The sequence below is a fragment of the Moorena sp. SIO4A5 genome, assembly GCF_010672005.1.
In the GTDB taxonomy this organism is placed as follows: domain Bacteria; phylum Cyanobacteriota; class Cyanobacteriia; order Cyanobacteriales; family Coleofasciculaceae; genus Moorena.
Genome location: NZ_JAAHHZ010000007.1, coordinates 1 through 57127, shown reverse-complemented (window position 1 = coordinate 57127; position 57127 = coordinate 1). Strand labels below are relative to the sequence as shown.

The 57127-nt window shown below is 43.8% G+C and carries 59 protein-coding genes and 1 pseudogene (1 of these 60 cut by a window edge); 24 read left to right on the top strand and 36 right to left on the bottom strand.

Annotation, left to right across the window (positions count from 1 at the left end; translation table 11 throughout):
* Positions 1-120: the end of a hypothetical protein gene (locus F6K57_RS05520; RefSeq protein WP_293065557.1), read on the top strand. The gene continues 249 nt to the left of window position 1, outside the view; only the last 120 of its 369 coding nucleotides appear in the window; its start codon lies beyond the left edge, outside the window; it ends in the stop codon at positions 118-120.
* 9 nt (positions 121-129) lie between these two features.
* On the opposite strand, the gene F6K57_RS05515 is transcribed toward F6K57_RS05520, so the two are convergent.
* The 3 genes from F6K57_RS05515 to F6K57_RS05505 all read right to left on the bottom strand — a co-directional run bounded on the left by F6K57_RS05515 (position 130) and on the right by F6K57_RS05505 (position 3322).
* Positions 130-900: an ABC transporter ATP-binding protein gene (locus tag F6K57_RS05515; RefSeq protein ID WP_293065554.1), complete on the bottom strand. Its 771-nt coding sequence runs from the start codon at positions 898-900 to the stop codon at positions 130-132.
* 359 nt (positions 901-1259) lie between these two features.
* Positions 1260-2099, bottom strand: coding sequence for an ABC transporter permease (locus F6K57_RS05510; protein WP_293065551.1), 840 nt, complete (start codon positions 2097-2099; stop codon positions 1260-1262).
* A 161-nt stretch (positions 2100-2260) separates the two neighbouring features.
* Positions 2261-3322, bottom strand: a complete 1062-nt coding sequence (locus F6K57_RS05505; protein ID WP_293065548.1) for an ABC transporter substrate-binding protein — start codon at positions 3320-3322, stop codon at positions 2261-2263.
* A gap of 726 nt (positions 3323-4048) precedes the next feature.
* Between F6K57_RS05505 and F6K57_RS05500 the strand changes: the two genes are divergently transcribed.
* The gene (locus F6K57_RS05500) at positions 4049-5608 is read left to right on the top strand and encodes an ATP-binding protein (RefSeq protein WP_293065545.1); all 1560 of its coding nucleotides are present in this window, start codon (positions 4049-4051) and stop codon (positions 5606-5608) included.
* Here the strand turns inward: F6K57_RS05500 and F6K57_RS05495 are convergent.
* Positions 5586-5843 (bottom strand): hypothetical protein, encoded by a 258-nt coding sequence (locus F6K57_RS05495; RefSeq protein WP_293021917.1) that lies wholly within the window; start codon positions 5841-5843, stop codon positions 5586-5588. The genes F6K57_RS05500 and F6K57_RS05495 overlap by 23 nt on opposite strands.
* 329 nt (positions 5844-6172) lie before the next feature.
* On the opposite strand from F6K57_RS05495, the gene F6K57_RS05490 reads away from it, so the two are divergent.
* On the top strand, positions 6173-6373 hold the full coding sequence (locus F6K57_RS05490; protein ID WP_293065542.1) for a hypothetical protein: 201 nt from the start codon (positions 6173-6175) through the stop codon (positions 6371-6373).
* Here F6K57_RS05490 and ftsH2 read toward each other — a convergent pair.
* Positions 6368-8254 (bottom strand): ATP-dependent zinc metalloprotease FtsH2, encoded by a 1887-nt coding sequence (gene ftsH2 / locus F6K57_RS05485; protein WP_293021913.1) that lies wholly within the window; start codon positions 8252-8254, stop codon positions 6368-6370. The genes F6K57_RS05490 and ftsH2 overlap by 6 nt on opposite strands.
* 397 nt (positions 8255-8651) lie before the next feature.
* Between ftsH2 and F6K57_RS05480 the strand changes: the two genes are divergently transcribed.
* Complete coding sequence (locus tag F6K57_RS05480; protein ID WP_293021911.1) at positions 8652-8879, top strand: hypothetical protein; 228 nt, start codon at positions 8652-8654, stop codon at positions 8877-8879.
* Positions 8880-8881: 2 nt separating this feature from the next.
* Positions 8882-9301: a PIN domain-containing protein gene (locus F6K57_RS05475; protein WP_075899596.1), complete on the top strand. Its 420-nt coding sequence runs from the start codon at positions 8882-8884 to the stop codon at positions 9299-9301.
* A gap of 233 nt (positions 9302-9534) precedes the next feature.
* On the opposite strand, the gene petH is transcribed toward F6K57_RS05475, so the two are convergent.
* Positions 9535-10719 (bottom strand): ferredoxin--NADP reductase, encoded by a 1185-nt coding sequence (gene petH, locus F6K57_RS05470; RefSeq protein ID WP_293065538.1) that lies wholly within the window; start codon positions 10717-10719, stop codon positions 9535-9537.
* 567 nt (positions 10720-11286) lie between these two features.
* On the opposite strand from petH, the gene F6K57_RS05465 reads away from it, so the two are divergent.
* Both F6K57_RS05465 and F6K57_RS05460 read left to right on the top strand, forming a co-directional pair.
* Entirely contained in the window at positions 11287-12297 is a 1011-nt protein-coding gene (locus tag F6K57_RS05465; protein WP_293021906.1) for a phosphoribulokinase, read from the top strand.
* A gap of 96 nt (positions 12298-12393) precedes the next feature.
* On the top strand, positions 12394-12750 hold the full coding sequence (locus F6K57_RS05460; protein WP_293038575.1) for a hypothetical protein: 357 nt from the start codon (positions 12394-12396) through the stop codon (positions 12748-12750).
* A gap of 142 nt (positions 12751-12892) precedes the next feature.
* Here the strand turns inward: F6K57_RS05460 and F6K57_RS05455 are convergent, their stop codons facing one another.
* The 6 genes from F6K57_RS05455 to iscB form a co-directional block, all read right to left on the bottom strand.
* Complete coding sequence (locus F6K57_RS05455; RefSeq protein WP_293038572.1) at positions 12893-13480, bottom strand: TIGR04376 family protein; 588 nt, start codon at positions 13478-13480, stop codon at positions 12893-12895.
* Positions 13481-13785: 305 nt separating this feature from the next.
* Entirely contained in the window at positions 13786-14955 is a 1170-nt protein-coding gene (locus tag F6K57_RS05450) for a hypothetical protein (protein WP_293065533.1), read from the bottom strand.
* A 77-nt stretch (positions 14956-15032) separates the two neighbouring features.
* A complete protein-coding gene (gene mnmG, locus F6K57_RS05445; protein WP_293065530.1) occupies positions 15033-16943 on the bottom strand; it encodes a tRNA uridine-5-carboxymethylaminomethyl(34) synthesis enzyme MnmG in 1911 nt (636 codons plus the stop codon).
* Between the two features lie 177 nt (positions 16944-17120).
* Positions 17121-17411, bottom strand: a complete 291-nt coding sequence (gene gatC / locus F6K57_RS05440) for an Asp-tRNA(Asn)/Glu-tRNA(Gln) amidotransferase subunit GatC (RefSeq protein WP_293038553.1) — start codon at positions 17409-17411, stop codon at positions 17121-17123.
* A gap of 116 nt (positions 17412-17527) precedes the next feature.
* The gene (locus F6K57_RS05435) at positions 17528-18049 is read right to left on the bottom strand and encodes a photosystem I assembly protein Ycf3 (protein ID WP_293021894.1); all 522 of its coding nucleotides are present in this window, start codon (positions 18047-18049) and stop codon (positions 17528-17530) included.
* A 175-nt stretch (positions 18050-18224) separates the two neighbouring features.
* Entirely contained in the window at positions 18225-19508 is a 1284-nt protein-coding gene (iscB, locus tag F6K57_RS05430; RefSeq protein ID WP_293065527.1) for an RNA-guided endonuclease IscB, read from the bottom strand.
* On the opposite strand from iscB, the gene F6K57_RS05425 reads away from it, so the two are divergent.
* The gene (locus tag F6K57_RS05425) at positions 19507-19680 is read left to right on the top strand and encodes a hypothetical protein (RefSeq protein ID WP_293021515.1); all 174 of its coding nucleotides are present in this window, start codon (positions 19507-19509) and stop codon (positions 19678-19680) included. The genes iscB and F6K57_RS05425 overlap by 2 nt on opposite strands.
* Before the next feature lie 571 nt (positions 19681-20251).
* On the opposite strand, the gene F6K57_RS05420 is transcribed toward F6K57_RS05425, so the two are convergent.
* The 4 genes from F6K57_RS05420 to map form a co-directional block, all read right to left on the bottom strand.
* Positions 20252-20941, bottom strand: coding sequence for a Uma2 family endonuclease (locus tag F6K57_RS05420; RefSeq protein ID WP_293021892.1), 690 nt, complete (start codon positions 20939-20941; stop codon positions 20252-20254).
* A gap of 951 nt (positions 20942-21892) precedes the next feature.
* Entirely contained in the window at positions 21893-22042 is a 150-nt protein-coding gene (locus tag F6K57_RS05415) for a hypothetical protein (protein ID WP_158069737.1), read from the bottom strand.
* A gap of 248 nt (positions 22043-22290) precedes the next feature.
* The gene (locus F6K57_RS05410; RefSeq protein WP_293065522.1) at positions 22291-22419 is read right to left on the bottom strand and encodes a hypothetical protein; all 129 of its coding nucleotides are present in this window, start codon (positions 22417-22419) and stop codon (positions 22291-22293) included.
* A gap of 271 nt (positions 22420-22690) precedes the next feature.
* The gene (map, locus tag F6K57_RS05405) at positions 22691-23524 is read right to left on the bottom strand and encodes a type I methionyl aminopeptidase (RefSeq protein WP_293065518.1); all 834 of its coding nucleotides are present in this window, start codon (positions 23522-23524) and stop codon (positions 22691-22693) included.
* A 252-nt stretch (positions 23525-23776) separates the two neighbouring features.
* Here map and F6K57_RS05400 point away from each other — a divergent pair, with 252 nt between their 5' ends.
* Positions 23777-24229 (top strand): helix-turn-helix domain-containing protein, encoded by a 453-nt coding sequence (locus F6K57_RS05400; protein WP_293021888.1) that lies wholly within the window; start codon positions 23777-23779, stop codon positions 24227-24229.
* Positions 24230-24247: 18 nt separating this feature from the next.
* Here F6K57_RS05400 and F6K57_RS05395 read toward each other — a convergent pair whose 3' ends face one another.
* Positions 24248-24889 carry a hypothetical protein gene (locus tag F6K57_RS05395; RefSeq protein ID WP_293065515.1) on the bottom strand — a complete coding sequence of 214 codons (642 nt, stop codon included), beginning with the start codon at positions 24887-24889 and terminating at the stop codon, positions 24248-24250.
* A 192-nt stretch (positions 24890-25081) separates the two neighbouring features.
* Here F6K57_RS05395 and F6K57_RS05390 point away from each other — a divergent pair, with 192 nt between their 5' ends.
* Together F6K57_RS05390 and F6K57_RS05385 are read left to right on the top strand one after the other, a co-directional pair.
* Complete coding sequence (locus F6K57_RS05390) at positions 25082-26308, top strand: sulfite exporter TauE/SafE family protein (protein ID WP_293065512.1); 1227 nt, start codon at positions 25082-25084, stop codon at positions 26306-26308.
* Between the two features lie 151 nt (positions 26309-26459).
* Positions 26460-26900: a hypothetical protein gene (locus F6K57_RS05385; RefSeq protein ID WP_293021883.1), complete on the top strand. Its 441-nt coding sequence runs from the start codon at positions 26460-26462 to the stop codon at positions 26898-26900.
* Between the two features lie 69 nt (positions 26901-26969).
* Here F6K57_RS05385 and F6K57_RS05380 read toward each other — a convergent pair whose 3' ends face one another.
* The 3 genes from F6K57_RS05380 to upp form a co-directional block, all read right to left on the bottom strand.
* Positions 26970-27218, bottom strand: a complete 249-nt coding sequence (locus F6K57_RS05380) for a YggT family protein (protein WP_293065509.1) — start codon at positions 27216-27218, stop codon at positions 26970-26972.
* Between the two features lie 117 nt (positions 27219-27335).
* Complete coding sequence (locus F6K57_RS05375) at positions 27336-27671, bottom strand: hypothetical protein (protein WP_293065506.1); 336 nt, start codon at positions 27669-27671, stop codon at positions 27336-27338.
* Between the two features lie 300 nt (positions 27672-27971).
* Positions 27972-28622, bottom strand: a complete 651-nt coding sequence (upp, locus tag F6K57_RS05370) for a uracil phosphoribosyltransferase (RefSeq protein WP_071104472.1) — start codon at positions 28620-28622, stop codon at positions 27972-27974.
* Between the two features lie 680 nt (positions 28623-29302).
* Here upp and crtH point away from each other — a divergent pair.
* On the top strand, positions 29303-30853 hold the full coding sequence (gene crtH / locus F6K57_RS05365; protein WP_293065503.1) for a carotenoid isomerase: 1551 nt from the start codon (positions 29303-29305) through the stop codon (positions 30851-30853).
* Positions 30854-30880: 27 nt separating this feature from the next.
* On the opposite strand, the gene F6K57_RS05360 is transcribed toward crtH, so the two are convergent.
* A complete protein-coding gene (locus tag F6K57_RS05360; RefSeq protein ID WP_293021874.1) occupies positions 30881-31003 on the bottom strand; it encodes a hypothetical protein in 123 nt (40 codons plus the stop codon).
* 456 nt (positions 31004-31459) lie between these two features.
* Positions 31460-31756: a TIGR03985 family CRISPR-associated protein gene (locus F6K57_RS41870; protein ID WP_364301474.1), complete on the bottom strand. Its 297-nt coding sequence runs from the start codon at positions 31754-31756 to the stop codon at positions 31460-31462.
* Positions 31757-32195: 439 nt separating this feature from the next.
* Between F6K57_RS41870 and F6K57_RS05355 the strand changes: the two are divergent.
* Positions 32196-32393 (top strand): annotated as a pseudogene (locus F6K57_RS05355) (IS1 family transposase); the annotation flags it as partial.
* A gap of 1057 nt (positions 32394-33450) precedes the next feature.
* Positions 33451-33852, top strand: coding sequence for an Hsp20/alpha crystallin family protein (locus F6K57_RS05350; RefSeq protein ID WP_293021873.1), 402 nt, complete (start codon positions 33451-33453; stop codon positions 33850-33852).
* A 77-nt stretch (positions 33853-33929) separates the two neighbouring features.
* Here the strand turns inward: F6K57_RS05350 and F6K57_RS05345 are convergent, their stop codons facing one another.
* A complete protein-coding gene (locus F6K57_RS05345) occupies positions 33930-34226 on the bottom strand; it encodes a DUF2470 domain-containing protein (RefSeq protein WP_293021872.1) in 297 nt (98 codons plus the stop codon).
* A gap of 989 nt (positions 34227-35215) precedes the next feature.
* On the opposite strand from F6K57_RS05345, the gene F6K57_RS05340 reads away from it, so the two are divergent.
* A complete protein-coding gene (locus F6K57_RS05340; protein ID WP_293065499.1) occupies positions 35216-36406 on the top strand; it encodes a HetZ-related protein 2 in 1191 nt (396 codons plus the stop codon).
* 601 nt (positions 36407-37007) lie between these two features.
* Here the strand turns inward: F6K57_RS05340 and F6K57_RS05335 are convergent.
* Positions 37008-37472 carry a CAAD domain-containing protein gene (locus F6K57_RS05335; protein WP_293021868.1) on the bottom strand — a complete coding sequence of 155 codons (465 nt, stop codon included), beginning with the start codon at positions 37470-37472 and terminating at the stop codon, positions 37008-37010.
* A 273-nt stretch (positions 37473-37745) separates the two neighbouring features.
* On the opposite strand from F6K57_RS05335, the gene rpe reads away from it, so the two are divergent.
* Entirely contained in the window at positions 37746-38453 is a 708-nt protein-coding gene (gene rpe / locus F6K57_RS05330; RefSeq protein WP_293042750.1) for a ribulose-phosphate 3-epimerase, read from the top strand.
* 105 nt (positions 38454-38558) lie between these two features.
* On the top strand, positions 38559-38744 hold the full coding sequence (locus F6K57_RS05325; RefSeq protein ID WP_293042749.1) for a hypothetical protein: 186 nt from the start codon (positions 38559-38561) through the stop codon (positions 38742-38744).
* Here F6K57_RS05325 and F6K57_RS05320 read toward each other — a convergent pair.
* From F6K57_RS05320 to F6K57_RS05290, 7 genes are all read right to left on the bottom strand, one after another.
* Positions 38677-40158: a family 10 glycosylhydrolase gene (locus F6K57_RS05320; protein WP_293021865.1), complete on the bottom strand. Its 1482-nt coding sequence runs from the start codon at positions 40156-40158 to the stop codon at positions 38677-38679. The two genes, F6K57_RS05325 and F6K57_RS05320, sit on opposite strands and share 68 nt — an antisense overlap.
* Positions 40159-40807: 649 nt before the next feature.
* Entirely contained in the window at positions 40808-41212 is a 405-nt protein-coding gene (gene psb27 / locus F6K57_RS05315; RefSeq protein WP_364301414.1) for a photosystem II protein Psb27, read from the bottom strand.
* Between the two features lie 170 nt (positions 41213-41382).
* Positions 41383-41511, bottom strand: a complete 129-nt coding sequence (locus F6K57_RS05310) for a hypothetical protein (protein WP_293065494.1) — start codon at positions 41509-41511, stop codon at positions 41383-41385.
* Between the two features lie 64 nt (positions 41512-41575).
* Complete coding sequence (pstB, locus tag F6K57_RS05305; RefSeq protein WP_293042743.1) at positions 41576-42406, bottom strand: phosphate ABC transporter ATP-binding protein PstB; 831 nt, start codon at positions 42404-42406, stop codon at positions 41576-41578.
* A gap of 97 nt (positions 42407-42503) precedes the next feature.
* Positions 42504-43412, bottom strand: a complete 909-nt coding sequence (gene pstA, locus F6K57_RS05300) for a phosphate ABC transporter permease PstA (RefSeq protein ID WP_293065491.1) — start codon at positions 43410-43412, stop codon at positions 42504-42506.
* Positions 43412-44419: a phosphate ABC transporter permease subunit PstC gene (pstC, locus tag F6K57_RS05295; protein ID WP_293042737.1), complete on the bottom strand. Its 1008-nt coding sequence runs from the start codon at positions 44417-44419 to the stop codon at positions 43412-43414. Before pstC ends, pstA begins: the two co-directional genes overlap by 1 nt.
* A gap of 282 nt (positions 44420-44701) precedes the next feature.
* The gene (locus tag F6K57_RS05290; protein WP_293021858.1) at positions 44702-45670 is read right to left on the bottom strand and encodes a PstS family phosphate ABC transporter substrate-binding protein; all 969 of its coding nucleotides are present in this window, start codon (positions 45668-45670) and stop codon (positions 44702-44704) included.
* Between the two features lie 206 nt (positions 45671-45876).
* Between F6K57_RS05290 and bioB the strand changes: the two genes are divergently transcribed.
* The 4 genes from bioB to F6K57_RS05270 all read left to right on the top strand — a co-directional run bounded on the left by bioB (position 45877) and on the right by F6K57_RS05270 (position 49729).
* On the top strand, positions 45877-47034 hold the full coding sequence (bioB, locus tag F6K57_RS05285; protein ID WP_293065624.1) for a biotin synthase BioB: 1158 nt from the start codon (positions 45877-45879) through the stop codon (positions 47032-47034).
* 15 nt (positions 47035-47049) lie between these two features.
* Complete coding sequence (locus F6K57_RS05280) at positions 47050-47634, top strand: biotin transporter BioY (protein WP_293021857.1); 585 nt, start codon at positions 47050-47052, stop codon at positions 47632-47634.
* 232 nt (positions 47635-47866) lie between these two features.
* Entirely contained in the window at positions 47867-48370 is a 504-nt protein-coding gene (gene lspA, locus F6K57_RS05275; RefSeq protein ID WP_293048376.1) for a signal peptidase II, read from the top strand.
* Positions 48371-49222: 852 nt separating this feature from the next.
* Positions 49223-49729, top strand: coding sequence for a transcriptional repressor (locus tag F6K57_RS05270; protein WP_070393137.1), 507 nt, complete (start codon positions 49223-49225; stop codon positions 49727-49729).
* Positions 49730-49778: 49 nt separating this feature from the next.
* Here the strand turns inward: F6K57_RS05270 and F6K57_RS05265 are convergent, their stop codons facing one another.
* Both F6K57_RS05265 and F6K57_RS05260 read right to left on the bottom strand, forming a co-directional pair.
* Positions 49779-50798 (bottom strand): dipeptide ABC transporter ATP-binding protein, encoded by a 1020-nt coding sequence (locus F6K57_RS05265; protein ID WP_293065486.1) that lies wholly within the window; start codon positions 50796-50798, stop codon positions 49779-49781.
* 94 nt (positions 50799-50892) lie between these two features.
* Positions 50893-51507 (bottom strand): TetR/AcrR family transcriptional regulator, encoded by a 615-nt coding sequence (locus F6K57_RS05260; protein WP_293065483.1) that lies wholly within the window; start codon positions 51505-51507, stop codon positions 50893-50895.
* 229 nt (positions 51508-51736) lie between these two features.
* On the opposite strand from F6K57_RS05260, the gene F6K57_RS05255 reads away from it, so the two are divergent.
* The 3 genes from F6K57_RS05255 (at position 51737) to F6K57_RS05245 (ending at position 55769) form a co-directional block, all read left to right on the top strand.
* Positions 51737-52333: a hypothetical protein gene (locus tag F6K57_RS05255; protein ID WP_293021846.1), complete on the top strand. Its 597-nt coding sequence runs from the start codon at positions 51737-51739 to the stop codon at positions 52331-52333.
* Positions 52334-52394: 61 nt separating this feature from the next.
* Positions 52395-52913, top strand: a complete 519-nt coding sequence (locus F6K57_RS05250) for a hypothetical protein (protein WP_293065480.1) — start codon at positions 52395-52397, stop codon at positions 52911-52913.
* A 432-nt stretch (positions 52914-53345) separates the two neighbouring features.
* On the top strand, positions 53346-55769 hold the full coding sequence (locus tag F6K57_RS05245; RefSeq protein ID WP_293065477.1) for an ATP-binding cassette domain-containing protein: 2424 nt from the start codon (positions 53346-53348) through the stop codon (positions 55767-55769).
* Here F6K57_RS05245 and F6K57_RS05240 read toward each other — a convergent pair.
* The 3 genes from F6K57_RS05240 to F6K57_RS41865 all read right to left on the bottom strand — a co-directional run.
* The gene (locus F6K57_RS05240; protein WP_293065474.1) at positions 55687-55911 is read right to left on the bottom strand and encodes a hypothetical protein; all 225 of its coding nucleotides are present in this window, start codon (positions 55909-55911) and stop codon (positions 55687-55689) included. The genes F6K57_RS05245 and F6K57_RS05240 overlap by 83 nt on opposite strands.
* 150 nt (positions 55912-56061) lie before the next feature.
* Positions 56062-56457: a DUF5615 family PIN-like protein gene (locus F6K57_RS05235; protein WP_293065471.1), complete on the bottom strand. Its 396-nt coding sequence runs from the start codon at positions 56455-56457 to the stop codon at positions 56062-56064.
* Positions 56454-57127: DUF433 domain-containing protein (locus F6K57_RS41865; RefSeq protein ID WP_364301400.1), on the bottom strand; the 674-nt coding region annotated here is incomplete at its 5' end. The genes F6K57_RS05235 and F6K57_RS41865, both read right to left, overlap by 4 nt.

Below are 57127 nucleotides of genomic sequence, written 5' to 3'. Positions count from 1 at the left end.
GCTACAGCAGAAGTCGTAGATATCGTCAAAACCTGGCTTTCTGGAGAGAAATTGGACAACTATTCTAATCTTAATAAAGACTATGAAAGAGTTAATAAAATAGCCACTATCTCCAATTAATAACCATGATCAAATGCGCAAAGCCTGAATTACCTGCCGTTTCAATTCCACAAATTCCAACGTTAGCTTTGTATCCAGAGTACGAACAGCGGGTAAATCAATCATAATCTTATCCCGGATACAACCTGGATGAGCTCCCATCACATAGATACCCTCGGATAAGAACACCGCTTCTTCCACATCATGGGTAATCATCAAAACGGTAATATGGGTCTTCTGCCAAAGTCCTAGGAAGAATTCCTGCAATTCCTCCTTAGTTTGGGCATCTAAGGCTCCAAAGGGCTCATCCATCAACAGCACTTCCGGTTCATTAGCCAACGCTCGTGCGATCGCAACCCGCTGTTTCATCCCCCCTGACAGCTGTTTGGGGTAGGCATTAGCAAAGCGGCTGAGACCGATTACATCCAAATAGTAAGCAATCCGTTCTTGGGATTCCCCCTTAGGCAATCGTTGTAACCTCAGACCAAAACCGATATTATCAGCAATCGTTAGCCAGGGAAATAGAGTATAGTTCTGGAAAACCATGCCCCGATCCCGACCAGGACCTAAAACCACCTCACCATCTACCTTTACATGTCCTTTGGAAGGAGGAACTAGTCCAGCGATAATGTTGAGCAAGGTTGATTTGCCGCAGCCAGATGGTCCAACTATACAGACAAATTCATTGGCTTCAAGATCGAGATTAATATCCTTTAGCACTACCAATTCTTCCCGTCGGTGCCGAAAACTTTTGGAAAGATTGCACACCTGTAGCTTAGGCAAATTGTGATTATTGGTCATTTTCAAATAACCTTGAACATAATAACCTTGTCAGCTATCAGCTTAAGCGCTACGCGCACGCTACGCGAACAGCTATCAGCTATCAGCTTAAGCGCTACGCGCACGCTACGCGAACAGCTATCAGCTATCAGCTGAATACTTATCCTTCAACTTTATTAAACCTTAAACCTTCAACTTTATTAAACCTTAAACCTTCAACCTTATTAACCCTTAAACCTTAAACCTTAAACCTTAAACCTTATTAAACCTTAAACAGTCAACCTTATTAAACCTTAAACCTTAAACCTTAAACCTTCAACCTTTAACCTTCTTAAACCTTCAACCTTCAACCTTCAACCGTCTTAAACCTTCTTAAACCTTTAACGCTCAACAAATTGCTCCGACCAAGGAACAGTTAAGCGGAAAAGCAACCTAAACCCAAAATCCAGCATGAACCCAATGAGTCCAATCACTAAAATACAAAAGAGCACTTTATCTGTCTCTAGGAATCGTTGAAAATAGATAATCTTGAAGCCCAAACCATTTTCAGCAGCAATTAATTCCGCAATCACCAGAAAATTCCAGGCACCAGCAACATTAACTCGCATCGTATCAATAATATTTGGTAGAGTTGCTGGTAGAATCACTCGAAATAATACATCAACCCGATTCGCCCCCAAGGTGTAAGCTACATTAAGCATTTCATCAGGGATAAACTTGACAGCATCAGCAATCATTATCGCGTTGTAGAACACAATTCCCAAGAAAATAATTATGATCTTTGCGGTTTCACCTAACCCTGCCCATAGAACAATTAGGGGCATAAACGCCGCCACTGGCATATAGCGTACAATACCGACAATCGTACCAAACAGGCTCTCCATGCTGTAAAATGTCCCCATGGCAATGCCAATGGGAATACCAACTACTGCCGCAAACAGAAAACCAACTAGCACACGGGTGAAACTGGCGATAATATCAGTCAGTAATTCCTCTTCTGTCAACATTTTCCAGCCAGCTTTCAGGACAACCATCGGACTTGGCAGGAATCTTGGGTCTACTAATTCTTGATAGCTGAGGAAGATCCAAACTAGCAGGGGTACTACTAAGGCAATGATGGTGAGCAGGACACTGAGCCAGCCAGGAAAGCCCTGACGGATACTCCAAAATACGGATGGTCGTAGGTAACGTTTGCGGGGAGAAGATATAGGTTGTGGCACAGGGGTCTTAAGTGACAGCAAATTTAGGTAATGTGTAATGTTTCTAAAGCGGCTTTGACTGAGATCTTGCACCATTGTCATTAATCGTAGGGTGGGCAGTGCCTACCAACGCGCTTTGCAAGCTTCATTATCTGTCTGGTGCACTGCCCACCCTACATGAACTAAAATGCTTCTAAAGCGGCTTTAACAAATTTGGGTTCCAGGAATTGCTCCATCTCAGGAATAGTATCAATCTTGCCTTGCTTTGCCAAAAACCTCGCCACATCCATCAAGGGCTCCAGTAAGTAGGAATCACTCTGCTTATTTCCTAGCATCTCCAGATTGGCACGAGCATCTGGGAGACTAATCCCTTTTAGATCAGCAGCTAGGGCATCCGGCTCAATTTTCAACTCCTTCGCTGCGATCGCTAACCCTTCCGATGGATATTGATTGAGAAACCCTAGTCCTTTGAAAACCCCTTTGACAAAGGCTTCCACCGCCTCCGGGTTGGCTTCGATATACTCAGTGGCAAACAGATAAACATCCGTAATCGCTGTCGGTATTTGGGACGAGTCGTAGATAATGCGTCCATCAGGTTGAGCCAAGTTAGCCTGTTTTAGGAATGGTGCATAGGTAACAGCAATGTCCACATTTCCCACTTGGTAAGCTGCTGCTGCTCCCGCTGGATCCACGTTCACCAAAGTAACATCAGCTTCACTCAACCCAACTGCTGTGAGTACTTTTAGTAGAAAGAAATGGCTAACTGCCCCTTTTTCAACAGCAATCTTCTTGCCCTTAAAGTCCTTAATGCTACTAATACTGTTGCGGGCTAAGATGCCATCCCCACCAACGGAGTTATCCTCTACCAAAACAATGCGATAGTCTTTGCCCTTAGTTGCCAATAAGACTGCTTCAGAGGTTACAGGGGCAATAGCATCCAGTTTTCCTGCTAAAAAGGCAGAGATATAATCGGGATTATACCCAAAGGTTTTCAGGTCAACCCTTAGCCCCAGTTCCTCAAAGAAGCCTTTTTTGAGCGCAATCAAAAGAGGAGTTAAACCAATCCAAGTGGTCACCCCTAGAGACAAAGACATCGATGGGCTGGGCTTAGAATCACCCAAGTCATTCCCAGAAGATGTTTGCTTTGGGGGAGTACATGCCCCCAGGATAACGCTGCTGGATACGAAGATTAGCCATTGCAAAGTTTGACGTCTTGACCACAACTTGAGTCTTTGTAGAACCATATCATCTTCCGTTATATCCGTTACATGGGTTAACCCATCCGTTTCCAGTTAACTCCTGAAGACGGTATCTAAAATAACATTTTGTTATTTTTTTTGGGTGAGGGGTTGCACCCCTCATTATTGGTGTTATATTTAGATCAGTAGATGCACCCTGATGATTAAGAGAGCCGCAGTAGTGACTCTCTTCTTTTTTTTTAGGGTCAGAGGGGCAGAGTGAGAAGAAGCAGACCAGAGGAAAGAAATTTGGTGTGTGCCTTACCAGAATTTGGGTAGGGCTATGCATTGGCTTAAGTTGACTATTGCTAGTCAACAGTTAACAGTCAAAAGTAAATAGTCAACACTTTGAGTAATTTCTGCTAGATCTTAATTGACTACAAGCTCAAAAAAATCCCCAAAAATACGGTTTTAGCAACTAGAGATGATCCAGGAAGATAAAGCAGGGGACTTTTAAACCTTCTCAAACTACCATCCGATTTGATTCGTCAAATAAATTTTTCCTGTTAGCATCATGCTCGTGCAGGCAAAATTCCTGTCCTAAGGTTTACAACTATAGCAAGTTTTATCAAGGTATTTACAAGTACTTTAGGTTAGTAAGTTAGTATAAAAAATCTGATTAAAAATATATTAAAATTATTATCTATCCCTAAAAAAAAATAAAAAAATGTAACGTAATTTTAACAAAATTTAACTATTGAAAATTAACAGTATAAACTAAGTAACTTAACTATGATGAATACTGAACAAAACCATGCTCCTATAATCCTGGTCGCAGATGATGATATCCCAACCCGGACAATGCTGTGTAAACTTATGGAAAATGAGGGATATAACGTCGAAGATGTAGGAGATGGCGAGCAGTGTCTGGCAGCTTATACTGAGCTAAAACCGGATATAGTATTGCTGGATGCTATGATGCCAGTGATGGATGGGTTTATGTGTTGCTCCCAAATGCAAAAGCTACTTAAAAATGAATCAACACCAGTATTAATGATTACTGGACTTAATGACCAAGCTTCCGTTGATTGGGCATTTCAAGTCGGAGCAACGGATTATATAACTAAACCCATCCAACCATCAGTGCTAAGGCAGCGTGTCCGTCGTCTTATCGAAGCTAATCGAGCCGAAAAAACCTTACGGGAGAGGGAGAAACAATATCGTTCTGTCGTAGAAAGTGTTAAAGAAGTGTTTTTTCAAATCGATGCCACTGGACACTGGATATTTCTCAATTCCGCCTGGACTACTTTCACTGGCTTTACTGTAGAAGAAAGTCTAGGTAAAAATTGTCTAAAATTTATTGATCCTGATGATCAGGAACGTTATCAACAATTGTGGGAGTCTCTAGTCAACGGTGAAAAGGATTCCTTTAAACATGAAATAAGATATGTTACCAAAACAGGGAAGTGCAGCTGGGGGGAGATTAATATTCAGTCAAGCTTGATAATTGATGGTGTAGTTACCGGTTTTTCTGGTATGCTACAAGACACCACTGAACTTAGAAAAGCTCAAGCTTTAGAAAAAGATAAAATAAAATTGGAAGCGGATATCCAAGAACGAGAACGTCGCTCAGAAATCATTCGCAAATCTCTAGAGCAGGAAAAAGAACTGAGTGAACTTAAATCTCGGGTTATTAGTACGATATCTCATGAGTTTCGTACTCCACTGACGATGATTCAATCCTCTACTGAATTGCTAGCTAAGTACAGTGAGAAACTGTCAGACGATAAAAAACTGAAACATTTTCAACAAATTGGATGGGCGGTTGAACACATGAACCAACTCCTGAGCAATGTGATCTTCCTAGATAAAACTGAATCAGGGGAACTTGATTGTCATCCTGAATACTTGAATCTAGATAAACTATGCCAAAAAATTATTAATAATTTACAGGTTACTTTAAATAGTGACTCTAAAATTGATTTTTCTAGTCATAGTAATTCTAGTAAAGTTAATTTAGATGAACAGCTAGTTGGACAAATTTTGACTAATATACTCTCTAATGCGGTTAAATATTCTCCCCAAGGAGGCATCATTAAGTTTGACGTATTTTGTCAGCCAGAAGAAGCTATTTTAACTATTCGGGATTCAGGGATTGGTATTCCAGCAAAAGAAAAGCAACGAGTGTTTGACTCTTTCTATCGAGCCACTAATGTTGGTGCTATAAAAGGAACAGGATTAGGTCTGGCTATTGCTAAAAAATGTGTTGAATTGCATCGGGGTAAGATTAACGTGGACAGCGAAGTTGGCGTGGGAACAAAGTTTCAAGTCATTTTGCCATATTTGGATTAATCAATATAGCGGTTTTCAATTGGGTGAGATAGTTTAGTAAAGGGAATAGGGAACAGGGAGTAGGGAGTAGGGAGTAGGGAGTAGGGAGTAGGGAGTAGGGAGCAAGGGGAAGAAAATTCGCTATACTTGATTGCTCAAGAAAACCGCTATATTCAATGAACAAAATTACAACAATCCCCGACTTGTGAACAAGCCGGGGATTGATAGTAGGTAGTTGTATGGGTTCGATGCCCACTCAACTACCGATTAAATTTTGCTGTAACCGATACTTTTTAGCTACCAAAGTCTACCAAGATAAACTTTAGCCCGCCAATGCAAGCTGATTGCTCAGCCAGGGGGTATCTCCCAAAGCACAGTGAGGCGAGGGATTGCTCGCCTCACTGTGCGCCATCATAAAAGTGCGTAAACCAGATCCAATCTCACTACAAAACCCTTGGTTTTCGGGAAATTTATTGAATTGAGACAAGGTCATTGCACTAATTTCATAGTTAAAGTATAGCAAATTACTTGAGGCAATGGCCAAGCTTTGTGATACTTTTGCCTACTGTCCACTAACCTCAAACCTTGGCCTTTCGGCCACGCTACGCGAACAACATTAAACCTTGGCCTTTCGGCCACGCTACGCGAACAACCTTCAACATTCAACCTTGGCCTTTCGGCCACGCTACGCGAACAACCTTGGCCTTTCGGCCACGCTACGCGAACAACCTTGGCCTTTCGGCCACGCTACGCGAACAACCTTCAACCCTCAACAAGCCCTTATAACTGAGGTACATACTGTGGCTTCTCAGGCACATCCGTGTACTCAGCCACAATTTGACGGAACTCATCACCATCAATAGTTTCCTTCTCAATCAACAGATCCACCAATCGGTCAACCGCATCTCGATTCTGCCGAATGATATCTCGTGCTTCTTGATGGCAATGTTCTACAATTTGACGAACTTGCTGATCAATCCGAGCAGCAACCTCTTCAGAGTACTCTGCCCTAGACATTAATCCCGCACCGAGAAAGACTTCTCCCTCTTGGCTTTCCAAGGACAGAGAACCTAAGTCACTCATGCCGTAGCGAGTTACCATTTGCCGTGCGATCCCAGTCAACTGCTGCAAATCACCACCGGCACCAGTAGTGACTTCAGCATGACCGAATACTTCTTCTTCGGCAGCTCGACCCCCTAACGCTCCAGTAATCCGAGCCAAAAGCTGAGCTCTGGTAATTAAACCTTGTTCTTCACTAGGAGTAAACCAGGTTAGACCTTGAGCTTGTCCTCGGGGAATCAGGGTAACTTTCTGTACGGGGTCGTGATCCTTGACTAGGGTACCAATAATAGCGTGACCAATTTCATGATAAGCAATCAATCGCTTGTTCTTGCTATCTACCAGGGGAGTACCTTCCATCCCAGCCACTACCCGGTCAACCGCATCATTGATTTCCAGCATTGTAATCGCTTCTTTGCGACGGCGAGCAGTCAGGATAGCGGCTTCATTGAGGAGGTTGGATAAATCAGCACCAGTGAATCCAGGAGTCCGTCTTGCGATCACTTCGATGGAAATTTCTGAAGCCAGTTTTTTATCCCGAGCATGGACTTCCAAAATCTTAACCCGCCCTTTCAGGTCTGGGGGATCTACCATCACCTGGCGGTCAAAGCGTCCGGGACGTAACAGAGCTGTATCTAGCACATCCGCACGGTTAGTAGCCGCAATCACGATAATGCCGGTGTTTCCTTCAAACCCGTCCATTTCCGTCAGCAATTGGTTTAGGGTTTGCTCCCGTTCATCGTTACCACCACCAATTCCAGCTCCCCGTTGCCGTCCTACCGCATCAATTTCATCGATAAATATCAAGCAAGGGGCATTTTCCTTAGCTTTCTTGAACAAGTCACGAACCCTAGAGGCACCAACACCCACGAACATTTCCACGAATTCGGAACCAGAGATACTAAAGAAAGGCACTCCTGCTTCACCAGCGATCGCTTTTGCTAAGAGGGTTTTACCAGTTCCAGGAGGACCGACCAGCAGCACCCCTTTTGGTATTCGTGCTCCGACTGCGGTAAACCGTTCCGGTTGCTTGAGGAAGGTAACTACTTCTTCGAGTTCCTCTTTCGCTTCTTCGATACCGGCCACATCATCAAACAGGACCCCAGTTTTGGCTTCCATCATGAACCGCGCCCGGGATTTCCCGAAATTCATCGCTTGACCAGGACCACCATTCATGTTGCTGGAGCGACGGAATAGGAAAAATAATCCCGCAATCAAGAGAATTGGAAAAATTAAATTCCCCAGCAGTCCCCAAATTGCCCCATCATTGCGAGCGGGATGGGAAGTCAGAGCAATATTAGACTCTCTGAGCTTAGAAATCAGTTCCGGCGCACTAATGGGCAGATCTACTCGCAGCCGCTGTAAGCGGTTATCAAGATCCACATCCACAGCTTCTACAATCGCTGTGCGACCACTATCATAGAGGTCAACACTAGTGACTCTACCGGAATCAATATAGTCCAAGAAGCGGCCATAGGTCATGCGAGTACTGGCGGTATTACTACCCATATTCCCGGTAGTACTGGCAAATGTTCCCTGCCAAAAGAAAAAACCAATGACTAGGGCAGGTAATGTCCAGAGTAGGAGTATTCTCCAAGAAAATTTCATGTCTTATTCGCCTCTATTATTGGTAACGAATGCTGGTATCACCCTGTGAGGGAGGATCTGATTACAAAGCAAATCAAGATCAAATATCCATTCAATACCCTAAAACCGTTTGCTTATAGTATGTTTGTATTTTTGGTCAATACCCATGAGGGGTATTGCCACATAACTGGTGATAACACAAGTTATTGTAACGTTATTTTAACTAAATTTAACATAACTCTCATTCTGTGAGCAAGGGAGTGATAGCAAGGCTTGTAATGGTGTTTCCCAGGAGGGTGGGAGATGTGGGAGGTGTAGGGAGGATGGGGTAGATTTTTATGAAAAGCAGTTATCAGTTACAGTTGGAATAGGCTTGTTGATGTCATGATCTCAATAAGGTGTTTAGGGACAGATAACCATGACAGATTTGTTGGAGCAAGCCATCTCCCAGGTGAGACAGTTGCCAGAGTCGGAACAAAATAGCATTGCTGCGCTGATTCTCAAGGCATTGGAGCAGAAACAGGGGGATTTTTGGGCTGATTTTGATGAAATTATCGCAGAAAGCCAAGTTAGCACGGGAATTGCTGATTTATCTTATCAACATGACCATTATGCCCACGGTGGGGAGAAGCGAGGGGTGGAATAGTCGTGAGGACAGTTTTTGTGGATACGGCGGCGTGGATTGCTTTGGTGAATGTGGATGATGATTTTCACCGCATTGCTAAACAGGTAAGGGTGAGGTTGGAGCAAGATAATTATCGTTTGGTAACTAGTTATTTTGTGCTTTTGGAAGTGGCTGATGCTTTAACTTCTGTACGCTTTCGTCCCCAGACTATTAATTTGCTCAATCGCCTCAAGGGTTTGGCAGGTTTGCGAGTGATTGAGGTTAGTCAAGCTCTTTTTGATGCGGGTTGGCAGCTTTATTGTCAGCGTTTGGATAAGGATTGGGGATTAACTGATTGTATTAGTTTTGTGATTATGGAGCGGGAGGGGATAACGACGGCATTTACGTCAGACCAACATTTTGAACAGGCTGGTTTTATTCGTCTGTTAAAGCCCAGGGGTTAATTTGGTTCCTTCTTTAACTTGGCAGTATGGGATTGGGACTATTCAGGCTAAGGTGGTTCGGTTGCCCTTACTAGAATTTTGAGCGAAGAGTAAAAAAGCGATGCAGCCCTATAGAATAAGCTCAAAAAAACAGTAGCGCATCTGTTTCAATCAGCCCTATGGCCAAAATAAACAGACGCGCTAGTTTTATCTAAATCCTCCTTTTGGAGGATTTACTTTATACCAGCCGTAACCTAGTAGGTTTCAACGTGCCAGCGATGTGCTTTCTTCATTTGCTGTCGGTATGTAGTCCAATCTACATCCTCCTTAGCCGCTGCAGCGGTCAAAGCCTCATCAATACCACCTTCCATACCTTTTAATCCGCAGATGTAGGTATGGGTGTTGGGTTGCTGCATCAGCTTCCACAACTCGTCAGCATGTTCCGCCACCCTGTGCTGGATATACATCTTGCCCCCTTCAGCATTCTTCTGCTCACGGCTAATGGCATAGGTGAGGCGGAAGTTATCTGGGTTATTCTGCTGCATTGCTTCTAAATCATCTTTGTAAAGGATGTTAGGGGTAGTAGAAATACCAAAGATCAGCCAAGCCAAGCCCTTGAACTTGTAATCTTCGTGCTGCTCCTTAAACATCCGCCATAGGAAAGCGCGGAATGGTGCAATACCAGTTCCCGTTGCCATCATGATGATATTGGCATTGGGGTCTGATGGCAGCAACATCTCCTTACCCACCGGTCCAGTGATTTTGACATCATCCCCTGGATTCATAGTGCAAAGGAAAGTAGAGCAGACACCGTTTACGGTCTCCCCAGTTTCAGGATGTTTGTACTGCAGCTGTCTGACACACAGGGATACTGTCTTATCATCCAGGTCATCGCCGTGACGAGTAGAAGCAATGGAGTACAGACGAAGCTTGTGGGGTTTGCCTTTGTCATCAGTACCATCGGGAATAATCCCAATACTTTGACCTTCGAGATAGCGCAGCTCACTTCCAGAAAGGTCAAATTTGAGGTGACGGCAATTACCAATACCCCCTTCCCGGACTAGTTGTTCGTTTGATATACACTTACCAATGAAGGGGTTTTTGGGTCGATAGGTATTGACAGGGATACCATCTTTTGCCTTTTTGGCTTTTGCTTGAGTCATAGGCTTAGTTGTGTTTTCTGACTGGGTTGGTTGTGTTTGGGCCACTGACCCATTAGCAGCACTACTGGATAGAGGTTTAATGCTGACAATCTTCCCTCCCATGCGAGCAATCCGCTGCATTTCCTGCTTCATGCGGTTATAGGGCACCGTCAACAAAACGGTGCCACTCTGGCGAATCGGTCCATTTTGACGAAGACCGACTACCTCATAAAGGTAAGTGCGACTACCAAATTCTGTAACAGTGCTGGAATTAGTAGACTCGCTAGGACTAGACATTGCTTCTATTGCTCCAAACCAAACTGACTATGTATTGCTAACTATGTATTGCTAAGACTTGCCTTGGCACCACAAACGGACTCACGGTCGATGGGTGAGCGGCTAGCTAGTAATAACCCCGAATAATGCCTTATTAGCGTAACATTGTAAAGCTATGCCCAGTAATGTTTTGGTTTATCAGGGAGAGAATTAGTGTAGAGGCACTGCTAGGCACTACTCCCAAGCTACATGATGAGTAACTCAAAAACTGTAAATCCTGAGTCAATTTAATTTTTTCTTTAAAAAATGCCCAACAAACCTTAGCATAAGTACTAAGCGAGGTAATGCTACTGACAATCAGCCTTGTATAAGCAATCTGGTTTTGGTAGAATCCACTATGAGCAGCTAGTAGTAAATACTTAAGCAGAGCTTGGCTTTGGTCTTCCCTAGTGGTTAGTACTTAAGCGAGTGGATTTATGGTGGCATGTTATCAAGCACCACTATAAGCGTGTGTCAGATTGCTCCCAGGCTTGGGCTTTGGCTTACTGAAAACTGATTTGAGAATATGTTTTACGTTAGAGGGAAGATATGACCACAGATCTGGAGAGGGTGGTAGTTATAGGAGTTGCTGGAGACTCAGGATGCGGTAAATCAACGTTTCTGAAGCGTTTGACCGATCTATTTGGCAAGGAGTTCATGACGGTGATTTGTCTGGATGACTATCACAGTCTGGATCGCAAACAGCGCAAAGAAAAAAAAGTTACTGCCCTTAATCCTAAGGCCAATAACTTTGACTTGATGTATGAGCAAATCAAAACGCTCAAAGAAGGTGGGGTCATAGACAAACCTATCTACAACCATGAGACCGGTGAAATTGATCCACCAGAGCGGGTTGAGCCTAATAAAGTCATAGTCATTGAAGGTCTGCACCCTCTTTATGATGAGCGGGTGCGTGAGCTGGTTGACTTCGGCGTTTACCTAGACATTAGCGATGAAGTCAAAATCCAATGGAAAATCCAGCGGGATATGGCAGAACGGGGCCATCGTTATGAGGATATCCTAGCGTCCATTGAAGCTAGACGTCCAGACTTTGAAGCTTACATTGAAGTCCAGAAGCAATACGCTGATGTGGTCATTCAAATCTTTCCCACCCAGCTGCTTCAGGGAGAGGCAGCTAAGGAAAGCAATCTACTGCGGGTGCGCCTAGTTCAGAAGGAAGGGGTGGAAAACTTCGACCCAGTTTATCTGTTTGATGAAGGGTCAACCATCGACTGGAGACCTTGTGGTCGGAAGCTAACCTGTGCTTATCCTGGTCTGAAAATGTACTATGGGCCAGACAGCTACATGGGTAACGAAGTCTCTGTACTAGAGGTAGATGGTCAGTTTGATAACCTAAACGAGATGATTTACATCGAAAGTCACCTCAGCAATACCTCAACCAAGTACGATGGAGAGATGACCGAGTTATTGCTCAAGCACACCGATTATCCTGGCTCTAACAACGGTTCTGGGTTGTTCCAGGTTCTGGTTGGTCTGAAGATGCGGTCAACTTATGAAACCTTGATATCCGCTCCAGCCAAAGTAGCAGCCAAGGTGTAGTATGGTCTACAGGAGCTGATGGAAACAATGTTTGCGTGACTCCAATTCCATCAGCTTCCTCAGAGGGAACAAACCGAATCAGAGCATAAGATTGGCATGGTATCGGATAGAGTTATAAAGATTTGGATAGCTAGCGTTTTGGTGTTTTTTGTGATGGTGGAAATCTACCAGTGGGTTAGACACGTAACTCTACCACTACCAGTGTTTATCTTAGCAGGAGCCTTATTAGCGATCGCTTCTAACTATGGCAAGCATCCAGGCTGGATTTTTCGCCAGCCTTCTTTCCCATCTGATTCATCTAATCCCAATCCAAGCCAAGACAGCCAAGACCAAGACCTTACCAATACTGCTAACTTAAACCCTACAAAGCAGTCCTTATTTCCTACCTTGCCTATCCCACAAAAATCAATTTCTTTTATTATCAATCGTCCTTTTAAAAAAAAGGATGAGTGAAGAATTCATCTAAGCATTCAGCAGTTAGCTGTCAGCAGGGAACAGGGAGCAGGGAGCAGGGAGCAGGGAGTAGGGAACAGGAAACAAACATTCTCTTAATTGATTTAAGATTGCTGCTATAGCTGATAGCTGATAGCTTACATTAACCGTTCATATTCCGCTTCATTTGCTCCAACTCTTCATCCATTTCCCAGCTTTGAAACTGTTGCTCTAAAGGGTCTACACCAGAAGGAATATTGTATTGGTTACTGTTGGTAGTCTGATTCCAGGCAAATGTCTGGGAGTTCCCCTTCGGCTGAGCACTTGCGCGAGCTGCTGCTGTATCTCTAGCTTTAGCCTGCACTTCAGCGCGACGGTTTTTAATCTGTTCTTGGAGTTCCTTGGCTTTAGTAATGCGCTGTTTAACCCCTTCCATCTGGCCCCAAAGCTGATTGCCTTGACGTAACAGAGCTGCTTCTCGCTCTTGAGCTGCTTGAGCCCAATCAAATCTGTTGTGGGACTTAGCCTTTTTAATACGCTCATGCCAACGTTGAATGTCTTTGGCAACGGCGAGAATTTGGTCTTGCAACCGCTTTTCCTGTTGCTGTAAGTCAATAATTAGTCGCAGTGTGTCTTTTTCTTGCTCCCGTAACTGCTCCTCTAGTGCCTGTAGCTCTAGATGAGGATTGTTGCGGAGAAATTCTTCTAGACGACTTTCTAGAAATCGATTCAGGTCTTCAAATAGTCCCACTGCACTACTATCCTAGATCCTATTAGATCATATATCTTTCACTCTGTTATATCAACATATCTCAGGTTATCTGAAATAGCTACAGGAATGCTAACTATAGTGAGTTGATAATAGTTAATTTGAAACCGGCCATTGGGCTTTGTGCGATCGCACAAATCGGGTATGCGATCGCAAACATAATATAACCCACTACAAAATACCATTGGCAATTGGCAACCGAGCCATCCTGTTGTTAATTTTGGCAGAGGGTGAGGGCTGTTTTTTTTGGAGTAGATACAGGGATTTATCACCCGTATTTCATCTAACTAAAAATGTTGTCCAACGTAAATTGAACGAACTTCACCATTGCGTCGAATCACTGCTTCCTGATTATCTACAGACACTAGAGTCCAACCGCTATTACCAATGGCTTCCCCCAGCTTAATCCGTTGGGTAACACCATCAATTTTAAACAAAGCAGCAGATTGCTCTCCTAGCTCCAGTAATCCCACCAAGGTATGTTTGATGGCAGGTGATGATGCTGGAGGTGGTGGTGGGGCAGGGAGTCGGTCAAGAGTAGCGGTGGGCAGGGGGTCTGGGGTTGGTGGTGGCGGTAATTCTAGAGTAATTGGTGGCGGTGATTCTAGAACATTTGGTGGCGGTGGTTCTATAGCAGTTGCTGACGGAGGTTTCGGGATTGGTGATGGGGATGGTGTAAGTTCAGGGGTACTAGGAGGGGATGGTTTTACTGGCGCTGAGGATGCTATGGCAGGATCAGGGGTTGGAAGCTTTTCAATTGGAATATAATAAACTCGTTCTAAGACACGTTCTTTGACAGCAGTTGGTGGTGCAGTTGCTGCTGAGTTACGAGCTACCGGAGGATTGGCAAGGGTGGGGTCTGGTAATGATTGGGCGATCACAGTCTTTTTGATAGCTTGTGCTTTGCGGTCAATCACTTCTAGCGATCGCAACATATAGTTAATAAACTGGGCATCAGGTTCTGATACTTTGCCTTGTTGAACTGATACTAAAGCCACTAAGTTGTTCAACCATGACCAAGTTAGCTTTCCTTGGCTAGTCAGCCACATTATTGTGATTGCTGATAGGGACAGTAAGGCTAAAGCCCATAGGAGCTTGTCTAAAAACTGACCAGAGTTATCCGCGACAATACTAGAGTTAGTATCTGCCGTTGTCGTTTGCAACTCACTTGATGTGGTTTCGGCTAACTCCTGTGTTGAGGGGAGTGGCGATTCCAGAAAGGGAATAATTGCCGCTGATATGGGAATTTTCTGGATTGCTATCGGTTCCAAGGAGACATAGTCTGGCTCAGGGGGTTCTGTCGGCAACTCGCTGCCGTTCTCGATCATTTGGTACAGATCCCCAAATAAATCATCCATTAACCTATCGGCTTCAGCATCTACCGACCATGGCTGAATGGGAAGGGGAGGGTTCAACCGCTCTGTTGATTTTTCTTTGGTAATCACATCCTGAGACATCGATGGTATCTCTCGTTACTATGACTATGAATTATTTGAGAAGATTATCTAGGGTTCTCTAACAGATGCCCCTAAGATTATGGAGCCACAACAGGACTTAACTTTCGTTCCCGCACCTCTAGATATACCAGCAACGCATTGATATCTGCTGGATTGACCCCGCCAACTCTTGATGCCTGACCAATAGTCATAGGTTTGACCTGGCTAAGCTTTTCACGAGACTCTTTGGATAGAGTTTCAATAGCAGCATAATCCAAATCTGGTGGTAACTGCCGATTAGCTTGCCGAGAAACTTGGTCAATTTGGTTTTGCTGACGCTTAAGATAACCTTGATATTTTAGATCAATTTCTGCTCCTTCTCGTTCCGACTGATTCAGGTTAGGGTCACCCAGTCCATATTGGTCTAGATTGACATAGTGGAAACCAGGACGACGTAGTAACTCAGCTAAGGTAATCGAGCCTTTGATCTTTTGCTGGGTATCGGATGCGATCGCAATTCCGATTTGATCATGTGCCTTAATCCGCACCGACTGGAGTCGGGCTTTTTCTGTGGTAATATTCGCCTGTTTTTGTTGATAAAGCTGCCACCTACGGTCATCAATCAAACCCAGTTTCCGTCCTAAAGGAGTCATACGGCGGTCAGCGTTATCGGAACGCAATAGTAACCGATACTCCGAACGGCTAGTCAGCATTCGGTAAGGTTCCCGCAGGTCTTTGGTACACAAATCGTCAATTAATGTACCCATATAGCTTTCTTCCCTAGGAAACACCACCATTTCCTGATGGCGGACATAGCGCACTGCATTAATTCCCGCTACAATCCCCTGAGCTGCTGCTTCCTCGTAGCCAGTGGTACCATTAATTTGTCCAGCGCAGAACAATCCCTCAATTTTTTTAGTCATCAGTGTCGGATAACACTGAGTTGCTGGTAAATAATCATACTCAACCGCATAAGCAGGACGTAGCATAGCACAATTTTCTAATCCCGGAAGAGTTCGCAATAGCTGCAACTGCAACATCTCTGGTAATCCAGTAGAAAATCCCTGGATATAGAGTTCTGGAATATCTCGTCCTTCTGGTTCAATAAAAATCTGGTGGCTTTCCTTATCAGCAAAGCGCACAATTTTATCTTCAATACTAGGGCAGTACCGGGGTCCTTTAGCATCCACCCAGCCTCCATAGATGGGGGACAGATGAAGATTGTCCCGAATCAACCGATGAGTCTCAGAAGTCGTGCGGGTCAGATAGCAATACATCTGCTCTCGTTCCACCCACACATCTGGGTCAAAGCTAAACCAGCGCACCTTCTCATCCCCTGGTTGAGGTTCCAAGTTGCTGTAATCTACGGATCGCTTATCTACCCGTGCGGGAGTTCCCGTCTTGAGTCGTCCCGTTTCAAAGCCTAAGCGGTTAAGGGTTTCCGTCAAGCCAATTGCCGCAAATTCCCCAGCCCGTCCTGCTGACATCGACTTGTTTCCCACCCAGATCCGTCCACCCAGGAAAGTGCCTGTTGTCAAGATTACTGCCGATGCTCTCAAAGCTACACCGAAGTAAGTCTGGACACCTATCACCTCATCATTAGACCCCAGCACCAAATCCGTGACCATGGCTTCCCGGAGAGTCAAGTTTTCTTGATTTTCTACAATCTCCTTCATCACAGCCGCATATTCTCGCTTATCCGTCTGCGCTCGCAAAGCCCAAACCGCTGGTCCCCGTGAACAGTTAAGTACGCGCTTTTGCAGGTAGGTACGGTCAGCCATTTTGCCAATTTCTCCACCCAAAGCATCTACCTCATGGGTGAGTTGAGACTTGGCCGGTGCTCCCACTGCTGGGTTACAGGGTTGCCAAGCAATTTTGTCTAGGTTGAGGGTAAGTAGGATAGTACGACAGCCCAACCGTGCTGAAGCTAGGGCGGCTTCACAACCAGCGTGTCCCGCGCCAACTACAATCACATCAAAGGCATCTTGGAAATCTACTTGGGAATGCATGGGTCTAAGGAAGGATCAGAAATCAAAGGTGAGGAATTTCATACCATAAAATGGTTCATTTTTTATAGTTTAATTTAAAAATTAAGGGTTTGGTTTGATAGTTTACTGTCTACTAGCCTTCAATCGTCAACCCTCAACCGTCAACAACCAACTATTAGTTAACCCTTTCAACCCCAGTTACCCTTCAGTGAGAATTTTTGGCACTTTGAAGAAATCACCATCCTGCTCAGGAGCCTCCCTGAACATACAATCCCTGTCAGTATAGGGTTTGAGAGTATCCAGTCGAGTCACATTACTAATATCAATCGCCCGTGTAGTCGGCGGCACATCCTCAGTATCTAATTCACTAAGCTGTTGAAAATATTCGAAAATACTGCTCATCTGAGCTGCAAATTTCTCCTCTTCCTCTGCTTTCAGTTCTAAACGAGCAAGATTGGCAACTTTTTGGACTTGTTCGCGGTCAATCATAATTTAGTTATATTATATTCTTGGTTACTAATGAACTCCTCAACACTCAACAGTAAAGGCTTAGCCCAAATCAAAGACTATCAAGACTATCAAGTTTATTAACTAGAAGCTAGCCGCTAGAAGTAAACATCAATCGTAGAACGACCTGTAGTTTTCAGCCAGTTTTGGGCTTCAATGTAGTTATTAGGAGCAAGGCGAATAGCTCGTTTCCAATAATCAGCCGCTTTGTCATACAAAGCTTCTGCCCCCTCACTATCCCCAGCTTCCTTAGACTGTTCACCTTGGTAATGGTAAATTACGGCTACATTATTAAGGGCCTGAGGCATACGGGGGTTGATATCAAGGGCCTGATGATAGAGTTCTAAAGCACGCTCATGCTCACCATTACTCGCTTGAATCAGCCCCATGTTGTAGATAATAAAGCTGCGGTCGTTGGGGTCTTCCTCCAGTTCCAAGGCTTTTTTGTAATTATCCATAGCTTCAGCATATTCCCCATCCGCTTGAGCTGACATACCATCTCGGTAATAGACAAAAGCTTCCTTGGCTTGCTTATTAGTAGGCAGAATCTTTAAGAGGATGTCTGCCATCACCGTAAAGGTTTTATCGATAAAGTTATCGTTGCGTTGAGTGCGTGGCATAGTTGCGTGGGTCTATAGTCTTCACCTTGTAGATAATCCTATCTCGTGATGTGAGCATTTAGCTATGAACCTATCAGCAGTTAGCTCGACAATCCAGGAAAACTTAAGCATTGGGCTGACTGCTGCAAGTCATGACTTATCCTGAACACCCCTCAATCAGGAAAATCTAGGAGCATCATTTCCAGGCAGTTCCGGGTAGGCTCTGGCAGAACCTGTAGATATATCCATCTTTTCTGTGTACCGCTGATATGTCTTGAGGTCTACAGCTTTTATAACCCTTCTCTCCTAGAGGAGTAAATCCAAAACTTCCCTTACTTCTGGGGGTTACCTTACCTATACCCAACTTCTGATGTTTGGCAATGTCCCCAGTAATCCAGCCCTTAATAGGTTTAAGTGGATTGTGCCTGATCGGGTAGCCATACTTATTGAGTGCAGCTTTCTGCCTGCCTCCGGGTCCAATACAGGTGACTAGTAGAGGTTGAGAGGTTTTCAATACCAAAGCTTCAACGTCTCCAACACAAGCAGCATCAATCCAATGCTGTTTAGGCAATCCGAAATTAATTCGGTTGTATTTAGTCTGAGCACCCGTACCAGTAACCACAGGTTTTATTCCTTTAAGTACTTTCACGATCTTATTCCTAGTCGTATTTACCGCTGCTGCATCTGATAATGGTTGTTTGGCCTTAGTTTTTATTTTTTGTAGCAGACTTGGTTTCTTTCTCAGGAAGTCTTCTACAGGCTTGTTTCCTTTTCGTTGATTGCATTTATCGCAGGCTAAACAAAGATTACTTACTCTATTGCTTCCTCCTTTTGATTTTGGATGAATATGCTCAATCTGTAGGGGGGTATTTTGCTTGCCACAATAAGTGCATTGTCTTCCCCATTTTTCGAGTAAATACTCTCTGACTTCGTAGCCAGCTATTTCCCCTTGCTGGTATTCAGTACCATTGATTTCAGGGTTCTGCATCTTTTGGGTATCAAACTTGACTCTTTCGACCCAAATTTCGTTGACTGGACAGAATTTAATCAAGCGTTTAACCCAAGTCTCAGTAGTCAATATTCTGTGCTCCAAACTGGGAGGCAGCCATCCTTCTGGACGCTTACGGTTAAGGAATCTGGGCTTCCTGTACCTGGTGTTACGGTTACGCCTTCGGTGTCTTACAGCTCTTCTAGACTCTAATTTTTTCTTGATTAATCCTCCTCTGTGTTCTAGTTCCATTCCCCAGATGACTTGGTCGTTTTGAACTATGGCAAACCCAGTAGTTTTACTCCCCGGATCTATTTTAATTTGACAAGGTGAGATAGTTGGATTATTGATCGCAGTCTTAAGGATGATTGTAAATGGATACATTCTAAAAACCGCAGCTTTGCCAATATCAAGCAGTCGGCGAGCTTTCTTTGGGTGAATGGGGTTTAATGGTTGTTTGCTTGCGTCAATGACAAATACATAATTCTGCATGATTAGTGCATCTCAATTTGGTAAAGTGTTCCGGACTTCGTCCCGCTACGCGAACGACAATGTTGGAATGGCTTGTGTTTTGCTAATCACACTTTTTGCCTTCACCTTAATGATTAGCGACAGAGCCAAGAGCTGGAGGTTACTCTTGGGTGTCATGACCAAACCAACGTAGAAAATTAATTCTCAGTCTGCATCCTAGTTGGCGATTTCCGGGAATTGCCGGGAATTGCCTAGGCTTTGACTAGGAGGTGATATAGCTTGTAGTGCTATAGCTCAAGTAATGCCTGTGTTACCTAGAGCGTCAACTGACTTACTGTTCTATAACTTGATTATTCTTTAGCATATCTGGTTATATATGTCAATAAAATTAACGAAGTGTAAAAATCTCAGTAAAATCACTTAGAATAAAAGCATGGTAGATGAACCCTGATAATTACCCCCGGAGCTGAAGTTTCCGGGGTTTTCTGTATTGCCTATAGTTCCCACACTAATCCGATCCGAGCTAGATCAGGGTTTTGTAGATTCCTCTGGATCAATTAGTGAGTCACTTTTCCGGATATGCGTGAAATCACCGAGAAAAGAGAAATGGTAGATGCACCCTGATAGTTACTCCCCGAAGCTCACGGTTCGGGGGTTTTATTTAGTACCGATATTCTGCATTTCTTATTTTAAGTATAAATACTCGGGATTGGCCAATGAGGTACAGTCTTCTTTGACGCTCATTCCCTCAATCGATTCTCTGCCTAACCCACTGTCTTGATGCAGTCGCTCATGGGGGGAACCCCCAAGACCGCGCTGCATCGCTTCCGAAAAGCCCTTAAAGCAGCACTTGAACCTTGAGTCAAACTCATTTGGACAAACTGCTCAACCCCTTCAATAATGGGAAAATTAGGAAAAGTACGACTCAAAGAAGACTCAACATAGCTACCCCCCTTACCTGCTTGGAGTACATTGATTTTTAAACTTCCCTTAGAAAACTGCCATAACTCAGGCACTCCCAAAGCTTCATAAGCACTCAGTTGTGTTTTGGAAGTAACATCAACCTCAATGGCTATATCGGGAGGTGGATCACTACTTAAATCTAATCTTCTTTTGCCAATCATTAAACGATAATTTTGAATATAAAAACAATTATCCGGCTCGATTCCTGCTGCCATATCCTTCCGCTTGAAAGTAGTTGAGCCGTAACATTCGCGATTGAATTCCAATTCTTCTAGTAAAATTTTCACCATATCACCAATAATTTCTTTATCAAACTCATGTTCTGGCAATGGCATTCTAATTTCTAATTGATTTTGATAGTAAGCTACTCTATTAGCTCTTTTTTCACCGAGTTCTTCCAAAATCTCCTCGAACTTTGACCAGCTTACATCAGTCAAAAGAATCCGCTGTCCTGGAGGAACACTTAACTGCCTGAGCTGTAATGTTACCATTGAGCATTACCTTCCGATTAACCTGCTTCTGTCTTGGTGCGCGTTTGGTGTGGGCGTTGGAACCTCGCGCCTTGTCGCACCGCTATTTTATGGCAATCGCCCCTTGGAAGCTGTGAGAGTGCGATTGACCGTAGGTCACGCTACGCGAACGCCAATCAATTAACCCACCCTACGTGCTTCAAGCTGTAATATACAATAACACATCAAGGAGTAGTCCTATGGGTCAATTGATAATTGATAATTAATACAGCTTTCGAGGAACGGTCTTGCCGCCAGTCGTCAATCATCCCCTGCTAAACCTTCCGGATACTGAAGAAGTAACTCAGAAGAAAGAAATGGTAGATGCACCCTAATAATTACCCCCGAAGCTCACGGTTCGGGGGTTTTCTTTGTAGGTGCGCTTTCCGCATCTAATTATTAAATTCGCCACGGGTCGCACCTGTAGATGCTGCCATAAACCATAACTTGGCCGTCAGCTAAAAGTAAAGTTTTATCTAGGTTTTATCTAGGTTTAGTGATCATATAGAATTTTAAGCCATACCTTAGCTTCCGGATCTTGGTAACATCAATCAGAAGAAAGAAATGGTAGATGCACCCTAATAATTACCCCTGAAGCTCACGGTTCGGGGGATTTTTTTTGGTAGATGTTGCCATCAGCGCCTTAGCTGGCTGTTGGCTTTGAGCAAATTTATCCCGTGGGTTTTGTTATTGATTGACTAGTAAATTTACTAGTAATCCTTCCGGATATCAATCCCATCAATCAGAAGAAATAAATGGTAGATGCACCCTGATAATTACCCCTGAAGCTCACGGTTCGGGGGATTTTTTTTGGTAGATGTTGCCATCAGCGCCTTAGCTGGCTGTTGGCTTTGAGCAAATTTATCCCGTGGGTTTTGTTATTGATTGACTAGTAAATTTACTAGTAATCCTTCCGGATATCAATCCCATCAATCAGAAGAAATAAATGGTAGATGCACCCTGATAATTACCCCTAGGCTCAACGGTTTGGGGGTTTTCTTTTGAAACAGCTGTCGAATCCCTATCAAAGCTAATAGTTACCAGAGATATTCCGGCAATTTTTTCGACTATTTTATTGGTCATAGTTCCGGAGAATAGTGAAGTAACTAAGAAGAAAGAAATTAGATGCCACATGATCAACACCCCTGAGATCTGATCGGGAGTTTTTTAGCAGTAGATCAATTGCGATCTATGTCACTAGTTACTAGAAGCACCGTCTAAGAGTGTTTTTTACCCATTTACTTTTCTGAGTGGGGTTCCGATGTGGATGCTCTCACCGCGTAGAGGAAACTCCCTTATTATAAGGCTACATTGATGGGATTGACCGTAGGTCACGCTACGCGATGAAGCGTTCGCGTAGCGTGGCCAAAGGCCTCAGCTTCCGCTAAAAGCGATTGACCGTAGGTCACGCTACGCGAACGATGATTACTCAGAAAAGAGTGAGTGCGAAGTATATTCACAAGTTAATCGTTTTTAATCCCAGCTCTGACGAGACTGGGTTTTAAAACTTCGCGCTTACTTGTGATCAATCCTGCTAGCTGTCAACTGCCAAAAATTTGGTAGTTTCTATAAATAGCCCCAACCCAATATATCATAACCTTATCTGGTAAGCAATAGCTATGGCTTGGGAGAAAATGGTACACCTAGATATTTCCCCTGGAGTAGGAGACGCTCCTCTATTTAATTGACCAAATACCCACTGATAAGTTCCATCTACCAGCAAGTCCTTAACTAGTTCATAACCTTGGCACGGTCAGTCAAAATTTCGTAGCCATCAGTTGTTACCAAAACCGTATGTTCAAACTGAGCGGATAGAGAATTATCGACCGTAACGACTGTCCAACGGTCAGATAGGGTGCGTGTGAACTTAGTACCAGCATTCAAAATTGGCTCAATCGCCAGAGTCATCCCAGCACGGAGCTTGACATTCGGCAATTCGCGGGTGCGGAAGTTGAACACTGAGGGGTCTTCGTGTAGATTTCGCCCCACACCGTGACCCGTATAATCCTCCACTATACTATAGCCATAAGTTTGGGCATGGTCTTCAATCGCACCAGCAATGTCTAGCAAGTACTTCCCTGCTTTCACCTGTTCGATGCCCTTGTAGAGAGATTCATTTGCCACCCGAATTAATTGACTCGCTTCTGGTTTGACCTCTTCAATCGGAATAGTAATGCATGAGTCTCCGTGAAATCCCTGATAGAAGGCACCTGTATCCACTTTCAACACATCACCACTGCAAATTACTTTCTTAGGACTAGGAATACCATGAACTACTTCGTGATTCAGGCAGGTGCAGATCGACCCAGGAAAGCCGTAGTAGCCTTTGAAACTTGGGGTTGCTCCCATCTGACGGATCCGCTTTTCGGCATAGGCATCTAAATCCGCTGTGCTCATTCCTGGCTCAACCATCTCAGAAATTTCTTTGAGTACTGTTGCCACAATAGTTGCCGCCTGCCGCATGATCTCAATTTCACGCTCAGATTTGATTTCAATCCGTCGGCGTTTTTTCTTGGCACGGGAGGGATTAGTGGCACCGGAAAGCAGGTTACTTAGAATGTTCATTTGATAATTATTAGTTAATTAAGAATTATTAAAGAATTATTATATCTTTCGATTTTCTTTCTATTTTCGGTTCCTAGCTCTATTGAGTAAAAATTCTTAGCAGGATGGTCTCCAACACTTCAGTAAGAAGAGGATAAATCCTTTATTTCAATAAAGAGCTATTCCAGTTAACCACAACTTGACATTAATGGTCGATTTTATTTATACTACAGATATCGGAATAGTTAATAAAACAAGGTTTAAAGTTAACTGATGAATAAGTGCGTTTGTACTACTGAAGCAGCATCTCTTTTAGGAATATCTTCGAGACGGTTGAGACAACTCCTCCAAGACGGTCGCGTCCGGGGTGCCTATAAAAGCGGTAAATTCTGGATTATTCCTCTGTTCAACCATTTACCGCAAATTATCAAGGCCAGCCGTGGACCGATTGGCACATGGAGTAAAAGTCGTCCTCCGGCTCTAGCTAAGATCAATGTCAATCGCAATCGCATTGGCACCAACAAAACTAAACCTCCCGAAGAGCGTCAGCCAGTGATTTCGGTAAAACGAAGCGGCAACAATCTATACGGCAATCAGGTAGAAATTCTTGGCCCGTGTCGGATTGTGTATCAACCGGATAACCCTCTTGATTGTGGTGCTCGTCTGTGGATTGAAACCTTTAGTGATATTCACTTTATCGGTGGGAGTTTTCCGGCCACTGCCTAGTAGAGGGTGGGGTTATATTTACCTTTTTCCTGTTGCCTTTTTCCATAACAATACACTCGCAATACCTAGGATGACTAAGGCAAAAATCCCTACGGGCAACCACCACTGTAATAGTTGAGGCTCTGATGGTGCCGTATCCTCTTCTGAGAAGGATTCTGACTGCTGGTTAAATCCAGGTTCAGTGGCAGGACTTGGCACAGTTGCAGTTTTTTTCCCAGGAGTGACTGTAACGTCGTACTTGATCTCAAATGGCTTAAAACTAGCTCCTGATTTAGGAGTACCGCTTAAAACTAACTCATAGACTCCCGCTTTAGGAAAGACTAGATCAGCTCCAGGAATACCTTGATATTGTTCGGCTGATATAGCTTTCAGCTGTGGCTCAAGGATGGGGGAACTCCCTAACTCTGATGAGGATTTAGAGTAAACGGCTAGTTGACAGTCACATTGGTCTAGGGGAATGAGTTGGCCCCCTTGGCGAGTAAGGGCAAACCACGCTAGAGCAGGTTCTCTAGCGCGAGGATTGTGATTGGGTTCAATGTGGAAGGTAGCACCGACATCAGCAGAGGTTTTAATGTTGTGAGAAATTATCGGAAAATACTGCTGAGTTGTGAGTGCTGAGTTTTCAGTAGAGGAAATGTTTGATGGCAGTTGAATGGTCATGGGGGTTAACTCTTAATGCTAAAATTTCTTCAAAGATGCTCTTACCTCCTAACCATAAAATGCCGGAGATACAGAGGATATAGAAGATCACACATGAATCTTTTCATGACAACTTGCTATAAGTTCACAATAAGCATGAATGGCTGATGATAATATTTACCATAGTCTATAGGTAAGGAACATAAGCACGGAATGGTTTTAGATTTGCTGCTGGTCATGACCCTAGGGTTTCTGGGGAGTTTTGGTCACTGTGTGGCGATGTGTGGACCTCTGGCAGTGGCGTTTTCCCTATCTCAGCAGCAGGAAAAGTCTCCAAAGTGGCTGCATCAGCTGGGTTTTCATAGTCTACTGAACCTAGGACGAACAATTAGTTATGCTCTCGTCGGAGCTGGACTTGGGGGTATGGGTTCAGTCTTGATTGCCAGTGGTCAGTTGGCTGGGATTGGCAGTGGATTGCGCCAAGCCATGGCAATTCTGACTGGTTTAATGCTTATTTGGTTTGGCTGTGTGCAGCTTAAACCCGATTGGATTCCCCGTCTGCCCCTATTACACCCCCTATCTAAAGGGATTGGGCATCAACGGCTGACGGTCGCGATGACTAAATTGTCTGGGGAATCTCAGTGGTGGACACCAGCCCTTTTAGGAGGAGTCTGGGGTTTGATGCCTTGTGGATTCCTGTATGCTGCTCAGATTAAAGCAGCGGAAATGGGTAATCTCTGGTGGGGAGCAGCAACAATGCTGGCCTTTGGACTGGGAACGATGCCCATGATGCTAGGAGTGGGTGTATCTGCATCTAGACTCAGTGTTAGCAAGCGCAGCCAACTGTTTCGCCTAGGAGGCTGGGTTACCCTCACCATTGGTATTTTAACGCTTCTGCGTACCGATGCTATGGTGGATTACACCGGTCATGGGGCGCTGCTGTTACTGATGTTATCTTTGATTGCTCGTCCGATTAGTCGTTTGTGGGCTGGGCTGTTACGCTATCGTCGGGCTTTAGGAGTAGGGGCATTTGTGTTGGCGATCGCTCATACATTTTTTAGGCTAGACCATGCCTTGAACTGGAAGTTAGATGCTATGGGGTATATGCTACCGCAGCATAAGTGGGGTCTGTTAGCAGGAATTTTAGCGCTCGTGTTGATTACCCCAGCCGCCCTCACGAGTTTTGACCGCTTACAGAAGGGTTTGGGCAAGCTTTGGCGACGGATTCATTTATTGAGTATCCCTGCTTTAGTCCTAGCTGCAATTCATACCGTGATGATTGGTTCGAGCTACCTTGGACAGTTAGCTTGGACTGGAAACCACCAACTCAGAGCTGTGAGTTTGGGAATAATTACCTTAGGAGTTTTGCTAGTGCGATCGCGTATTGTTTGGTCAGGGTTATCCCTAGAAAAGTTCTACCTTCCCCCCAAATCTTGGTAATGGTCACTGATTCTAAACTGAGCTTTGGACCCATCCACTTCAGTATTAGCTATTCAGTATTACCTATAGTTAGCAATATTTTCTCTGCTTCAAGCTAAACCTATCCAATTTAGATGTAAAGTAGCTATAAGGTTATTTTTTGGTTGGCTTTATGGGATTTCGAAATTGGTTAACGGCTACAGCAGTAGCTTGTCTGATTTGGGTGATCAGCTCGGCATTTGCGCCCCCTGCTTTTGCTAAGATCCCCATTAAACTCTTAGACTTGCATTCCCAGGAGTGTCCCTCAGAAATCGGGCAAGGCACGGTGACCGTTGGTGGGGGTTCGGCGAGGCAGGCTAGTTGCTATCTGATCAAGGGTAAAGCCAAGAATACCAAGAAAATAAACGTATTTGATGCTGATGTTTTTGGTCGTATCTACGATGCCAATGGCAATAATACCTTCCAAAACCGGGGTCGCGTGGGATCAATTGATGAAGTGCCACCAGGCATCAGTGATTTTGAAATCCGGGTTACAGTTCCTGCTAATGTAAAAACGCCTCTCAAGCTTAAGAAGTTTAAGGCATCCGGTTTTAAGCACAAAATCGGTCGGTGATTAGCTTAAAGGGGGATTAAGCCCACGCTGACGCTTCCCTTTCAGACGTGGGGCTTCTCCCCGTTTAAGCTAAAACAGCCCAGCTACAATTTGTAGAAGGAAAATCGCCAGTATGGGGGAAAAATCTATACCTCCAAGGGGTGGAATGAAGGAACGGAAAATATTCAGGTAAGGGTCAGTAATTGGACTTAAGACAGAAGCGACCTGATTCGCCCAATCCATTGTTTGAAACCAAGTTAACAGAATTCGGACAATTAATAGAACTAGATAGATTTGGATAAAGCTCTGGAGAGTGCTAGTCAACAGTTCTGTAGCCATAGATTTATAAGCTTTCTTACTAAGTTTTTATCTTAATGTTAAGTTTAACGAATTTGAGCACCCTGTGCCTGAATACCAAGTCAGTAAAGCTAAAACATACCTACAACATAATTTTTTTCACGGCTCAAGCACCCGTTCCTGTGTATTTGCCTCAGCTGTACCTTTCACTGTGCTGACTTGTTGACGTACATCGTCAATTGCTGAATTGAGCTGGGCAATTTTGTCTTCCAAACTCTGACGTGCCGCTTCAATACTTGCTTCTGCCTTTAGTTCGCGCCTTCTCGCCCTAATTGCCTTAGGGTCTGAGCGCTCAGAATTTAACATAGACCGATCTTCCTCATCGTTTTGATTACTTTTCCCAGCAGTAACCAAAGCGCCGATTAATCCACCTATCAATCCCCCGACTACTGCTCCAGTCAGGAATCCACTTGCAAAACCATCTTGCTGACTCATGTTGCTCTGTTGCTCTTGATTTTCAAAATGCAGCTTTTATCCAGATTAACCCATCAAGTTTGAGAGGATCTTGCTGATTAGACAAGGGGTTTGCTACCAGCCCATAATTAATTGTATCGTATCGCAAGGCTTTTAGACAAAGCTTTGAAAGCCCGGTCTGGTGAGGGAGCGGAGAGTGTGAAGTTTGGCACCGTGATCAGCCAGTCTAGGTAGAGGTGTTGCCTGGAACACCTCTACTATCAGTTAGTTGGATTTGCTGTCTAAGTTGCTCAGGGTAATAGGGGTTATTTGCTGCTCAGGTCAAGTTCCAAAAGCGCGATCGCCTGCATCACCCAAGCCTGGTACGATATATCCCTTAGCATTGACTTCCTCATCAATCATGCCAGTGTAGATGGTCAAACTCGGATAATCTGCCCCCAACTTTTGTAAGGCTGGTGGTGCTGCTACCACGCTAATAATCCGTGTTAAGTCTGGTGTTGCTCCTCGTTTTTTAAGTTCTGACATTGCCAACATCATTGTGCCACCAGTAGCCAGCATTGGGTCGAGAACTAGGACTCGTGTATTTGGGTCAAACTGATTGGGTAAGGTATTCAGGTAAAAACTGGCTTGTAAGGTTTCCTCATTTCTGACCAGACCAAGGTGATAAACCGATGCCAAGGGCAGCAAAGTTTGGGCTCCATCTAAGAGCGCTAGTCCAGCCCGCAAAATTGGCACAACTACTATGGGCACTTCTGGGTTAACCATAGTTACCTTGCACGGAGCTAGGGGAGTTTGCACTGTTAGTTCTTCATTCGGCAACCAATCCCGCATTGCTTCATAGGTCAACCAGCGTCCCAACTCGGTCATAGCGCTTTTGAACAATGGAGGTGGTGTCGAGGCATCACGGGCAACCCCTAGCCAGTGCTTAACTAGGGGATGGGGTGGAACATAGACACGTAGTTGGAGAGTCATAACAGGTCGTAACTATAAGAATTAGTGAGAAACAAATTAGGTAGTGTCAGAGGAATTGGGCAGCAGGGTTTTTGGGAATAACCACAAGTTTTGATCTAGTCGATGATAGTTTCAAGTTTTACATTGATGAATACAGTATTAACGAGTGTTTGCTTGATTCAAGCAAACCCTAAACAAGTTGTCAAAATACAGACAGCACTCAAAGGGTTTGGGCATGCTTTTAACTATGCCAATAATACTGTCAAGTGGTCAATTACAAGCAAAAACACCATAGAGACTCAGATCTACACCTGAGGGGGTGTGTGGTGTGGCGGGGGCGCGGGGTGTAATGATTGCCTTAGTTCCCAAAAAGTTTTCCCTACAGGTTCGCCGACACCCAGTAAGGGTAACAAGGCTGCTTGTTACCCTCCCCGGTGGGATGGTTAGCTAACACTCCTCCCACTCCCGGCACTCCCGACACTCCCCTTTTCGGGAAAATGCTTTTCAATATGTTGACATTTTTTTTCAACAAGACTATAGTAGTAATAAGTGTTCTCCTCTCATTAAGGATAGGCGGGTGGGACCGGTACGCAGCAGCAGGCTGGTGCCCACTTTTTTTTTTGCATTAGTAATGAACTCTTATATCAACAAGAAACGCTAAACTCAGATCCATCAGTTAATATATTTAAATTGCTAATTCCATGACTGCTGGATCCCAACCTTGCCCATCAAGCAATCAATCCCATACCATTTCCAATCAATCGGTATTTGATACTATTGTGATTGGCTCTGGTATTGGGGGGCTAGTAACCGCAACTCAGTTGGCAGCGAAGGGAGCGAGTGTGCTGGTGCTAGAAAGCTATATCATTCCTGGTGGTAGTTCGGGTTACTTCGAGCGAGAGGGGTATCGCTTTGATGTGGGAGCATCAATGATTTTTGGGTTTGGCACCGAAGGGACAACCAATCTACTTACCCGAGCTCTTGAGGCTGTCAATGTCAGTCTGGAAACAATTCCAGATCCAGTACAGATTCACTATCATCTCCCTGGTGGTCTAGAGCTAAAAGTCCACCGAGACTATGAGAATTTTTGGCAAGAACTTACTGCTCACTTCCCTGACCAACGCCAAGGAATTCGCAAATTTTACGATGAATGCTGGAAGGTCTTTAATTGCCTGAATGCCATGGACTTACTGTCCTTGGAAGAAATTCGCTATTTGACCAGGGTATTTTTCCAGCATCCCTTGGCTTGTTTGGGTTTAGTAAAGTACCTGCCCCAAAATGTGGGAGACATTGCTCGCAAGTATATTAGCGACCTCCAGTTGCTGAAATTTATAGACATGGAATGTTATTGCTGGTCTGTGGTACCTGCTGACAAAACACCGATGATTAATGCTGGGATGGTGTTTTCTGACCGACATTACGGTGGGATTAATTATCCGGTAGGAGGTGTAGGAAAAATCGCCCAAAAACTAGTGGAGGGATTGGAGAAAGCTGGAGGTCAGATTCTTTATAAAGCTCGAGTCGGGAAAATTCTGCTGGAAAAGGGCAAGGCAGTGGGTGTCCAGCTAGTCAATGGTAAAGAGTATCGAGCAAAACGAATTGTTTCCAATGCTACCCGTTGGGATACATTTGAGAAATTAGTCCCAGCTGACCAGATGCCAGCAGTTGAGCGGAAATGGCAACAGCGTTATCAGAAATCACCGGGTTTTTTGAGTTTACATTTAGGGGTAAAGGCAGATGTTTTACCACCTGGTACAGAGTGTCACCATATTGTCCTAGAAGACTGGGGAAAAATGGAGGATGCGGAGGGGACTATTTTTGTTTCGATTCCTACCTTGCTTGATCCCAATTTAGCCCCAGAAGGCTATCATGTTTTCCACACGTTTACCCCTAGCTGGATGGAAGATTGGCAAGGATTATCCCCTCGTGAGTACGAAAATAAGAAGGAAGAGGCAGCTGGATGCTTAATTGAGCGACTAGAAACGATTTTTCCTGGCTTAGATGCTGGATTGGATTACATGGAGGTGGGCACACCACGCAGTCATCGACGATTTTTGAACCGTATGGATGGAACCTATGGGCCAATTCCCCGCCGCAAGTTAATGGGATTGTTGGGAATGCCGTTTAATCGGACTGCGATTCCAGGGCTTTATTGTGTTGGGGATAGCACTTTTCCAGGGCAGGGTTTAAATGCAGTAGCGTTTTCGGGATTTGCTTGTGCTCACCGTATTGCTGTGGATTTGGGATTCTAGGTAGAATGCTTCTTAGGGAACAGCGGATCACCGGAATAGGGAACAGCGGATCACCGGAATAGGCAATAGGCAAGCTAGCAATAGGCAATAGGGAACAGGCAATAGGCAAGCTAGCAATAGGCAATAGGGAAAAAATCCTGTGTACGTCATTAATATGAGAATCGCTATAAAGTAAGTATTCAAACGCAAATTAGATCACACTCGCCACACTTCCCACACCTCCCTCTGTTTCCCTATTCCCTATTCCCACCGGCGGAGGGCAATAACTTCTAGTTGAGAAATTAATCTGGCCAATTCCTGGGTCAAAAAATCCGAACGTTTTTCCTGATAAACTTTGAGTAAGCTCTGATAAAACCAAAGGGTGCCCTCTTTACCACCTGTAAACTTTTGCCAAACTTGTTCCCCTTCTCTGTGGCAATCAGCAAGAAGTGAACGAATATTGTGGAGTTTATCAGCTAAAGCTTTAGCATATTGATAGCTATCGAGTTTATCAAAGGTGGGATTACGGAAGGATTTTTAGATGTAGTGTTGGGCAAAATTTGCATCAAAACGGAGGAGCATTAAACGGGATTTTTCATAGAAATCAAAGCCATAAGCAGAGTGTAATTATTGTTGAATATAATCAGTACTGTATTTTTCGGTATGGTTAATAATTTCTGATTTTGACCAAGGGAAATTGGGAGTATCCCAAGACAATTTTTTGAATTCGGTTATTCGTTCTAAACGGTAGTTATACCATCCCAAGGGCGGTTGGTTTTCAGTTCGCTCAGGTCTTTGACCAAAGGCACAGAGGTAATAAGCCCGATGATAATAGTAAAGACAAACTGGGTAAACAGTGTATTGTTTGTTTTTATTTAAGCAAGCACTGTTATAGATATTTTTGATATGTAGTTTAGGAGCAATCTTCCAAATTTAGGTAGTGATAAATAAGTAGTGATGCAATATTACATTTTAAATAAGGCATTTTGTTTTGAAAAAATATAGGAATTTGACTATCAATTAATTAGGTCTAATTATCTAAGTAATCATAAATAATGATTAAATAATCCTTAGAAAAATGCTAAATTTTTATTATTAACAAAAAGGTTAGTGATCAATACACCATCATAACAATGAATACAGTCTCAGATTTAATAACGCGACCCAATTGCCCTTACTGCAACTGTGAGCGAACAGTTAAAAAGCGATGCAGCAAGGGAACAGGGGGTTTCCCCCGGAGACAAAACCTTAGATAGTGGAGCCTTTATAGTTAGCAGGTTATGCAGAAAAGGGTTAAATATTTTATAATAAGGCGACCCTATCTTACGGTAAATTCAAACCATGAGCGACTGCATCAAGAACAGTAAGACCAAAGAAACGTCACAAACCAGTAGCAAAAAAAACTGGGTAAACTAATCATATTGAAAGATTAAATAATACTTTAATACAAAGGATTAGTCGTCTGGTAAGAAAAACTTTTTCATTTAAAAAAAAAATAGAAAATCACTTAGGAGCTATTTGGAATTTTATTCATCACTATAATAAGTGTTTGTCGGGTTGATTAGGCTATCACTACTTGTGTATCACTACCGCTTACGCAACGAGAATTTCCAGATCTCTAATATCATGATCGGGATAATTACCCTTAATAAAAATCTCCCCATCTCCCCATCTGGCCATCTCCCCACCCTCCCTCTAATTATGGGTATTCAACCTGACTTGATATCAAATCCACCAAGGATAACACGGCAAATAATTGAGCAATGTTTCGGGCTTGTTGACAATCAACCGGTCGATTATAGATTTTTGATACTATTGTAGATTTTTTTTATGTAATTTTTGATACAAATTACGAGGCGTTTACCCTGGAATCTCAACCCTAGTTGCTCCTCAAGTAGCGTGACCGTAGGTCAATCGCGTAGCGTGGCCGTAGGCCAATCCCGCAGCGACCCTTTTGGAGCATCGCATTTCTCTAGTTTTCTCTGCCAGAGACAAGTGACAGGATCCCTGATTTTAGGCATTTGTGAAAATTTGTGACTATTTCATTGAGCGCTTCTCATATTAATGAGATACACAGTATTTTTGGCGTATTCCCTATGGCGTATTCCCTATGGCGTATTGTCTCCTGAGCCGAAGTTCCCTGATCCCAAGTTGCTTATTCCCTGTCTTGATGCATAAATAGCTAATTAGGCCATGATAGAGTGTTTAATCAAGGCTCTAAGTATTAAAAATATTAAATTAGTATTAAAAATATTAAACAAGTTTGTCAAAGGGTCCAGCAGTTTTTATAAGATTTAGTTATAATAGGATTATTAGAAATAAATACTCATAATTAGATCTCAAAAAATAGATAGATCTCAAAAATAGATAGATCTCAAAAAAGTAGATCTCAAAAGAGTAACATCTGCTCACCGCAGCCCAAACAGTAAAATCAGATACTAAAGTAAGGACCCCGCTTGTGCATAGACGGGGCTTCCAAACATCCTAAGATTTTCTGTGAATCAATTCCTGCCAGTCTGGAACTTTCTTCTATCTAGAGTGTGGCTAGTTGGGCAACAATAAACTGGGCGGAAATTAGAGGTGAAGGTAAAAAAACTGGATAGTTGGAGATAACCATAATGGCTATTACTCGTTCGGAACATCTGCCAGATCTAGAAAGTGTGCATCGGGAACTCAACCGCCGACTCACCCATTTCATGAATAGCGACGAGGGAGGATTTCCAGGGATGACGTTTATGCCCTATGCAGAGATCGAGGAAACTCCTAAAGCCGTTTACCTGAGACTAGAAATTCCAGGCATGGAAGCCAAAGACCTTGATGTTGAACTCACGGAAGACTCTGTTTGCATCAGTGGCGAGCGCCAGTCAGCAGCTAGGACTAAAGCAATAGGTATGGTACGCTCGGAACTACGCTATGGGAAATTCAAACGGGTTATTCCAATACCAGCCAAGATTAACAGAAATCAGGTTGAAGCTGAATATCATAACGGCATGCTCAAACTCACCCTGCCTAAAGGGTAAGCTTGAATCTTCAACCTTTTCTAAGGTGAAAGTTGGTGACCTGAGGGGGTGACAACAAGGCGCTTCATTGCTGCTTGTCACCCCTTCAGGTTGGTTACTGACTGCCTTGCCTGTTTGATCATGTCAATTAAGGTGTAGTGAGCATCTTCAGAATCTTTAAGTTCATGATCAAACCTGATGCGCACAGTGGAAGACTCCCCCTTGACTTTTGTGATTATATTCATGCCTTGAGCATCAATCGAAACCATTTCTGCTTCTTCTGTATCCGGGGAATTGCCGAAAGTCTGAGCATACAGTGCCACAGCATCAGCATGATCATCGTTCATGTGCTTACAAATGCGATCGCTTACCTCAGGAGAAAATGGGTCAGACATGCTTAATCAAGAAATATAGTTATCAAAACATCTTTATCAAGATATCAGGTTTCCCCTCTCAAAACAGTCAGGACTTACCCAGCTGAAAGGAAAAATTAAGGTTTTAGCCAATAGGTAACCGCCAACGGCGAACGGGGATATCAGAATTACAGACGTTTGATAGGTCTGGGTGGATATACTGTCTATGGGGAACTCCTGATTTACCTATTAGCAGTTGACTAGCTTGGAGGATAGAATTCATAGGCACAGCGGTAATTCCAACCTGTGTAAAATTCCCAGGGTGCCTGTTTCAGCATCAAGTTAGCTGATCTGATGGGCGTTTTCTGATATATTCAATATTAGGTATGAGCATTTCCTCTGATTCAAGAAGGTATGTTAAATAGTAATCCCTAAGGTCAAGAGCTACCGGGATATCGGGTGTACTCAGCTAAATCGTCAGGGTTAGATTATCAGGGTAGACGAATCAGTGAAACACCCAGGGTAAACCCATCTAATTTTTTAAATCCTATATATAGTGTTTTTTAAATTAAATAAACACTATATGTATAAAAATAATTGTCAATAAGCACAATAAGGCTAGGTTTATTGAGAACTACCCCCGCTTACCCAACAAGATGCGTTTACCCTGGTGAAACACCTTTAAACTAAAAGCTTGATAAATACTTATGAAGATACTGTGACGGTATATCAATTGGCTGCTATCAGCATAATTCATATCATTCTCAGTGATATCTAAATAGTGGTGCTTACCCTAGTTTACGAAGCTAAAACTTGCTGGATGTCCCAGAAGTCTATTTAGGGCTTGTGATCTAGAACACATCTAAAAGAGGATCTAGATCTCCAGACAGGCGTGCTATCTATCATCCTACTGGTGTGACTTTCGTAAGCGTAGTTATGGGAGTTTGATCACTTCCAATACCTAGAAATTAGTGGTCAAATAGAAAGCAGTCACTACCCACTTCGAGTGAGTAGAAACAGGGAGGGTTGTCATGCAAACTTTAAAACAGGGATCCAAGGAGTGCAATGTCATGGCAAAGTTGGCGGATAAACTGGAAAGAGAATGGCAGTCGCGCTTGTTGAGTGACTGTCCCAACCAAAATCCAGCCACCAGCTCCAGTATTGTACAGTGGTTAATTGGAGAAGATAAAGAGGGGTTTGACACTCTCACTCAGAGCAAACTGGTAATCGCTGTCCAAGCAATGGAGTATCGTTACAGAATTTTGCAACAGCGTTACTTGGGGGTGCCACCAGAACGTTGCTATCGCAATTTGACCACCCGCTTAGCTAGTCTAGTTACCTTACGCAATAAAATCCGCACTTGGGTGTCCCTAAGTCGCGATCGCCAAAGGGCTGTGGTGGATGTTCTCCAAGAAGTGATTCAGGAATTATTAAATAGCGATCGCTATATCCAAAAGCAAATTGCCTGGATTAGACAATGTACCAAGGAAGAACCGCTGCGCAATGCTTTATTATTAACTACTCTTGAAGAGTATTGTCTGCGCCCGATTCGCAACCAGCCCTTAGTTGTCTATCGGTTTGTCAACTTTCTGCGTCGGTCTCAACGTGGCGGTATGACCCATGTGCCAGAAGGAGACATGGTACGTTTAGTGTCAGAGTCAATCAACCCGGAAGGGGAAACCGATGCCCCAGTAAGTCTATTGGATAACCAAGCCATTACTAATTATCAACATAAGCAGGCTTGGGAAGACAAACAAAGCCTAAGGATGTCCGTATCTAAGGAATTTGAGGCTTACTTAGAGAAAAACTTAGGGTCTGAGGCGGCCCTTTGGCTGCGACTTTACTTGCAAGGTCAATCTCAAGAGGCGATCGCTCGTCGCCTAAATTGGCCGATCAAGAAGGTCTATCGTCTACGGGAAAAAATTAGCTACCATGCCATTCGTGTCTTTTCCATCAATGGGGTAAAAGGCCAGCCAGACTTAGTAGCCAGTTGGCTGGAAACATCCTACACTGAGCACAGGTTTGGACTAACCCCAAGGCAATGGCAAGAATATCAGCAAAAACTGACCCCTGAACAACAGCAGTTGCTGGATAAGATGAAAGCTGGTCATACCTTCGAAGCGATCGCTAACGATCTTAACTGGAGAACTAACCAGGTGATGGGTGAATGGAACAAACTCTATCTAGCAGCTCAAGCCCTGCGCAGTGCTTCGGCAAGTTGAGGTTTGAATTTTATTATCCAATCAATCCCGCTAATTATTGATCAATAAGTGATAGGTATTAATTAGTATAGCTACAAGGAGCTACAGCCAAACAACACCAATTTACTTTCATCAAAAAAAAATGGGTCTGAAACCCCGTCCTTCTAGGACGGCTTTGTGCTAGAATATCATAAAACGCAATGAAGGGAAAAGGAAGGGTGAAACTCCCAGCAGTGGGACGCCTTGGTTAAATGGTAGTTACTCGAAATGGGGACTCGGTCTAAGACTCCAATTCCAGCCCAATGCCACGCAAGAGTCTTTTCGGAAAGCGAATCAAAGTACTTCAAAAAAAAAGTAGACTCAATGACATTTCTGTCGGAGAGAGTAGAGGCAATTGGCACCGCCAAGTGGACTATCAACCCCATGTTGGTAGTTGTTACGAGCAATGCCCCAAAAGGGTACCTCCTCTAAATAATCCTCGCGCCTTTAGGCCGGGGAGTGTCAAACTAATTTAGTCAAACTAATTTACTGGAATAGGGCATGGAAAGCAATTGAGACAATTGTCCATGCCCTATTTTTTATACTCCTCACCTGACAAGGGCTAATGCCACCAAACTAGATATCACTTTTTAGCTATAAACTGACCTTTAAGGGATTGAATCTCCCCTGATAATTCTTGGCGTGTTTCGACTTTGAGTAGATAACGAGCTACAAACCAGATGGTATAGCCAATACCCACTAATTCAAACAACGGTGCCATCAGGGGAATATCGTTAATTGCATCCAGCACCGCCAACGTGACCTTAACAGTAATGAACCCAGCCAGCAAAAGACCAACGGTAAGCAAGGGTTTTTGGTAATTGCTAACAAATCCGCCGATATATTCCGGCAATTGTGACAAAATTTCTGTAAGAGTTTGCAACCATTCCTGCCACGGTTGGGTCAGTCCTGGCTCAGGAGCAGTGAGTTTGGCTATAGCACCAGGTTTGTCAACTTTGAGGTCTACTTTCAGCTGTTTTTCATCCTCCAGGGTAGTTTCATTGGTGCTGCTCTGAGTATATGCAGATGCTTGGGGATTTGACGCCATATTTCCTCCAAAATTCTATTAAAGCAGGATATTCTATCGTTTGAGCAAGGCAGCTGCATAAAATTACAGACTGACTAACTGTTGCCCATGTTATCAAAAGTTCCATCATGACCTGCTAGGGGTGAGCATCCGTAGGTATGGGCTGATTTATAGCCCACTGGTCACGAGACCAGTGGTCACTAAGTAGGTCAGCACCACAACAACTCGTTAGGGAAAATCTAAAGATTTTGTTAAAATACTAAAAAATAAGCTTCCAGGAGAACACCTCCAATCATGAGCAACACCCTATCCCAAAAGCAAGTTGTTATTGCCCCTTCTATCCTGTCAGCTGATTTTAGCCGACTGGGAGAAGAAATTAAGGCTGTGGATGCCGCAGGGGCTGATTGGATTCATGTTGATGTAATGGATGGTAGATTTGTCCCTAACATCACCATTGGTCCTCTAGTTGTTAAAGCCATTCGCCCGATTACCGAAAAGCCACTGGATGTCCACTTGATGATTGTGGAACCAGAAAAGTATGTCGCAGACTTTGCTAAGGCAGGGGCTGATATTATATCCGTTCATGCTGAACACAACGCTTCACCCCATCTGCACCGAACTCTCTGTCAGATTAAAGAATTGGGTAAGCAAGCAGGTGTTGTACTTAACCCCTCCTCATCCTTGGATTTAATTGAGTACGTCCTAGAAGTCTGTGACTTGATCCTGATTATGAGCGTCAATCCTGGCTTTGGTGGTCAAAGCTTTATCAAAGAAGTTGTGCCAAAAATCCGCAAACTGCGTCAGATGTGTGATGAGCGTGGTCTTTCTCCCTGGATTGAAGTTGATGGGGGACTCAAGGTGAACAATACCTGGGAAGTGCTAGAAGCCGGAGCGAATGCGATTGTGGCTGGCTCAGCTGTATTCAAGGCACCAGATTACGCAGAGGCCATTAGCGGTATTCGTAACAGCAAGCGTCCTGAACCCCAGTTAGTAACTGCTTAATCAGAACTATCCCCATTAGGCCAATCTTAATCAGAGGTCGAGGGGGCTGATAAGGGTAGGTTTTTAACAAAGACGTGAGTATGGGGTGTAGGGTGTGTCGAAGCGATGCAGCAGCTTCATGAGGGGGTTGGGGTTGGGTTTGACCCTGATCTAAAAAACCTACTCCCTACTCCCTACTCCCTACTCCCCTCAGGTCATAAGTACCTCAGTCAAGGTCGAACTGCTATAATCTGCAAAACTTTCGCTCGCGGTCAAATTCTGGATTTTGCCAAGAGAAAGCAAAATGGCTGACTGAGTTAATTTGTGGTGTCACTCGGCGCAATGCCTGCATCTGGTTTTCTAGGGAAGGACGATTTTTTATGGATCTTCCCCAAGTTCCTGCTAATGCTGGTTTTACGTCTGTTTCCGACGATGCCCACTTAAACACCCGTTTGACTAAATTGGCAATACAACCGGTGTGACCACAAACACCATAAGACATGGGATGCCATTCCAGGGAACGGGGAAAATGTTCCCAAGGCTGTAGTCTCGAATCATAACCCATGCGACCTACAACTTGGTTGCCATCAGGGAAAAACACTGCACCGGCTTGTACCCCAGCTCGCTCTGCTGCCAATTCACCTAATTTGAGAAAGTCTAATATCCCTTGGGCAGCGTGAGCAACACTGAGTTGCCACAACTGCCATTGTATAGTTCGAGTACTCTCTCTTGGGGAAGGAGTGCGACCTTGCCACAGGGGAGTTTTTTCATCAGGGTAGAGCTTTTTGACAGCTTTTATATCCCTAGTACTAATGGAACCCTTACTCAGATAGCGCCGAATTAGCTCCTTACCTTGATTGTTACCAGCCCGTTGATACAGGGCTTGCTTAGCTGCATCACTGTAAATCCAAAGATCCTTGACACTGCTGGCCACAGACTGGGAACCTGAACCACGGGGATAGCGAATGTAGTCGAATAAAATCCCATCGGGGCGTCGCTTTAATACACCCTTAAGCATCTCATAGTAGTCTACCTGGGCTTGTCGATTATAAGGGTCGATAAATACTTGAGAGCCATTCTTAACTACCGACAAACTGGTCTCTCCCCGACCATTGCGGGCAAGAATCTGTTGCCGCTCGGCACGATGACCGTAGGTATAACCAAAATTCATGGTAAACATCCAGGCATATACCTGCAAACCCCGCTCACGACCTTTTTGAATCGCCTGGGCTAATAAATCTACGTTCTCATTCCCCGGTTGTTGTATGACTGACGGCCAAGGAGTACGATTATCTGCCTTTGGTAACAGGACGCGACCATCGTAAAATACTTCAACGTAGACCTGATTGTAGCCTTGGTTAACAATACGGTCGAGGGTTTCCTCAAGGGCTCCAGGACGAGCATCACAGGGATATAAGCGCACCCAAATGGCTTGATTCTTCGGCCAGGTTTGGGAACGACACTGCTGTAAGAAACTGGCGTGTTCCTGGATAATGGTTTGGTAGCTGATTTTAGAGTTTGAGTTGTCCTTTAAGGAATTAACTCTTAAGCTTTCTTTTTGAGCGATCGCTTCCTGAGTAAAGTGGCAATAAGCTTTTGTTTTTGCCTCAGCGGTTGGTACCAACCAACACTGACTCAACAGACTACTTCCTACTGCAAAGGCGGCAATCAAGCTACGATGTAGACCTTGCCGGTGTTGCCTCCGTTTAACAAAACTGTTATACATTCCTAGAAACACTACAAAAGAACAGAAAGTTAGCCAAAAGCCAGCTAACTCATCCCCGATTGGTTCAATATTTTTGAAATCTGCCCCAGGTGCAGCATCAGGGATTCTAAACGGATACTACGAGAGGGTCAGCAAGTCACTAACTCGTTTTCATCCCCGCCGTTATTGCACAGGGGTTTTTAACTGGGATTTTTGGTAAAATTAGCTTTAGCTAGTTATTATATGGTTTAGGGATAGAAAGGGAAACACCAAGGGAGGGGTCAGAGGTAAATCTATATCGTTTTATTTGATGCATATATCATTAAATTTGTCAAGCAAGTTTGATTATTGTCGATTATTAGCTAACTAAAGCCCTAGTAGTAGTGATAAACCATATAATCATTAGTCTAACCCCTAACCGCGCTTCGGCTGGCATTATCTTTAACTGTTTTCAGCTCTCTTACCTACTGTTCCGGAAAATTCTTACTTATAATGAGAGTTAGGGGGAGAGCAGATAAAAAAATTGGCCAAAACTTTGAGATCATCGATAATCCTACCCTCCCTTGGGTGGGATGTTCTCAAGAAACCTGAAGATAGGACAGGTTTCTACTCGCAGTTTTTTTGTTAACCCAGCTTATGCCTCGCCTATTCTAGGCGAGGTATCGACAGCTTAAGCGCCCCGTTTGAGAGAACGCTCTACTTGGGAAAATTCCTGCTCTAGACGATCCTTCACCTTTTTCGGTAAAGGGCGATTGGGATAGGAACTGTAGTAACCAGCCAAGGAATTGACAGCAGTTCGCATGGTAGTGAAGGAATTAAGGGTAGACACAGATCTATCTCTGCGGTAGCGCGAAGCATAGTCATTCATCAGTAGAGTTGCTTTTTCACGAATTGCCGTCTTATCTGGTGAATCTTCTGGTAATTCAAGGGCTTGTCTTAATTCTTGTAGAGCAATTATTGTATCCTGACGGTAATCTCCTGTTAAGCCTGTACCACTTGAGGCACAACCAGTTAAACCGATAACCATAACCAGTACCAGGGCAATAAAACCTGATAAGTAGCGCTTTATTCGCATGATTGACAACAAATCCAATTTTATAATCAGATTTGATCCTATCTTGAATTGGTACTGGGGGGATCATCCCCATCAGAAAAAAAAATCCCACGGGCCTGTTGCCATGGGATGTGTAGTCTCAGATCAAATCTCCCAGGAGTTGGGTTTGAAACGCAAGGTTTCGCTCGATGTTAGGCGTTGCTTAATCTTCTTGTGAATAGGAGTAGAGTGGGCATCCTGCCCGCCCGAAAATAAGCATGAAACTGGCAAGATGCCAGTTCCACGCAAGATGCCCATTCCACGCAAGATGCCCATTCCACAAAACTCTTAAAATCATTCCATTATTAAGCAACGCCCCATGTTAGGGCAAAATGTTAGGGGGATTTAGCCGAAACGCCCACTAACATAGTCCCTGGTTGCTTCCTGCTGAGGATTTTGGAAGATGACTTCAGTTCTATTGAACTCTACTAAATAGCCTTGTTTGCCACCTGTTTCCGTTGCCCTAGCGTTATAGAAAGCGGTCATGTCTGCTACTCGGGTAGCTTGTTGCATGTTGTGGGTAACGATAACAATCGTGTATTTCTCTTTCAGCTCGTGCATTAGTTCTTCCACTTTGAGGGTGGAGATGGGGTCAAGAGCAGAGCAGGGTTCATCCATCAACAACACTTCTGGCTTAATGGCTAAGGCGCGAGCAATACACAAACGCTGTTGTTGACCGCCAGATAGAGACAGACCACTCTGTCTTAGTTTATCTTTGACTTCATCCCAGAGGGCAGCTTGTTGAAGACTGCGCTCCACTAATTCATCCATGTCCCCTTGATAGCCGTTAATCCGGGCTCCAAAGGCAATATTTTCATAAATGGATTTGGGAAAAGGGTTTGGCTTTTGGAATACCATGCCAATGCGGCGACGTACTTCTTCAATGCTGTTGTCAAACTTTTTATCATAGAGATTTTCGCCATGGAAGGTAATTCTACCTGTCACCCGTGCTCCTGGAATCAGGTCGTTTAAGCGATTAAAACATCGCAACAAGGTGCTTTTTCCACAACCAGACGGTCCGATAAAGGCGGTAACTTGTTTTTTCGGAATATCTAAATAGACATCTTTGACTGCTAAAAATGATCCATAGTATACGGAAACTTTTTCAGCCCGTAAAACCGGATATTGTACTTCTACAGACGAAGTTGTGCAGTCCATAACTTGGTTATAATTCATATTTAAATCCTCTGTGTAATTGTCAACTTTTGAAATCAAAACTGAAAACTTTTCCATCCCTTTGAATCTGTATTTTAATAGTGGGGATATTGACTTTTTATCTATTGCTTTGGAATTTATTGCGCAGGAAAATTGCTCCGGCATTCATGACCAACAGCACTACTATCAACATAACAATTCCCGCAGCCGCGTTAGTGTGGAAGGCTTCTTGGGGACGGGATATCCAGTTGTAAACTTGAATTGGCAGTGCAGTAAATGGATCTTGTGGATTCATGGGCGGCCTGGTAATAAAGCTCAATGCTCCGATAGTGATTAAAGGAGCAGTTTCCCCAATTGCCCTTGACAGTGCCAAAATGGTTCCTGTCAGGATACCAGGTAAAGCGAGAGGAAAAATATGCTCTCGAATCACTTGCCAGCGAGTTGCTCCTAAGGCATAACCCGCTTGACGCAAACTATTGGGAATTGCCCGTAGACTTTCACGGGTGGCAACAATAATGATGGGCAGAATTAACAAGGACAGGGTTAGGGAACCAGTTAGTATGCTCCTACCATTAGTAATGGGTTCCAACCACCGGACAAATACTTGTAAACCCAATAAGCCGTAAATAATTGAAGGTACAGCAGCTAGGTTAGCGATGTTGATTTCAATAATCTGGGTCAACAGGTTGTCAGTGGCATATTCTTCTAAGAAAATACCTGCCCCTACTCCCAAGGGAAAAGAGACCATTGCTGTTATCACCAACAGCCAGACACTACCGATTAAAGGAGGAAAAATACCGGCTTGGTCTGGTTTACGGGAGGGAGGACTGGTGATAAATTGCCAATCGAGCCGGGGCAGACCATCCCTAAAAACATCAATCAGCAATACTGCGAGTATGGCTAGCCCAAAAAAGATGCCAACCCAGGCAGCAAAGGCGAAGATTTTATCAAAGTTGTAGCGCTTGGTTAGCGCCAGGTTGAAGTAACCTGGGGAATCGTCTCCTAGAGGTTTTAGGTCTTGTGCCATTAGTCGTATTTCTCCCGGAAGCGACGGACAAACCAAAAGCTAAAGATATTTAGGGCTAAGGTCAGTAAGAACAGGGTCATGCCTACAGAAAAAATAGTTTTGTAGGCTAGGGAACCTGCTGGTGTATCTCCTAAGCTTACCTGAACAATATAGGCTGTCATGGTCATCACTGGTACTAGGGGATTCAGTCCCAAGGTGGGATTTTGACCCGCAGCGATGCTAACAATCATGGTTTCACCGACAGCACGGGAAACCGCTAGTACGAAGGAAGCAACAATTCCAGATAATGCTGCTGGTATTACTACTCCGATAATGGTTTCTCGTTTAGTTGCCCCCAAGGCATAAGCACCTTGTCTTAAGCTATTGGGTACAGCATAGATAGCATCTTCACTGAGGGAAGCTATCATAGGAATAATGGCTATTCCTAAAACAATCCCAGCGCTTAAGGCATTGAATCCTTGTAAATCTGGAATAGCAAATGACTCCGGAATAGGTATAACCCGACCCATCAATGCTATAACCCAATTAATAAAACCAATAAAATCTCTTAAGAAAGGGCTAACTACCATCAGAGCGAAGTAACCAAATACTACCGTAGGAACCCCTGCTAATATTTCTAGGGCAGGTTTGAGCCAGCGACGGATACCACTAGATGCATATTCACTCAAGTAGATAGCTGCAAGCAATCCCAGAGGTAATGCCACCATCAGCGCGATTACAGAGGTCAGGAAGGTGGCACTAATCAGCACAAAAATGCCAAACTTCGGATTAGGAAACAAGGGAGTCCATGCTTTATCAGTAAGGAATTTCAAGAGTGATACTTCTTGGAAAAATCCTACTGTTTCAAATATTAGGGTTAGAACAATGCCGATGGTAGTTGCGACAGAAACCAAGGCAAAGGTAGCAAAAATTATTTTTACTACCAGTTCTACCCGCTTGTTTAACTGCCGGTTTGGTCGAAACATCTCAGAGTCTGATGACTCAAAAGATGAGGGAGTGGTAGACATCAGTAAAGTATTAAGTGTGAAGGAGCAAGTTTGAAGGAGCAAGTGTGTTCGCTTGATAGCATTATATTAGGGTAGGATGCAGTGCGAATGCTAAAGGATAAAGGATGAAGGCTCAATTGTGATAAATTAAGTGTGAGGAATCAAGTGTGAGGAATGAAATAATTCTACTCATAGGTGTAGTGGTGATATCTATCAAGGTGACTTACAAGGTGACTTAGCAACTTGGTTCTTTTCAGCCTTCAGCCTTCAGCCTTCATCCTTTAATGCATCCTTTACTATTATTTATTTCCCTTTCATCAATAGCTGTTTCACTTTGGAGCCTTTAGGAGCATTAGAAAAGACTGTACCAACTTTGCCGTCGCTAAAGCGCTTCCTCACCAGCATCATAATATCTTCTGGCATGGGAACATAGCCAACTTCTGAAATTAATTTGGAATTTGCTGCTGCCAACTGATACTCTACAAATGCTTTAACTTCAGGTTGAGTTGCCGCCTCTTTATTGACGTAGATAAACTCTGGGCGAGCTAGAGGTTTGTAACTTCCATCGGCAATAGTTGCTGTGCTAGGAGCAATGCAACCACTTCCTCCATTAATCTTTAAAAGTTTGAGTTTATCTTTGTTTTCTTCGTAGTAGGCGTAACCAAAGAAGGCTAGTCCACCCTTATCATTCGATACCCCTTGAACAAGCAAATTGTCATCTTCACTAGCGGTATAGTCGCCCCGAGAGCCCTTGTCTTTACCAACCGTGTTTTCCATAAAGTAGTCATAGGTTCCCGAGTCAGTTCCTGGGCCATAAAGTCCTAGTTTGGTATCAGGGAAACCAGGACGAATTTGCTTCCAGTTTTTGATTTTGTCTTGAGCTGCTGGCTCCCACATTTTTTTGAGTTCAGAAATTTTTAGGCAGCTAGCAAAGTTATTTTCTTTGTTAACTACTACAGAGAGTCCATCAAAGGCGATGGGTAATTCGATGTACTCAATTCCTCCCTTCTTGCAAAGTTCTATTTCTGATTCTTTGATCGGACGGGAGCCGTTGGAAATATGGGTTTCTCCAGCACAAAATTTCTTGAATCCACCACCAGTACCAGAGACACCGACATTAACAAGGATTCCCGGATTGGCTTTCTGGAACTCTTCCGCCATTGCCTCAGAGATGGGAAATACAGTGCTGGAACCATCCACCTTAACTTTAGGGCTTGAACCACCACAGGAGGTAATCCCCATGGCTAAGGTGGTGATCAATGCTATTGACAATGAATAATTCTTTTGAGACAACATGGAATTGGCTTGATTTTTTTAGGCGTCACAGCCGGAGTGTACCGCTCTACCATAAAGAGTTGGTTAAGCATTAGGTTAAATTATAATTAAGAAAAGGTTAAATTTTGAGTTGGTGTAGTAGGTTTCACTAGCTAACTTACTCTAAGGTGGTATAGTGAGGGGTGCCTTTAAAGCTGAGATATGTGGGAGATACTGTGGTTCAAGCACCTTTGTCAACTGCTGTAGGTGTATCTGTAGATTTATCAAGTACACCAGCAAGTACACCAGCAAGTACACCAGAAAAATGCTCAACATCCCCAGCATCCCTGAATCAGTGGCTGCAAAAGCTAACTCAGGGGATTATTGCAGGCGATCGCATTACTAGAGAGCAAGCCTTAGCCCTGACCAAACTGGAAGGGCAGGATAATATATTGCTGCTGTGCCAAGCAGCTGACAAAGTGCGCCAAGCCTGCTGTGGTAATACGGTGGATTTGTGTAGTATCGTCAATGTCAAATCTGGTGGTTGCTCAGAAAATTGTGGCTTCTGTGCCCAGTCGGCTCACCATCCTGGCGTTGATTCCCCGATTTATGGTCTTAAGTCTAAGCAAGAGATAATGGCTCAAGCTAAGGCAGCTGAAGCGGCTGGAGCCAAACGTTTTTGCCTAGTGAGTCAGGGACGTGGACCAAAGTACAGTAGTCCTAAATCGAAAGAGTTTGAACAAATTCTGGAAACGGTACGGGAGATTATTGCCGAAACAAGCATTAAGCCTTGCTGTGCTTTGGGAGAAGTCACCTCGGAACAAGCCCAAGCCCTGAAAGAAGCTGGGGTAACTCGCTACAACCACAACTTAGAAACCTCAGAGCGGTTTTTCCCAGAAATTGTCACTACTCACAGCTGGCGCGATCGCGTCGAGACGATCCAGAACTTGAAATCAGTGGGGATTCAAGCCTGCACTGGTGGGATTATGGGCATGGGGGAAAGCTGGGCAGACCGAGTGGATTTAGCTCTAGCCCTGCGGGAGTTAAAGGTGGAATCAGTACCTCTGAATTTGCTCAATCCTCGCTCGGGAACCCCTTTGGGAGAATCTGGGAAGCTAGACCCCTATGAAGCACTAAAAGCGATCGCAATTTTCCGGATGATCCTACCTGAGCAAATCCTGCGCTATGCTGGTGGGCGAGAAGCTGTGATGGGTGAATTGCAGGCAAAAGGGCTAAAATCCGGAATCAATGCTATGCTGATTGGACACTACCTCACCACTCTGGGACAGCCACCAGAGCAAGACCACGCTATGCTGGACTCTTTGGGTCTAACCGGTGGTGAAGCTCCGATTCCCGGAGAATATAACTCCCAGAATAAATAGATTATCGATGTAACTGTGTCTGCTCCCAATGAGATTTTGTGGGCCATAATTGGTTTGCTGCTGACCATCGGCGGCACGTTTCTAGAAGCCTTCTTTGTCTCCAATCCACCCTGGGATTGGTCAACTCAAGGTGTTCAAACTATATCCTTAGGGGTTACCTATCAGATTGGAGCAGTCCTACTAGCTGCTTGTTTAGGAGGCAGAAATGCTGGTGCTCTTTCTCAAATTGCCTATGTTGTCATCGGCTTGAACCTGCCAGTCTTTACTCAAGGTGGAGGTATTGGCTATATCAAAGAACCGAGCTTTGGATACATACTAGGCTTTATTGCTGGAGCCTGGGTGTGTGGTTTTTTAGCCTTTCGGGTACAAGCACGAGTCGAAACATTGGCCTTTAGCTGCCTGTGTGGTCTACTAACCATCCATACCTATGGTGTCGGCTATTTGATGATTTTCCACGGCATCAATTGGTCAGTGCTTGGGGCTATGCCTCTCATGGAAGCGATCATGAAATATACCATTTCGCCTTTACCGAGTCAGCTAGTGGTAGTTTGTTCTGTCACCGTTGTGGCATTTGCTCTACGGCAGTTAATGTTTTATTAAAAGTCATTGGTCAAAATACAATTGTTAATTGATAAGGGTTAATTAACAAAAAACTAATCACTAAAGGACTTACCCACCCTTGATGCGTAAAACGACTTTGACACTCCCTACTCCCTACTCCCTACTCCCTACTCCCTACTCCCTACTCCCTACTCCCTACTCCCTACTCCCTACTCCCTACTCCTAGTAAGTACCTGACCCAATCAATAAATGCTATCATGACTAATGACTAATGAAAAAAAACCCCCTGTGTTGGTTTGCTGCTGCTATTGGTCTGATTCTGGATCAGCTGACTAAATATTGGGTGGTGCAGAATTTTGAATTGGATGAGACTCTACCCCTGTGGCAAGGAGTGTTTCACTTTACCTATGTGACTAATACTGGTGCCGCTTTCAGTCTCTTTAGTGAAGACGGCAGCTGGTTACGCTGGCTTTCCTTAGCTGTGAGTCTTGGTTTAATCGGCCTAGCTTGGTTTGGGCCAAAGCTGATTAGGTTGGAACAGCTTGGTTATGGCTTCATACTGGGAGGAGCATTAGGGAATGGCATAGACCGTTTTTTCAACAGTTGTTTGGTAGATAACCAGACAGTCACGGGTTGCGTTGTGGATTTCCTCCATTTTCGGTTGATTAACTTTCCGGTATTTAATGTGGCCGATGTGTGTATCAACCTAGGTATTGTCTGCTTACTTATTGCAAGTTTTAAGCATCAATCGCCAAAATCTAGGGAGAGGGGTTAGTAAACAGCACAAGAAAACGTCGCAGAGTCTACCAAAAACTCCTCAGGGGGTGACAAGCTAATTGAAAATCTTACAGGGGTTAGGTTTTAGGGGTTAGGTGTTAGGTAAAATTGTCAAGCGGGATGGATTGATTAAAACTATCATTGACGTTGTATGGTGAAAATTGCTTCAATTCCTGGGAAATACAAATGACTCATTGCTGTAATTTCCCCAATACCTAAAACCTAAAACCTAACACCTATCTAGGTTTGAGCTTTGTTGTCACCCCGTGAGCAAAAACTCTTATTATTTGTTAGACTTAAATTAGGGTAACACCGACAGGGATTATTATGTAACTTAAATTAAAGCCGAAAACCAAGGGTTTAATAGTTGCGCTCTCTATCCCGGTGGAACCAACTTTGTTGACATTTTTATGGCGCTCGCGGGATATTCCGTTAGAGCTTTGGGAGATACCCCCTGGATGTGAAAGCATCTTGCATTGGCGGACTAAAGTTTATCTTGGTAGACTTTGGTAGCTAAAAAGTATCGGGCAATAACATAGTCATAACATACAAGCCACAATACACAAGGGTTATGGTCAATCTGCTTCCCTAACCCTGTTCCCTGTCTTCCCTCTGTTCCCCCTTTTTCAGTTATTCGCCCTTTTCCTAACTTATTTGCCAAATCCCGATCGTAAAGCTGGATTTGGTATTTTCGTTGTATCCCTGTATCAGAGCTCGATCCGTGCCTGGCCTATTCTCAAAAGTAACCAATAATCCTTTACTATTTATTCTCAATTAGGAAATTTTCTTGCAAGTGAGAGAAATAATTATTTAATATTGTCAATAATGGCTCGTTTTTGAGAGGGTTACCATGGCTAACTATACTGCCGCTTCACTCAAGGCCGAACTCAATGCTCGAGGTTGGCGTATGACACCGCAACGGGAGACCATTCTCCACGTTTTCCAAAATTTACCGAGAGGAACCCATCTGAGTGCTGAGGAACTTCACGAATTGCTCGACCAACGAGGAGAAGGAATCAGCTTATCTACAATTTACCGTAGCGTTAAGTTAATGTCACGGATGGGCATCCTGCGGGAATTGGAATTGGCAGAAGGGCATAAACATTATGAACTCAATCAGCCTTTTCCCCATCATCACCATCATCTGGTATGTATTCAGTGTAACCAGACCGTTGAATTCAAGAATGACTCAATCTTGAAACAAGGGATGAGGCAGGTAGAAAAAGAAGGCTTGCAGCTAATTGATTGCCAGCTGACCATTCATACTATTTGCCCAGAAGCCCTGCGGATGGGATGGCCTTCGGCTCTACCGAGTAATTGGCGTTGCTCTCGATCCATTGCGATGGACGAACATTAGTTTTGTGAGTGGTTAGTCCTATGATAAGCGCTATACTAAGATCCTCTTGTCAATGGACTAAATGACAAGCAACATAATGTCCTCTACCTGCATCTTTAAACTCTGGTTCTGGGTCTTGCCGACAAGTATCCATTACCATAGGACAGCGAGTGTGAAACCGACAACCTTTCGGGGGATTGCTCGGGCTGGGTACATCCCCTGTTAGGATAATACGTTCCCGTTGACGCTCAAGTTCAGGGTCAGGAATTGGTACGGCTGAGATTAATGCTTGGGTATAGGGATGCAAGGGGTTCTCATATAAACAGACGCGATCTGCCAGTTCTACTATTTTGCCTAGGTACATTACTGCCACCCGGTCAGAAATGTGGCGCACTATACTTAAATCGTGAGCAATAAATAGATAAGTTAATCCAAATTCTGCTTGCAACGACTGCATCAAGTTAACCACTTGGGCTTGAATGGATACATCTAAAGCAGCAATCGGTTCATCACATACTATAAAGTCAGGGTTTAACGCTAAGGCGCGAGCAATCACAATCCGCTGACGCTGACCCCCAGAGAATTCGTGGGGATAGCGATTGATAAACTGGGGATTGAGTCCTACGACTTCTAGTAAGGACTGGACTCGTTCTTGTTTTTGTTTACCGGTGGCTAACCCATGAATTTGCAGGGGTTCACCGACAATACTTCCTACGGTCATCCTGGGATTGAGGGAGGCATAGGGGTCTTGAAAAATCATTTGCATCCGGCGGCGCATCTGGCGCAGGGATTCAGCGTCTAGCTGGGTTAGGTCGATATTTTCAAAGTAAACATGACCGGCTGTGGGACGGTATAGTTGTAGGATCGCTCGTCCAGTGGTACTTTTGCCACAGCCAGATTCTCCTACTAAGCCTAAGGTTTCGCCACGGTTGATCTGGAAGTTGAGTCCATCGACAGCTTTGATGGAGCCAATTTGCTTTTGCCAGATGATTCCTTGGGTGATAGGGAAGTGCATCTGTAGGTTTTCTATGTGTAACAGACTGTTGTTTTTTGGGTTGGGCTTGGGGTTGTCTAGCTGTGCTGCTGTCATGTGATTGTTTAATTCTTAATCGCAATCATATTAGCCTTTTGGTTAAGGTTCACATGCCATTGCTTTAATGTTTGACAATACAAACTTGTCTTGATTAGGAATTACCAGAGCCAGAAATAGCATGGGTAGACAGCAACTCGTTAACGTAGCGCCGAATTACAATCTGCTGCTGGTCAGGGCTAAGGCGTTTGGCTTGAATCAGGGAGTCGAGGCTAACCCCATTCACTAGGGCTAACAGGGCGTTGGCTTCTAACTCTGGCTCTATGTTAGCTCGAATCAGTTTGGCTGACTGTAGAGCTTTCAACTCTTGAATAATCACCTCACGGAGCTGAGCAGCACTCTGTTGATGCTCAGCCATCAAGGCTTCTCGTCCAATGGCATACCCCAAAAAAGCGACCCAGACCTTGAGAATATCTTGCCGTTGAGTGTCTAGTGGCAAAAACGCAGATAGCATTTCTACTAGTCGATCCACTCCCCTAGCGTGCTCTGTTGCAGTCTGCATGGTTTTTTGCAGACGCTGAGTTACTTGATTAAGGGCAAAGAGAATCAGCTCCTGCTTATCTCGAAAGTGGTGAGTAACAACTCCCGTGGTGCAACCCAGCTCTTGGGCGATCGCCCGCATACTGGTGCGATCTAACCCTTCTCGGACAATAACTCGCCAGGCGGCTTCAGAAACTTCAAGGCGGCGATCCTGTTGGGACATGAGCATCAAAGGGAACTATAGCAGAAGTCAGAAGTCAGAAGTCAGAAGTCAGAAGTAAAACTATTGCGCTTACTTAGGTTTGAGACTTTTGTCATGTCCGCGCCTGCCCTGCCGACTACTATAACCAGATATACACCAGATATAAAGTCGGACAGAAACACAGTGTCAATGTCTATTGACAGCTTATCATAACAGTTGTTATGTTAATAATAACAACTGTTATGAGGTTAGGTTAATGCACTCTGAGCTGACTTGTCCTTCCCCTCGCTCTGGTCTGAAAGGTTTGCTTGATCGCTTCACCGGACCAGGGGCAACCCAAGCTGAGTTGCTCATACAATTTGTACCGTCGCTGGTGGCTTTGGTAGCAGCTCCAACCTACGCCCTGACCCTCCCAATACAGTGGACCCCGTTGCAATTAGGACTGATCGCTGTTCTTGCCCTGGATTTAGTGGGGGGTGTCCTCACCAATGCTACCTCCACGGCTAAGCGTTGGTATCACCGACCGGAACAGGGTTGGCAGCAGCATTTAGGATTTGTGTCTGTTCATGTCATCCATGTCTTGTTAGTGGCCCTGCTCTTTCGTGGGGGAGATTGGGGATTCTTTATTGGTGTCTCCAGCTACCTGTTGGGGGCATCGGTCTTGATTTTGCGGTCTCCCCTTTATCTTCAACGTCCAGTGGCGCTAGGGCTTTACAGCTTAGGGCTGTTAGGCGATCGCTATCTATTTCCCCCAATTCCTGGTCTGGAATGGTTTCTGCCTTTGTTTTTTCTAAAAATATTGGTCAGTCATTTGCTTAAGGAAACCCCTTATCGCCCTAGGGAAACCCTATAAGATTTTCTGCGACTGATCTGTGATGTTCGACAGCAATAATTCTAGTTATGAGGTAATTACAATGACGATAACTATTAGACATCTGGTATCTGCACTCTTGGTTTTATCGTTTGGATTGTTGGCATCTCTTGTTCCTGGTGGTTTAATTGAAACAAGGAGTTTCTCACATATTGACCCGTTGATATTGGGTATATTTAATACCTTTTTAACTTCCCTAGTAATAGTCAGCCTTTTGATTGTTTACTTTATCTTCAAAGATTTGAAGTGGGCGTTCATTGTGTCTGGGTTATGTGGCATTTCCTATTTTATCGTATACGCCCTAGATTTAGGAACACTATTTCCAGTCTCGCCAGATCCCATGCCTCAGGCGCTATTTGTAATTGAAGTATTGGGAATGATTGTTTCTCTTCCTTTACTATTTATTTCTGTTCGCGGAGCTATGAATAGTAACAAGAGTAGTAACGATAAAGTAATAGCAAGCCAACCCTATTCAAAGACGTTTGTATATTTCGCTTTCTTTTTGGTTGTTGTTGGTGTTGGCATTATCACGTTTGCTACCAAATCCGCTATGGCTAGCTAACAGTGCCTAACATTCGTAAGTATTCAGCGGTCAGCTTTTGAATAACACAATTAACCATTATAGCGGTTTTCAATTAGGTGAGGTACATTTTTTGAGGGAGTAGGGAGCAGGGAGCAGGGAGCAGTGAAGTCAGAAGACGTAAGAGCTAAGAGCTAATAGGGTAAAAATCTTGTGTACCTCATTAGAATAAAAACCGCTATAGTTTAATCTGAGTTAAGGAAAGCTGACCGCTGACTGCTGACCGCTGACTGCTTAAGAATTAGAAGGAATAAGTTTGCTTTTTAGATCAATCCTATGTTTACATCTCAAATAAAAATTATCTAGCGTTTATAATAGCTATGAGGTACATTCAATTTTATTAGCCCACGGCCTTAGCTCCCTAAAACCCTAAGGGCGAGGTACCTCATCCGATTGAGAGTGCTATATATTACAATGATATATCTAGAGCTAAACAATCAAGGTCAAGTACTTCGTTTTTCTCTTGAGAAAGGATTTTATCGATTAGGACGCGATCGCACTTGGTCAGATTTCGATATTCCTGAAAAAGGCTGGACTATTGTCTCCCAACGCCATGCTTTTCTGCTTCAAGAGGGAGAGGATTATCGCATCTTTGATGGTGATGGGGCAAATCCTAGTACTAATGGAGTATTTGTTAACCACACTCGTATCACTGATGGGTATCTTCTCAAACATGGTGCGGAGTTGACTATTGGACAAAATCCTCGGGATTACATTCGCCTCACTTACTTTAATCCTGCCCATAGTCAACCAAGGGTTACGCCAAATAAACGGCAGCTTTCCTTGGCAACTGTTCAAAATTGGCCAGTGCAATTGGGTCGTTCTCCTAATCCTGAACTTTCCCACTGTTGGCAATTAGATGCACCTACAGTTTCCACCCTTCACGCTACCATTATCAAGATTTCAGCAAGCAATTATCAGATTAATAATTATAGCAGAAATGGTACCTTTGTTAATGACAAATTAATCCATAAACCTGTCTTACTTAAGGATGGGGATACGATTCGGATTGGTCCGTTTATATTACTGTTGAGGCAGGATACTTTAGAATTAGTTGACCAAGGGAATCAAATTCGGATTGATGCTGATAAATTGCTGCGCGAATTTAATTATAAATTAGGCAAAAAACGGACTATTCTGAATCAGGTTTCGATGCCCATTGAACCAGGTCAGTTAGTGGCGTTGGTAGGAGGTAGTGGTACTGGTAAATCTACGTTACTGAAAACGCTATTAGGAATTGCACCAATTACTAATGGTACTGTATTTATCAATGGCCAAGATTTGCGACAGCATTTTAATCAGTACCGCTCACAAATTGGCTATGTTCCCCAAGATGATATTGTGCATCGGGATTTAACGGTAAAAGAAGTACTAACCTATGCCTGTGAATTACGATTACCACCAGATACTGATGTGAAACAGGTGGTGAAGCAAACTTTGTCACAAGTCAAACTGGATTTTGTGAGAAACACTCTTGTGGGTAATCTCAGTGGGGGACAACGGAAACGAGTCAGTATTGCTGTGGAATTATTGGCTGATCCGAAACTGTTCTTTCTGGATGAGCCTACGTCTGGTCTAGATCCAGGACTGGATAAGGAAATGATGCAGCTATTGCGAGAATTAGCGAATCAGGGACGAACTGTGGTGCTGGTGACTCATGCTACTGCGAATATTGACGTATGCGATCGCATTGCTTTTATGGGTCGGGGTGGACGGTTGTGTTACTTTGGTCCTCCCACAGAAGCGATGGACTTTTTTAAGATGCCATCTCCAGACTTAAGATACTTCCCTGATATTTACCTGAAGCTAGAGCAAGGGGAAACACCGGAGGAACTTGAGCAGAATAGTGAAAACTGGCATCAGCGGTTTCTCAGCTCACCTGCTTACAAGACCTACATTTCAGCACACCTCAGTCCTGGTCAAAGGTTGCTATCGACGTCAATCCCTAGCAAAAGTGCTGGTATTCCTGTTTTCAAGCAACTCAAGCAACTCAAACTCAAGCAACTGCTGTTGCTCAGTCAGCGCTATCTAAAACTAGTAGTGCGGGATATGCGGAGTGTTGCCCTAGCATTACTAACTGCTCCCATTGGGATTAGCTTGATTATTCTCACCTTGTCAGGGAAAGACCCTTTAGCTCAACTGAATTCTCCAGAGATCTCCCAAGCACCTCTAGCGCTACGGGTACTGTTTATTTTTACCTGTGCTGCCCTTTGGGTAGGACTATCTAGTTCACTCCAAGAAATTGTGAAAGAGTCCAGTATTTATGCCAGAGAGCGACTGGTTAATTTAGGGTTATTTCCCTATCTTGGTTCCAAAGTATTGATTCGGTCTGGCTTAGCTATTTTACAAACTATCTTGATTGTTACTATTGTGCTCTATGGGTTTAAGTCACCTACCTCTGTACTACTGGATTGGAAAATTGGCTTGGGAATCACTACTTTTTTAACGATTATCGCTGCTACCAGTTTAGGTCTGATGGTATCGACATTGGTTAAAAATGAAAGTGAAGCCAATAATACTATACCATTAATTTTGCTACCACAGATTATTTTTTCTGGAGTTATTTTTAAACTAAAAGGATTAGCCAGTACACTATCTTGGCTGATGGTAAGTCGTTGGTCAATGGGAGCTTACGGTGCCCTGGTAAATGTGAATAGCATGGTACCAGAACAGTCTTCCAGGTTCGGATTAAAGCTTCCCCCTCCTCCCTTTGAAGCAACACCAGTTTATGATGCCACTTGGCAAAATTTGATTCTTAATTGGCTACTACTGTGCTTACACACAGGGGTTTATTTAATAATCGCTTTTCGATTACAGAAGCGGAAGGATATTTTCTAGAAGTCGGGAATCGGGAATCGGGAATCGGGAATCGGGAATCGGGAATCGGGAGTCGGGAATCGGGAATCGGGAATCGGGAGGAGATGTAGGGTGGGCAGTGCTTACCTTGATGATTTTTAGGTTTTAAATTTATCTGAGGCACTGCCCACCAGAGGATTAATTTTATAGTTAATTTACTGTCGGTGGGCAGTGCTTAATTTTAGGATTGTTAGGTTTTAAATTGGTTTTATGCACTGCCCACCCTACGATGAATTAATCTCTGATCATAATAACACTGGTTTCCAATGCTATCTTAGGGAATGAAGAGCCGACCTACTCCCATATAATTCTCGATGTCAATCACAATTTCAAGTAGCCGGTCTACACATTTATCCCGATAGGCTCCTTCATCCAAGACCCGATTAGCATTGCCAATTGTGATCACAGGAAGGGAATTAGAGTTGTTTTCTTCACGCAAAACCTTCTCCAATGCATCCTTACCTTTCATTCTTCGATTGGCTGTTAATATAATCATCTGATTGGCTTGAGCAAAGCGCCAAACAATTCGATCATTGCTATCGATTGCTAGCTCAACCTCTTGAAAGTAGACAAAACGGATGGGGAGAGTCTCAAGCCAACCTTGATTAGCAATGTTGCCTAACAAAACTTTTGCATGTCTCTCAAGATTGTGATCAATCAAGAAAATCATGCTTTCTGTCCGTGTCTTGCTTTCTGTTCCTGGAGTTTTGCCCACAACGCTTCTCGACCGGGTTTAGGGGGCATTGTTGCAATGCGAGCAAAGTGTTCTCGATTCCGTTGTTCCCAATACTGTCGGTTTTCCTGTTCCTCTTGCAAAATAGTTTGATACTCTGCTTCGACTTGGGTACGATTTTCTTCAATGTATGATAGTGCAGCGCTTACTTGTTCGTTAGTGAGGTTAAGAACATCCCCAATTAACTTGGGTGGATACTGAGCTGTGACATAATCCATCACATCGTAGAGAGTGATACGTGTTCCGGCAATGGTTAATCCCCATTCTGTGCGGATTATTATAGCTGTCTCTTTTGTTTTGAGGCATTCCTTGATAAATTTCTTGACACCAAGATAGAGCAGACTGTTTTGAGACTCTGGTTTACATAGGTCAATGTGATTCTCTGGTATGGCAACCGGCTTCACTTTTTCAATGCCGGGGTTGGCACTATCTGGGTCTACCACCAAAATCCCTTTGACAGGCTGAGTTTCATAGTAGACCTTTGTGGCAATGCCTAAACTCCGGACATTTTCTCGATACCATTCATTTAATTCCCGTAACTGAGGGGAATGAGCTTTGAGTTCCTTTACACTTACGGTGGTTTGTGTCAGAACGCTAATATTATCAA

What these genes read in the sequence shown, in the direction of transcription:
- map (WP_293065518.1), bottom strand. Translation starts at nt 23,524, where the DNA reads ATGAACATTCTAAGTAACCTGCTTTCCGGTGCCACTAATCCCTCCCGT.
- F6K57_RS05345 (WP_293021872.1), bottom strand. Translation starts at nt 34,226, where the DNA reads ATGTCTGACCCATTTTCTCCTGAGGTAAGCGATCGCATTTGTAAGCAC.
- mnmG (WP_293065530.1), bottom strand. Translation starts at nt 16,943, where the DNA reads ATGCATTCCCAAGTAGATTTCCAAGATGCCTTTGATGTGATTGTAGTT.
- F6K57_RS05245 (WP_293065477.1), top strand. Translation starts at nt 53,346, where the DNA reads ATGATATATCTAGAGCTAAACAATCAAGGTCAAGTACTTCGTTTTTCT.
- gatC (WP_293038553.1), bottom strand. Translation starts at nt 17,411, where the DNA reads ATGATTGACCGCGAACAAGTCCAAAAAGTTGCCAATCTTGCTCGTTTA.
- F6K57_RS05420 (WP_293021892.1), bottom strand. Translation starts at nt 20,941, where the DNA reads ATGGTAACATTACAGCTCAGGCAGTTAAGTGTTCCTCCAGGACAGCGG.
- upp (WP_071104472.1), bottom strand. Translation starts at nt 28,622, where the DNA reads ATGACTCTCCAACTACGTGTCTATGTTCCACCCCATCCCCTAGTTAAG.
- rpe (WP_293042750.1), top strand. Translation starts at nt 37,746, where the DNA reads ATGAGCAACACCCTATCCCAAAAGCAAGTTGTTATTGCCCCTTCTATC.
- F6K57_RS05385 (WP_293021883.1), top strand. Translation starts at nt 26,460, where the DNA reads ATGGGATTTCGAAATTGGTTAACGGCTACAGCAGTAGCTTGTCTGATT.
- F6K57_RS05415 (WP_158069737.1), bottom strand. Translation starts at nt 22,042, where the DNA reads ATGACCAATAAAATAGTCGAAAAAATTGCCGGAATATCTCTGGTAACT.
- pstC (WP_293042737.1), bottom strand. Translation starts at nt 44,419, where the DNA reads ATGTCTACCACTCCCTCATCTTTTGAGTCATCAGACTCTGAGATGTTT.
- F6K57_RS05260 (WP_293065483.1), bottom strand. Translation starts at nt 51,507, where the DNA reads ATGCTCATGTCCCAACAGGATCGCCGCCTTGAAGTTTCTGAAGCCGCC.
- psb27 (WP_364301414.1), bottom strand. Translation starts at nt 41,212, where the DNA reads ATGCGAATAAAGCGCTACTTATCAGGTTTTATTGCCCTGGTACTGGTT.
- F6K57_RS05450 (WP_293065533.1), bottom strand. Translation starts at nt 14,955, where the DNA reads ATGTCTCAGGATGTGATTACCAAAGAAAAATCAACAGAGCGGTTGAAC.
- F6K57_RS05515 (WP_293065554.1), bottom strand. Translation starts at nt 900, where the DNA reads ATGACCAATAATCACAATTTGCCTAAGCTACAGGTGTGCAATCTTTCC.
- F6K57_RS05255 (WP_293021846.1), top strand. Translation starts at nt 51,737, where the DNA reads ATGCACTCTGAGCTGACTTGTCCTTCCCCTCGCTCTGGTCTGAAAGGT.
- ftsH2 (WP_293021913.1), bottom strand. Translation starts at nt 8,254, where the DNA reads ATGAAATTTTCTTGGAGAATACTCCTACTCTGGACATTACCTGCCCTA.
- petH (WP_293065538.1), bottom strand. Translation starts at nt 10,719, where the DNA reads ATGTCTAGTCCTAGCGAGTCTACTAATTCCAGCACTGTTACAGAATTT.
- F6K57_RS05465 (WP_293021906.1), top strand. Translation starts at nt 11,287, where the DNA reads ATGACCACAGATCTGGAGAGGGTGGTAGTTATAGGAGTTGCTGGAGAC.
- F6K57_RS05435 (WP_293021894.1), bottom strand. Translation starts at nt 18,049, where the DNA reads ATGCCACGCACTCAACGCAACGATAACTTTATCGATAAAACCTTTACG.
- F6K57_RS05480 (WP_293021911.1), top strand. Translation starts at nt 8,652, where the DNA reads ATGACAGATTTGTTGGAGCAAGCCATCTCCCAGGTGAGACAGTTGCCA.
- F6K57_RS05360 (WP_293021874.1), bottom strand. Translation starts at nt 31,003, where the DNA reads ATGACGTACACAGGATTTTTTCCCTATTGCCTATTGCTAGCTTGCCTA.
- F6K57_RS05265 (WP_293065486.1), bottom strand. Translation starts at nt 50,798, where the DNA reads ATGACAGCAGCACAGCTAGACAACCCCAAGCCCAACCCAAAAAACAAC.
- F6K57_RS05235 (WP_293065471.1), bottom strand. Translation starts at nt 56,457, where the DNA reads ATGATTTTCTTGATTGATCACAATCTTGAGAGACATGCAAAAGTTTTG.
- F6K57_RS05505 (WP_293065548.1), bottom strand. Translation starts at nt 3,322, where the DNA reads ATGGTTCTACAAAGACTCAAGTTGTGGTCAAGACGTCAAACTTTGCAA.
- F6K57_RS05390 (WP_293065512.1), top strand. Translation starts at nt 25,082, where the DNA reads ATGGTTTTAGATTTGCTGCTGGTCATGACCCTAGGGTTTCTGGGGAGT.
- F6K57_RS05270 (WP_070393137.1), top strand. Translation starts at nt 49,223, where the DNA reads ATGGCTAACTATACTGCCGCTTCACTCAAGGCCGAACTCAATGCTCGA.
- iscB (WP_293065527.1), bottom strand. Translation starts at nt 19,508, where the DNA reads ATGCAGAATTATGTATTTGTCATTGACGCAAGCAAACAACCATTAAAC.
- pstB (WP_293042743.1), bottom strand. Translation starts at nt 42,406, where the DNA reads ATGAATTATAACCAAGTTATGGACTGCACAACTTCGTCTGTAGAAGTA.
- pstA (WP_293065491.1), bottom strand. Translation starts at nt 43,412, where the DNA reads ATGGCACAAGACCTAAAACCTCTAGGAGACGATTCCCCAGGTTACTTC.
- F6K57_RS05380 (WP_293065509.1), bottom strand. Translation starts at nt 27,218, where the DNA reads ATGGCTACAGAACTGTTGACTAGCACTCTCCAGAGCTTTATCCAAATC.
- F6K57_RS05340 (WP_293065499.1), top strand. Translation starts at nt 35,216, where the DNA reads ATGCAAACTTTAAAACAGGGATCCAAGGAGTGCAATGTCATGGCAAAG.
- F6K57_RS05250 (WP_293065480.1), top strand. Translation starts at nt 52,395, where the DNA reads ATGACGATAACTATTAGACATCTGGTATCTGCACTCTTGGTTTTATCG.
- F6K57_RS05375 (WP_293065506.1), bottom strand. Translation starts at nt 27,671, where the DNA reads ATGAGTCAGCAAGATGGTTTTGCAAGTGGATTCCTGACTGGAGCAGTA.
- F6K57_RS05350 (WP_293021873.1), top strand. Translation starts at nt 33,451, where the DNA reads ATGGCTATTACTCGTTCGGAACATCTGCCAGATCTAGAAAGTGTGCAT.
- F6K57_RS05325 (WP_293042749.1), top strand. Translation starts at nt 38,559, where the DNA reads ATGCAGCAGCTTCATGAGGGGGTTGGGGTTGGGTTTGACCCTGATCTA.
- F6K57_RS05335 (WP_293021868.1), bottom strand. Translation starts at nt 37,472, where the DNA reads ATGGCGTCAAATCCCCAAGCATCTGCATATACTCAGAGCAGCACCAAT.
- F6K57_RS05400 (WP_293021888.1), top strand. Translation starts at nt 23,777, where the DNA reads ATGAATAAGTGCGTTTGTACTACTGAAGCAGCATCTCTTTTAGGAATA.
- F6K57_RS05500 (WP_293065545.1), top strand. Translation starts at nt 4,049, where the DNA reads ATGATGAATACTGAACAAAACCATGCTCCTATAATCCTGGTCGCAGAT.
- F6K57_RS05320 (WP_293021865.1), bottom strand. Translation starts at nt 40,158, where the DNA reads ATGTATAACAGTTTTGTTAAACGGAGGCAACACCGGCAAGGTCTACAT.
- crtH (WP_293065503.1), top strand. Translation starts at nt 29,303, where the DNA reads ATGACTGCTGGATCCCAACCTTGCCCATCAAGCAATCAATCCCATACC.
- F6K57_RS05395 (WP_293065515.1), bottom strand. Translation starts at nt 24,889, where the DNA reads ATGACCATTCAACTGCCATCAAACATTTCCTCTACTGAAAACTCAGCA.
- F6K57_RS05425 (WP_293021515.1), top strand. Translation starts at nt 19,507, where the DNA reads ATGATTAGTGCATCTCAATTTGGTAAAGTGTTCCGGACTTCGTCCCGC.
- lspA (WP_293048376.1), top strand. Translation starts at nt 47,867, where the DNA reads ATGAAAAAAAACCCCCTGTGTTGGTTTGCTGCTGCTATTGGTCTGATT.
- F6K57_RS05460 (WP_293038575.1), top strand. Translation starts at nt 12,394, where the DNA reads ATGGTATCGGATAGAGTTATAAAGATTTGGATAGCTAGCGTTTTGGTG.